Source organism: Micromonospora sp. PRAS1 (genome assembly GCF_059553435.1).
Map to the genome: position 1 here is coordinate 57,255 of NZ_JCANNB010000025.1, position 43,220 is coordinate 100,474.

General features: G+C 70.4%; 37 protein-coding genes and 2 pseudogenes. 22 read left to right on the forward strand and 17 right to left on the reverse strand.

Going from position 1 to position 43,220, the window contains the following annotated elements; all coding sequences use genetic code 11:
• Nucleotides 1-267: 267 nt before the first annotated feature.
• Complete coding sequence (locus AC507J_RS22075; protein WP_496291073.1) at nucleotides 268-609, reverse strand: colicin immunity domain-containing protein; 342 nt, start codon at nucleotides 607-609, stop codon at nucleotides 268-270.
• A gap of 1,653 nt (nucleotides 610-2,262) precedes the next feature.
• Here AC507J_RS22075 and AC507J_RS22080 point away from each other — a divergent pair.
• The 3 genes from AC507J_RS22080 (at nucleotide 2,263) to AC507J_RS22090 (ending at nucleotide 6,036) form a co-directional block, all read left to right on the forward strand.
• Complete coding sequence (locus tag AC507J_RS22080; RefSeq protein ID WP_496291074.1) at nucleotides 2,263-3,045, forward strand: transposase family protein; 783 nt, start codon at nucleotides 2,263-2,265, stop codon at nucleotides 3,043-3,045.
• Between the two features lie 758 nt (nucleotides 3,046-3,803).
• Nucleotides 3,804-5,045, forward strand: a complete 1,242-nt coding sequence (locus AC507J_RS22085; RefSeq protein ID WP_496291075.1) for an ATP-binding protein — start codon at nucleotides 3,804-3,806, stop codon at nucleotides 5,043-5,045.
• 337 nt (nucleotides 5,046-5,382) lie between these two features.
• On the forward strand, nucleotides 5,383-6,036 hold the full coding sequence (locus AC507J_RS22090; RefSeq protein WP_496291076.1) for a C39 family peptidase: 654 nt from the start codon (nucleotides 5,383-5,385) through the stop codon (nucleotides 6,034-6,036).
• Nucleotides 6,037-6,187: 151 nt separating this feature from the next.
• Here the strand turns inward: AC507J_RS22090 and AC507J_RS22095 are convergent, their stop codons facing one another.
• Entirely contained in the window at nucleotides 6,188-6,913 is a 726-nt protein-coding gene (locus AC507J_RS22095; RefSeq protein ID WP_496291077.1) for a winged helix-turn-helix transcriptional regulator, read from the reverse strand.
• Between the two features lie 51 nt (nucleotides 6,914-6,964).
• On the opposite strand from AC507J_RS22095, the gene AC507J_RS22100 reads away from it, so the two are divergent.
• Nucleotides 6,965-7,693 (forward strand): DUF899 family protein, encoded by a 729-nt coding sequence (locus tag AC507J_RS22100; RefSeq protein ID WP_496291078.1) that lies wholly within the window; start codon nucleotides 6,965-6,967, stop codon nucleotides 7,691-7,693.
• A 103-nt stretch (nucleotides 7,694-7,796) separates the two neighbouring features.
• On the opposite strand, the gene AC507J_RS22105 is transcribed toward AC507J_RS22100, so the two are convergent.
• Complete coding sequence (locus tag AC507J_RS22105; RefSeq protein WP_496291079.1) at nucleotides 7,797-9,425, reverse strand: TolB family protein; 1,629 nt, start codon at nucleotides 9,423-9,425, stop codon at nucleotides 7,797-7,799.
• 367 nt (nucleotides 9,426-9,792) lie between these two features.
• Here AC507J_RS22105 and AC507J_RS22110 point away from each other — a divergent pair, with 367 nt between their 5' ends.
• Nucleotides 9,793-10,449, forward strand: coding sequence for a C39 family peptidase (locus tag AC507J_RS22110; RefSeq protein WP_496291080.1), 657 nt, complete (start codon nucleotides 9,793-9,795; stop codon nucleotides 10,447-10,449).
• A gap of 97 nt (nucleotides 10,450-10,546) precedes the next feature.
• Complete coding sequence (locus AC507J_RS22115) at nucleotides 10,547-10,999, forward strand: GNAT family N-acetyltransferase (protein WP_496291081.1); 453 nt, start codon at nucleotides 10,547-10,549, stop codon at nucleotides 10,997-10,999.
• Between the two features lie 78 nt (nucleotides 11,000-11,077).
• Here the strand turns inward: AC507J_RS22115 and AC507J_RS22120 are convergent, their stop codons facing one another.
• A complete protein-coding gene (locus tag AC507J_RS22120; protein ID WP_496291082.1) occupies nucleotides 11,078-11,350 on the reverse strand; it encodes a hypothetical protein in 273 nt (90 codons plus the stop codon).
• Between the two features lie 457 nt (nucleotides 11,351-11,807).
• On the opposite strand from AC507J_RS22120, the gene AC507J_RS22125 reads away from it, so the two are divergent.
• Together AC507J_RS22125 and AC507J_RS22130 are read left to right on the forward strand one after the other, a co-directional pair.
• A complete protein-coding gene (locus tag AC507J_RS22125; RefSeq protein WP_496291083.1) occupies nucleotides 11,808-12,686 on the forward strand; it encodes a helix-turn-helix domain-containing protein in 879 nt (292 codons plus the stop codon).
• Entirely contained in the window at nucleotides 12,679-12,873 is a 195-nt protein-coding gene (locus tag AC507J_RS22130) for a DUF397 domain-containing protein (RefSeq protein ID WP_496291084.1), read from the forward strand. Before AC507J_RS22125 ends, AC507J_RS22130 begins: the two co-directional genes overlap by 8 nt.
• Before the next feature lie 88 nt (nucleotides 12,874-12,961).
• Here the strand turns inward: AC507J_RS22130 and ligD are convergent, their stop codons facing one another.
• A complete protein-coding gene (gene ligD, locus AC507J_RS22135) occupies nucleotides 12,962-13,987 on the reverse strand; it encodes a non-homologous end-joining DNA ligase (RefSeq protein ID WP_496291085.1) in 1,026 nt (341 codons plus the stop codon).
• 47 nt (nucleotides 13,988-14,034) lie between these two features.
• Between ligD and msrB the strand changes: the two genes are divergently transcribed.
• A complete protein-coding gene (gene msrB / locus AC507J_RS22140) occupies nucleotides 14,035-14,445 on the forward strand; it encodes a peptide-methionine (R)-S-oxide reductase MsrB (RefSeq protein ID WP_496291086.1) in 411 nt (136 codons plus the stop codon).
• Nucleotides 14,446-14,517: 72 nt separating this feature from the next.
• On the opposite strand, the gene AC507J_RS22145 is transcribed toward msrB, so the two are convergent.
• Together AC507J_RS22145 and AC507J_RS22150 are read right to left on the reverse strand one after the other, a co-directional pair.
• Nucleotides 14,518-15,264 carry a lytic polysaccharide monooxygenase gene (locus AC507J_RS22145; protein ID WP_496291087.1) on the reverse strand — a complete coding sequence of 249 codons (747 nt, stop codon included), beginning with the start codon at nucleotides 15,262-15,264 and terminating at the stop codon, nucleotides 14,518-14,520.
• Nucleotides 15,265-15,372: 108 nt separating this feature from the next.
• Nucleotides 15,373-15,648, reverse strand: coding sequence for an isoamylase early set domain-containing protein (locus tag AC507J_RS22150; protein WP_496291088.1), 276 nt, complete (start codon nucleotides 15,646-15,648; stop codon nucleotides 15,373-15,375).
• Nucleotides 15,649-15,872: 224 nt separating this feature from the next.
• Here AC507J_RS22150 and AC507J_RS22155 point away from each other — a divergent pair, with 224 nt between their 5' ends.
• From AC507J_RS22155 to AC507J_RS22165, 3 genes are all read left to right on the forward strand, one after another.
• Nucleotides 15,873-16,133 carry a metallothionein gene (locus AC507J_RS22155; RefSeq protein WP_111246437.1) on the forward strand — a complete coding sequence of 87 codons (261 nt, stop codon included), beginning with the start codon at nucleotides 15,873-15,875 and terminating at the stop codon, nucleotides 16,131-16,133.
• A 24-nt stretch (nucleotides 16,134-16,157) separates the two neighbouring features.
• On the forward strand, nucleotides 16,158-16,598 hold the full coding sequence (locus AC507J_RS22160) for a GNAT family N-acetyltransferase (protein ID WP_496291089.1): 441 nt from the start codon (nucleotides 16,158-16,160) through the stop codon (nucleotides 16,596-16,598).
• 211 nt (nucleotides 16,599-16,809) lie between these two features.
• Nucleotides 16,810-17,901 (forward strand): lytic polysaccharide monooxygenase, encoded by a 1,092-nt coding sequence (locus AC507J_RS22165; protein WP_496291090.1) that lies wholly within the window; start codon nucleotides 16,810-16,812, stop codon nucleotides 17,899-17,901.
• A gap of 157 nt (nucleotides 17,902-18,058) precedes the next feature.
• Here the strand turns inward: AC507J_RS22165 and hemQ are convergent, their stop codons facing one another.
• Genes hemQ through hemE form a run of 3 tightly spaced genes read right to left on the reverse strand, consistent with a single transcriptional unit; the run spans nucleotide 18,059 to nucleotide 21,257 of the window.
• A complete protein-coding gene (gene hemQ, locus AC507J_RS22170; RefSeq protein WP_496291091.1) occupies nucleotides 18,059-18,760 on the reverse strand; it encodes a hydrogen peroxide-dependent heme synthase in 702 nt (233 codons plus the stop codon).
• Entirely contained in the window at nucleotides 18,757-20,166 is a 1,410-nt protein-coding gene (hemG, locus tag AC507J_RS22175) for a protoporphyrinogen oxidase (protein ID WP_496291092.1), read from the reverse strand. The genes hemQ and hemG overlap by 4 nt, the downstream gene beginning before the upstream one ends.
• Nucleotides 20,167-20,171: 5 nt before the next feature.
• On the reverse strand, nucleotides 20,172-21,257 hold the full coding sequence (gene hemE / locus AC507J_RS22180; protein ID WP_496291093.1) for a uroporphyrinogen decarboxylase: 1,086 nt from the start codon (nucleotides 21,255-21,257) through the stop codon (nucleotides 20,172-20,174).
• A 118-nt stretch (nucleotides 21,258-21,375) separates the two neighbouring features.
• On the opposite strand from hemE, the gene AC507J_RS22185 reads away from it, so the two are divergent.
• The 4 genes from AC507J_RS22185 (at nucleotide 21,376) to AC507J_RS22200 (ending at nucleotide 26,788) form a co-directional block, all read left to right on the forward strand.
• Nucleotides 21,376-21,948 (forward strand): DUF3000 domain-containing protein, encoded by a 573-nt coding sequence (locus AC507J_RS22185; RefSeq protein WP_496291094.1) that lies wholly within the window; start codon nucleotides 21,376-21,378, stop codon nucleotides 21,946-21,948.
• A 60-nt stretch (nucleotides 21,949-22,008) separates the two neighbouring features.
• On the forward strand, nucleotides 22,009-23,343 hold the full coding sequence (locus AC507J_RS22190) for a ribonuclease D (RefSeq protein WP_496291095.1): 1,335 nt from the start codon (nucleotides 22,009-22,011) through the stop codon (nucleotides 23,341-23,343).
• A 185-nt stretch (nucleotides 23,344-23,528) separates the two neighbouring features.
• Nucleotides 23,529-24,725, forward strand: coding sequence for a thiolase family protein (locus AC507J_RS22195; protein WP_496291096.1), 1,197 nt, complete (start codon nucleotides 23,529-23,531; stop codon nucleotides 24,723-24,725).
• Nucleotides 24,722-26,788 (forward strand): 3-hydroxyacyl-CoA dehydrogenase NAD-binding domain-containing protein, encoded by a 2,067-nt coding sequence (locus AC507J_RS22200; protein WP_496291097.1) that lies wholly within the window; start codon nucleotides 24,722-24,724, stop codon nucleotides 26,786-26,788. The genes AC507J_RS22195 and AC507J_RS22200 overlap by 4 nt, the downstream gene beginning before the upstream one ends.
• Nucleotides 26,789-26,858: 70 nt before the next feature.
• Here AC507J_RS22200 and AC507J_RS22205 read toward each other — a convergent pair whose 3' ends face one another.
• Entirely contained in the window at nucleotides 26,859-27,245 is a 387-nt protein-coding gene (locus AC507J_RS22205; protein ID WP_496291098.1) for a VOC family protein, read from the reverse strand.
• 279 nt (nucleotides 27,246-27,524) lie between these two features.
• Here AC507J_RS22205 and AC507J_RS22210 point away from each other — a divergent pair, with 279 nt between their 5' ends.
• Nucleotides 27,525-28,382, forward strand: a complete 858-nt coding sequence (locus tag AC507J_RS22210) for a hypothetical protein (protein ID WP_496291099.1) — start codon at nucleotides 27,525-27,527, stop codon at nucleotides 28,380-28,382.
• Nucleotides 28,383-28,721: 339 nt separating this feature from the next.
• Nucleotides 28,722-31,385 (forward strand): PQQ-dependent sugar dehydrogenase, encoded by a 2,664-nt coding sequence (locus AC507J_RS22215; protein WP_496291100.1) that lies wholly within the window; start codon nucleotides 28,722-28,724, stop codon nucleotides 31,383-31,385.
• Between the two features lie 103 nt (nucleotides 31,386-31,488).
• Here AC507J_RS22215 and AC507J_RS22220 read toward each other — a convergent pair whose 3' ends face one another.
• The 5 genes from AC507J_RS22220 to AC507J_RS22240 form a co-directional block, all read right to left on the reverse strand.
• A complete protein-coding gene (locus tag AC507J_RS22220; protein ID WP_496291101.1) occupies nucleotides 31,489-32,283 on the reverse strand; it encodes an endonuclease/exonuclease/phosphatase family protein in 795 nt (264 codons plus the stop codon).
• Between the two features lie 47 nt (nucleotides 32,284-32,330).
• Nucleotides 32,331-33,533 (reverse strand): sensor histidine kinase, encoded by a 1,203-nt coding sequence (locus AC507J_RS22225; RefSeq protein WP_496291110.1) that lies wholly within the window; start codon nucleotides 33,531-33,533, stop codon nucleotides 32,331-32,333.
• A 47-nt stretch (nucleotides 33,534-33,580) separates the two neighbouring features.
• A complete protein-coding gene (locus AC507J_RS22230) occupies nucleotides 33,581-34,249 on the reverse strand; it encodes a response regulator transcription factor (protein ID WP_496291102.1) in 669 nt (222 codons plus the stop codon).
• An 80-nt stretch (nucleotides 34,250-34,329) separates the two neighbouring features.
• Nucleotides 34,330-35,619 carry an outer membrane protein assembly factor BamB family protein gene (locus tag AC507J_RS22235; protein WP_496291103.1) on the reverse strand — a complete coding sequence of 430 codons (1,290 nt, stop codon included), beginning with the start codon at nucleotides 35,617-35,619 and terminating at the stop codon, nucleotides 34,330-34,332.
• 85 nt (nucleotides 35,620-35,704) lie between these two features.
• Entirely contained in the window at nucleotides 35,705-37,015 is a 1,311-nt protein-coding gene (locus AC507J_RS22240; protein ID WP_496291104.1) for a PQQ-binding-like beta-propeller repeat protein, read from the reverse strand.
• A 48-nt stretch (nucleotides 37,016-37,063) separates the two neighbouring features.
• On the opposite strand from AC507J_RS22240, the pseudogene AC507J_RS22245 reads away from it, so the two are divergent.
• From AC507J_RS22245 to AC507J_RS22255, 3 genes and pseudogenes are all read left to right on the forward strand, one after another.
• Nucleotides 37,064-38,393: pseudogene (locus AC507J_RS22245) on the forward strand (hypothetical protein); the annotation flags it as partial.
• Between the two features lie 164 nt (nucleotides 38,394-38,557).
• Nucleotides 38,558-39,082, forward strand: a pseudogene (locus tag AC507J_RS22250) (hypothetical protein); the annotation flags it as partial.
• Nucleotides 39,083-39,160: 78 nt separating this feature from the next.
• On the forward strand, nucleotides 39,161-39,766 hold the full coding sequence (locus tag AC507J_RS22255; RefSeq protein WP_496291105.1) for a hypothetical protein: 606 nt from the start codon (nucleotides 39,161-39,163) through the stop codon (nucleotides 39,764-39,766).
• Nucleotides 39,767-39,796: 30 nt separating this feature from the next.
• On the opposite strand, the gene AC507J_RS22260 is transcribed toward AC507J_RS22255, so the two are convergent.
• Complete coding sequence (locus tag AC507J_RS22260) at nucleotides 39,797-41,557, reverse strand: DUF6311 domain-containing protein (protein ID WP_496291111.1); 1,761 nt, start codon at nucleotides 41,555-41,557, stop codon at nucleotides 39,797-39,799.
• 493 nt (nucleotides 41,558-42,050) lie between these two features.
• On the opposite strand from AC507J_RS22260, the gene AC507J_RS22265 reads away from it, so the two are divergent.
• The coding region (locus tag AC507J_RS22265) for a hypothetical protein (protein WP_496291106.1) at nucleotides 42,051-43,220 on the forward strand (1,170 nt) is incomplete at its 3' end.

Sequence of the window (43,220 nt, forward strand, 5' to 3'; positions counted from 1 at the left end):
AGTCAAGGCGCGAGGTGCTTCCGGGGATCGGCGCCACGACGCTGCGCGCCGTGCCATCGGACACTCAGCAGCCGTCGCGGGCGGACAGCTCGCATCCATGAATCCACATACGTAGCAAGTCCGTGACAGCAACCAGAGCGAACAACCACGACCACCAGCGCACAACGGAGTTGCATCAATGCGCACGGTAGTTGCGACACTCTGTTATCGAACACCCGCCACCATCTGCGAACGACCAGGCATCTAAGGCAGGCGTCAATCATGCGACTATGTGCGTTCCAACCCCCTCAGCCGTTCGAGAGAGTCGCGCACTCGGTCGACCAATTGCTCATCTGTGATGTCACCAGGGCCGCGAAGCGCGGGGTCAATAACATAATCGTCCAGCAGGTAGAAAACGTCGTAGAGGATGCGTTCGAAGTTCTCCCGAACTCGCTCGTTACCGTCCAACACCCGGCGCCGGGCAGACAGCCACGCTCTCGCAAACTCTGGGCCTGACATCTGCCCGTTGGCCAGATCGTTCATGAGTCGAAGCTGCCACGCCACACCCGTGCCCGGCGTCACCTCGGACGGAGCTGACCAAGCACGATCCTGTGGCTTCTGCATGTTCATCAATGCCTCCCGGCTACCAGAGGTAGCCCTTGTTGACAATGCCAGAGAACTGGTTGTCACCAAGTCTATATGCGGTCCAGAACTTTCCGGTTCCTGCATTCAACATGACCATGTTGTTGGTTGAAGGATCAATAACTCGCGAAGTAGGTCTGGTCCAAAACTGCTTCACTCAATCAAGAACGCGGCCCGGCTGACGCCGGGCCGCGCGCACGCGCTAAGATCTACGGCCCCGCGCGCACGCCCGCAGAACCGAGCCGCCGATCGAGGGCAACGGTGGCGGCGAACCGGTGCCCACGATGAGAGCGCATGGGGCGGAACGCGCGGAACCGTCTCCGAACCACTCGCCTGCAACTCCCGACAGCAACAATCTATCGATGCACGTTGATGCAACGTCTACCCTGACGGCAACCGTGACGGCAACGCAGGCCGACGACCGCGCATCTCAGCACTCATAGAAGTCAACTCACTACAGGGCGCCACCCAGCCGCCGTCAATCAACGATCATTCTTCGAAAGCCGCAGATTACCGCAATCAGTTAACCGAGTCGTCGAGCGGACGCGATTCGCCGCCACTCCGAGAAAGGTCTCAAGGTAGGCCCCTCGACAGACTCCGCGCCACAAACATAAGCCAGCCAGCGGAGCTCTTCACACGGGAATACCGGCTCCCCAGATGAGTCGACCCAGAGCAGCACCGATTCATCGGAGAGCCGTGTCAGGTCCCACCACGCCCAACCCCTCAGCCGAGGATCGAAACAGAAGAGCCAGTCTTGGAGTTCCCAAGGTTCTTCGCCCTCACGAGAGGCATATTGGCGGGCTCCCCGAGATGCCGGGTCATCGCGGCCGACCGAGACGGAGCCGCGTGTGACTTCGGCGAACCAATTCGGGATATGGCCTTCTGGCAACAATTCCGACCCGGTAGATATCTCGTTCGCCGAAAGAACGGCCGCAGACAGGATCGCACGAATTCTACTGGCGTAGTCATCTGGAACTAGGCTGGTAGCGACAAGGAAGGTGGCCAGCGCCTGGGGACCTTCGACATCCCATGGAGGAGAGGCGACGATTCGCTCTGTCTCACCTACAAACCTTCGGACGCTCATCCAACGACCCGTCCAGATCCTGGAACGATTGCACCCCTGAGGTCATCAAACATATTCGACGGGATTCCATAGAGTCCTGGCGATACTCTTGGGTCTGCAATTTCCGGTCGCATGCTGCGAAGCTGGTTCTATTCTCGTCTACTCCCTGCGAATCCGCGCGGCATTCTCTGCGGAAGAGCCGACGCGCGCACTTGGTCTACGAACGCGCTGTCAACATCAAATCCTACAACTTGACCGTCGGCGCCACGGAACTGCAGTGAATGCGAGGCGTCGCCGCTCATGTTCAAGTACAAGCGACCCTCGCCACTAAGCGACACACTACCATCCGCGCCGATCGCTATCCGCTGGCTATCAGGATGGGAAGTCTGTGTCCGATAGACGGGGCAGTTGGTGTTGTGGACGAGGACCGGGGTGTTGCCGGCGAGCACATAGTGAGCCTTTTCCAAGCTGATCTTGCAGCTCATGGCGGGTGTGGCGGGCCTGGTGATCGATGGGTGCGAGGCTCCAGGTAGGACAGCTGTCGACCAAGACTCGAAGCCCCGACCGGGAGCCTCGCCATGCTGTCCTACCCCGCCACGATTCCGTTGTCCAGCCGGACCTTGAACCACCTCGCCGAACGCATTCGCTGCCACCGTAAACAGCGCCGGTCCCGGTGGCGGCGCCTCGACCCAGGTCGGCAGGCGCTGCTGACTCTGGCCCATCTGCGTAACGGCGATACCTACACCCGACTCGCGGCCGGCTTCGAGATCGGCGTCGCCACCGCTTGGCGCTACGTACAGGAAGCGATAGCCCTGCTCAGCATGGCAGCCGACGACCTGGCCACCGCCATGGAACGGATCCGCCGGCTGGCGTACGCGATCCTGGACGGCACGCTGATCCCGATCGACCGGGTCGCCGACCAGAAGCCCTACTACAGCGGCAAGCACAAACGCCACGGCGTGAACGTGCAGGTCATCGCGGACGCCGCCGGCCAGCTCGTGTGGGCATCACCGGCACTGCCCGGTTCGGCACACGATCTGACCACCGCCCGCCATCACGGCATCATCGATGCCCTGACCAGCGCGGATGTGATGACCTTCGCCGATAAGGGCTACCAGGGCGCCCACGGCAGCGTACGCACGCCGTTCAAGCGACGCCGTTTCCGGCCGAAGCTGTCATCCAGGCAGAAAGCCGTGAACCGGACCCACGCGAAGATCCGGGCCCGCGGAGAACGAGCCATCGCCACCCTCATGACCTGGAAAATCCTGGCCAAGCTGCGCTGCTGCCCACAACGAGCGACCCCGATCGTGCAGGCCATCCTCGTTCTGCACCACGTCGAAACCAACCGCTACGCAGGATGAAAAGGGCTCACTCGGGTAGGTGATCGTGTCACCGGCGATCACACCCACCGGCAGCATGCTCGGCCAGCCGAGCGAGAAGGTGGCACCAGAGCCGGTCATGGTGGCGAAGGCACCGGCCCCACCCGGTGAGAACACCACGTCCGCCGTTGACGCGACTGGCCGGACAAGCCCATCGGCTCCCACTATGAGCGTCGTATCGATCTCGCGCCATGAGCCATCGCGCTCGGTCCACCTCGGCTCGGCCCACGACTCCAAGGTGAAATCACCCGACGGCTGAGCGAATGCCTTCGTCGTCTCCGACGCCGCCGCCAACACCTCGACGTCGATGTCACAGGCCACCGCCAGCGCCTGGGCCGCACGCTCCGACTCTGCGGCCGGTTCCACAGTCCCGGCGGCACAGGCATTCGCGGGTTGCGCGGCGGCACTATCCGACGGCCAGACCATCTGAACCGAAGCGGCGAGCACAACACCGACCACAGTGGACTGTAGCCAGACAGACCGGACCCACGACAAAGCCGCACCCCCGCAAAGCAGCGTGATCAACAAGTGCAGCACAGCGTATAGATAGACCGTCCGTAACACCAGAGAGAGAGAGAAGAAAACTACTCTCTGTCAAAGCCGCTTGCTGCAGCCTTGGCTAAGCATTCATGTGCAGGTCGACCGCCCATAGTCGCGCTCTCGGCAGATAGAAAGCGATGGCTTCGGCAGATTGAAAGCCGACCGCACGGCAGAACGAAAACCGGGTGTAGGATCAGGCCGTGCGTAGAGCTGGCGAGTACCTGCCTCGACGAGCGGCTGAACTGGTCCTGGAGGCTCTTACCGACACTCGGGTGGTGGTAGTCAACGGCGCCCGTCAGGTTGGCAAGAGCACGCTCGCCGAGGTCGTGTTGCGCCGCCACACCGACGGCGTCGCGCGCTTTCTCGATGATCCACACACCCGCGCCGCCGCAGCAGCGGACCCGGTCAGCTTTGTGCGTCACGACGGGCTCATGTTGATCGACGAGGTGCAGCGGGTTCCCGACCTCTGGCTGGCGATCAAGAATCTGGTCGATCGTGATCCCCGACCCGGCCGGTTCCTGCTCACTGGCTCGGCTCGCCTGCTGGGGCTGCGGAGCCTGCCGGATGCGCTTCCCGGCCGTTCCGAGACGATCGAGTTGTGGCCGTTGTCGCAAGGCGAGATCGGCCGTACGACGGACAACTTCGTGGATGCCGCCTTCACTCTGGGCGCGGATCTGCGCGCACCGCTGACAGACCTCCGACGTCGTGACTATCTGGCCCGAGCCGCACGAGGCGGCTATCCGGAGGCGGTCCGGCGGGAAGCGCCCCGACGCCGGGAGCGCTTCTTCGAGGGCTACCTCGCCGATCTGATCGCTCGCGATGTCAAGCAGGTGGCGGAAATTGTACGCACCGGCGACATGCGCCGCCTGCTGTCTTTGCTCGCCGCCCAGACGGCTGGTCTACTCAACGTGAACCGACTCGCCAGCGAGCTGAGCATCACCGCGCCGACGGTTCGCAGCTATCTTCGCATTCTGGAGACCATCTACCTCATCCGGTTGATCCCGGCCTGGTCGGCGAATTCGACGACCCGCGCGACGGCCACACCCAAGGTCATCTTCGTCGACTCCGGGGTGGCGGCCTATCTCACCGCTGGAGCGGTCTCGGCTGCACCACTCGGTGGCCTCGTAGAGAACTTCGTTCTCGGCGAACTGGCCCGGCAACTGACCTGGGCCCGGCACTCCCTCCGGCTCTACCACTACCGGGACCGTGACCAGTACGAGGTCGACGCGGTCTTGGAGGACAATGCCGGCAACGTGGTCGGGATCGAGGTAAAGGCATCCGAGACTGTCCGCGCCGAGGACTTTCGAGGTATACGCCTCCTCCAACGTCGGCTCGGCGACCGGTTCCGAGCCGGCTTTGTTCTGCACTGCGGGACCGACTCGCTTAGCTTTGGCGCAAATTTGACCGCACTGCCCATTTCCGCTCTCTGGACCACCGACTGACACCGAATTCGCCTGGCGGCGGCGTCCAGGGCCGGATGCCCGATTCGGTGGTGCCTGTCGGGTGGGCCGGGTCACCTCGGCGGCGGAATCATGCCCCGGCCCGGGGCGTTGAACATGGCATACCGCGAGGGCTCCCCCGGCCCCGCCGCGCCACCCCCCGGGAACCCGCTGGAATGCGGGACCCCCCGGGATCGTTACATCCCCCTGGACGCCCGAGCACCCCCCGCCAGGCGTACCCCAGTTCTTCCCCCGTCTCGCAGCAGCGCAGATCCCCATCCCCTCCGGGACGGGTCGATCACCTGCCGCGACATCCCCCGAACGGAAGGTGTGACCCACCATGCGTACCACCATCCTGCACAAGACCGCCCTGACCATCGCCGCTGCCGCCGCCACCACCGCAGGCATCGCCGCACCCGCCATCGCCGCCCAGACCACCCCCGCAGCCACCGCGTCCGTGCAGACCGACCGCAAGCCCGGCGGCGAACGCCAACTCGACGTGCGCTACCAGGCCCAGGACACCTTCTACTACTGCGGCCCCGCCGCCGCCCGCAACGCCCTCAGCGTCCAGGGCAAGAACATCGACCAGCACGACATGGCCAAGCGCATGGGCACCACCGAAGCCGGCACCAACTCCATCAACGACATCACCCCCATCCTGAACAAGGAAACCGGCAAGAACGTTTACACGTCGGTGGAGATCCGCAACACCAAGGCCGACGACAAGCAGACCGACAAGCTGCGCCAGGACATCGTCCGCACCATCGACGACGGCCGCGCCGTGGTCGCCAACATCGCCGGCACCACCACCGACACCCACGGCACCACCCACAGCTTCGAAGGCGGCCACTACATCAGCGTCACCGGCTACCGCGACGGCGGCGACCAGGTCAAGATCGCCGACTCCGCCGACCCCAACCAGGCCGAATACTGGATCACCACCGACAACCTCGCCGACTGGATCGCCACCCGCGGCTACTCCGCCACCAGCTGACGACCCAACCACCCACCCACCCGAAGGGCCGACCCCCCACCCCGGGGGCCGGCCCTTCCCCCACCCCACCCCACCCCCCCACCCCACCCCACCCCGTTGATCATGAGGTTGGCGGCAGTAGTTGATCTTCAAACTGCCGCCAACCTCATGATCAACGGGGGTTTTGGTTGGGGGGTGGGGGTGGGGGTGGGGTGTCGCGGTAGAGGGGGACGAGGCGGTCGACGGGCTCTCGGTCGCCGTGGATGAGTACGGTTCCGTCGCGTTCGGCGTCTTGCAGGGGCAGGCCGCCGAAGAGCACCTCGCTCCAGGCGGTCGACTCGGCCTCTACGGTCACCGCCGGGTCGGCACCCGGTCGGGCGGTCAGGGTCCCCGGTCGGGCGGTCAGGATTCCGTTGACGACGAACAGGTGATAGTTCCGCACCGGCGGGTCGGGCTGACGGGCGTCGTACAGGCGGAGGGCGACCGACGGCAGATCGTCGGGCGCGGGCGGCGCCATCGCCCGCATGGCGAGGACCACCGCGTCCGGGGTCATCCGACCCTGGGTCCGGGGATCGGGACCGGTCGAGTACCACCGCCCCAGGGACGCGAGGACCGACTCCAGCCCACGTCCCCACTCGGTGAGGACGTACGCGCGGGTGCGCGCGAGGTCAGCCAGGGTCACCTGCTCGACGATGCCGACTTCGCGGAGCGACCTGAGGCGGTCGCTGAGCACTGCCGGGGTGATGCCCCGCACGGCCTCCATCAGGTCGGCGAAGCGTTTGGGCCCGAGGATCAGCTCCCGTACGACGATCAGGGTCCACCGGTCACCCACCAGGTCGAGGGCGTACGCCGCTCGGCAGGCGTCGCCATGATCAGCGTAGGTCCGTTTGATAGGCAACCCGCTACTCACTTCCACCAAAAAAGCGCCAGCTATGTTTAAGATACCAAGATGCAGAACACGAACCCTCGTCCGACGCCTCCCACTGTCGATCGCGACACCTGGCTTCGGGAACGAAACGCCCTGCTCGCCCGCGAGAAGGCCCACACGCGAGAGGGTGACGCGACCGCCGCCGCCCGTCGTCGCCTGCCGATGACCGAGATCGCACCCGTCAAGCTCATCGGCGAGCACGGCCCGACCGCGCTGCCCGACATCTTCCAGGGCCGCGACCAACTGGTCGTCTACAAGCACATGTGGCATCTTGGCAAGCCGTTCGAGGAGCAGTGCGAAGGCTGCACCCTCAGCATCTGGAACTTCCACAACGCGATCTACCTTGAGGCGCGCGGCATCACGTTCGCGGTCTTCGGCGAGGGTCCGTACGAGGAACTGGCACCGTTCCGCGAGTTCATGGGCTACACCCATCCGTGGTACTCGACGTACGGCGTCGAGGAGCCCGCCTTCGCCGAAAGCGGCGCCATCGCCTGTTACCTCCGCTGGGGAGACCGCGTCTTCCTGACCTACGAGACGACCGGCCGGGGCGTCGAGGCGATCATGGGCTCGCTCAAGCTGCTCGACATGACGGTCTACGGCCGGCAGGAGGCCTGGGAAGACTCTCCCGACGGCTGGCCCCAGGATCCGCCGACCTACAGCTGGTGGCGCAGGGACGGGCGCCCGGTCGCACAGTGGTCCCGTCCGAATGTCACGCCGGTCCAGGCCGCGGAGCAGTCCCACTGTCACTAGTCCGACCTTCCGAAACCGAAGGCACGTCCCCACGAACCCGAAGGCAGGCACGTCGGCACGTCCCCGCGAACCCGAAGGTACGTCCCCGGATGTCGACAGCAGGTCAGCTGTTGCTGGCGGGAACGATGCCGAGGCTGGTCAGCACGGCCCCTTGGTAGACCACGACGGGTTCGCCGGTGCCGTCCCGGCGGGCGACCACCACGACGTCGAGTTCCCCTGGCTGTGGCCGGGCCCTGGTCGGACGCAGCGAGATCAGCAGGTGTTCCTGGTCCGGCGTGACGAGCACGTTGGCCACCCGCTGGTCGGGGCCGGCACCGGTGGCGACCTCGATCCGGCCGCCGGAGCTGTCGGTCACCAGCAGCCGGTCCGCCCGCTCTTCCCCGTCCGCGTCGACCAGGGTGTGCAGCACCGCACCGGGACCGAGCGCTTGCCGGGGAGTGGCTCCGGGCGGGGCGCTGGTGACCGTACCGTCCGGGCTGAGGGTGAGGGTTTCACCGCCCGGTTGGAACGACAGCGACGTCACCGCAGCCGGGCCGGCCGGCGGGGCATCCGGCTTGAGCACCCGCACCGCCGACGCCTCCGGCGTGTTCGGGTGGGCGGTCGCGGTCGCGGTGGAGAGCCGTACCGACCAGGTGCGGCTGGGGCGGGGCACCCGGTCGCCGGTGTCGGGCGCGGGATGCAGCTCGACGACCAGGGCGGTGTCGCCGGAGACCGTGGCGGTGACCGGTCCGGTCACCGGCGGCAGCTTCGCCGGCCGGGCGGGCTGCTCGCCGCCCTGGTCGGCGCCGTCGCCGACAACCGGTGTCACCGCGCCCGACTCCAGGTCGAGTACGGATATCCGGCCGGTGCCGGAGCGGGTGTCCACCACGATGGCGTACCGCCCGTCAGGGGCGAAGGCGACCGCGCCGACCGGGGAGAGCAGGGTACGTACGCCGTCCGGGGTGGCCAGGCTGATCGTCCGGGCGGTGCCGACCCGGTGCAGCACGACGAACCCGCCGCTGGTGAAGACCCCGGGGACGTCCGTCCCGCTGACCGTCACGCTTGGCCGCGACTGGCCGGTCCGGGTGTCCGCGATGACGAGTTGCGGAGGCCGCTGGTGGGTGAGCGCGGCGAGGTAGCGGCCGTCGGGTGTGGCGGCGATCGGGTACGACGGCAGCGCGATGGCCGGGCTCGGCGTCCCGGACGCCAGGTCGATCCCGCCGTACCGGCCGCCCTGCCGGTCCTGCCAGACCACCCCGCCCCGCTCGACGATCTCGCAGGAGGCCTCGACCGCCGGTTGCGCGATCGTGCCGTCGCTGGTCACGGTGAGGCATCGGGATGCCGTGATCGACAGCGTGGCGTCGACGCCCAGGGCCCGCCGGGCGTACCCGCCATCGGGCAGCGTGACGTCGCGCAGGCGACCATTGACGAGTACGGCGTCCCGGCGGTCCTCAGCCAGCCCTCTGGCGACGGTCGGGAAACGGGGATCGCCGAAGGCAACCTCGGCGTGCCGCCGGGTGGGTGTCAGGCCAGCGAGGTCGTCGCCGAACCGTTCCACGGCGAGCAGCCCGGTCAGGTCGCTGCGGCGATCGTCCGCCACCGGAACCGCCAGCACCGCCGGACCGAGCCCCCGCACCTCGGCCGGCAGCTGCGCCGCCCGGGCGGGCAACTCGGCCGGCCCCGCTTCGGTGCAGCTCGTGGCCATAATCAGAACCAGCACCGCAATCGGCGCAGTCCGGCGCATACCCGTCATGCGGACATTGTGATCACCTTCGGCAAGCCGCCGGTCATAGGGCGTCGAGCCCTCCGGGGATCTCATGCCCCCACCAACCAGATGTCCGCTATGCGACCGTTTGGGAAGCGGCCGATCGGCCGACGGCGGAATGATGCCCGGCCCCGGGTCGTTGAACATGGCATACCGCGAGGGCTTCCCCGCCCCGCCACGCGATCTCCCGGAGCCCTGGAATGTGCGGCCGCCCGGGATCGTTACATCCCCCGGACACCCGAGCACCCCCGCCGGGCGTTCCTCTTTCCCCGTTTCTCTTTCCCCCGCAGCATCGCGAGCCCCGAACCGGGTCGATTCCTGCTGCGCACCCCCGAACGGAAGGTGTGACTCAATTATGCGTACCACCATCCTGCGCAAGACCGCTCTGACCATCGCCGCTGCCGCCGCCACCGCCGGGGGCATCGCCGCACCCGCCATCGCCGCCCAGGCCACCCCCGGCGTCACCGCCGCCCAGGTGCAGGCCGACCGCAAGCCCGGCGGCGAACGCCAACTCGACGTGCGCTACGAGGCCCAGCCCAACTTCTACTTCTGCGGCCCCGCCGCCGCCCGCAACGCCCTCAGCGTCCAGGGCAAGAACATCGACGTGTACGACATGGCCAAGCGCATGGGCACCACCGAAGCCGGCACCAACTCCATCAACGACATCACCCCCGTCCTGAACAAGGAAACCGGTAAGGACGTCTACAAGTCCGTCGAGATCCGCGACGCCAAGGCCACCAAGAAGCAGATCGACAAGCTACGCGAGGACATCGTCCGCACCGTCGACGACGGCCGCGCCGTGGTCGCCAACATCGCCGGCACCGCCACCGACACCGACGGCACCACCCACAGCTTCGAAGGCGGGCACTACATCAGCGTCACCGGCTACGACGACGAGGGTAAGACCGTGACCATCGCCGACTCCGCCGACCCGACCCAGGCCTCGTACCAGCTGGACATCGACACGCTCGCCAACTGGATCGCCAGCCGTGGCTACTCCGCGACCTCCTGACGATCCGACAACCGAACACCCGAAGGGCCGGCCCCACCAGGGGTCGGCCCTTCGGCCTGCCGCAAATCGGCCGCCACGGGTATGCGATTCTCGCGGGATGAGCGACGTGATCTTCCGTGCGGCGGTCCGGGCCGACCTGCCCGCCGTGCTCGACCTGCTCGCCGACGACATGCTCGGGCGTACCCGGGACGTCGGCGAGGTCGACGCCACCTACGAGAAGGCGTTCGCGGACATCGCCGCCGACCCGCGCAACCAGATCGTCGTCGCCGAAGCCGACGGCGAGGTGGTCGGCTGTATGCAGCTCACCTACATCCCCGGGCTCGGCCGGCACGGTGCCGAACGGCTACTGATCGAGGCGGTACGGATCCGCTCGGACCGGCGCGGTGCGGGCCTCGGCCGACTGATGATGACCTGGGCGGTCGATCAGGCACGGCAGCGCGGCTGCGGGCTGGTGCAGCTCACCACCGACAAGAGCCGGCACGACGCCCACCGCTTCTATCTCGGCCTAGGCTTCGTCGCCAGCCACGAGGGCATGAAGCTCAGTCTCTGACTCCAGCTATCGTCGCAGCGCCGCCCCGTCGCGCCGCACGCTCGGACCACACCGTTGCAGCACCTCACCGTGGGCACCTCATGGTCGTGGGACTTCGGCCAGCCGAGGTCGCCCCACCTCGCAGCCCAGGATGCCGGCCCAGAAGCTGGTCAGCACCGAGAGACTCGACCCGTGAGTCACCGCCCCCGGCGCATTGCGGATCAACCAGAAGTGCCCGTCGGGGAGCACCACCGCCCACCCGATCGGCCCGTCGTCCTCCGTCACCAGCACCAACAGTTCCGGCCGCCGGTCGACCTCGATCTCAGGCAGCTCCGTCACGTCGGCGGGCCACGATTCCGCCGCCCCGCTCACCGGTAGCTCCCCCGGTTGCCGGGCCGCCCCGCACACCCGAAGCGTCGCCCCGCCCTGCTCCTCAGCAACCGCTGCTGATGAGGGTCCGCAGCCGCGCCCCCGCTCGGCAAATCGAGCCGGTCCGCCCCGGCCCCCTCAGCGCCGCTCAACTCGGCGCCGCTCAACTCCGCGCCCGCCTGCTCGGTGCCAGCCAGCTCAGCGCCGACCCGATCGTCACCGGCCGACCGCTTCACCACGTCGATCGGAGCGTTGCTCCGCTGAAACCACTTCCACCCAGCCATCCGAGACCTCCGATGATCAGCAGCAGATAAGCCGTCACCAGCACGATCGGTCAGCGGACCCAGAAGATGCAATGTCTCAAAGAAAAAACCCCGGCAAGGCAATTGCAACGAATCATCGTCCACGCCATGATGTTCCAGTTGAGACACATCGCCGCATCGAATTGAGAAGGGCCGAGATGAGCGAAGTTGGATCATCAGTCCCCCGTCGCCAATTGGGCAGGCTGCTGCGTCAGGCCAGGGAGGAAGCAGGGATCAACCTCGAGGCGGCAGCCGCAGCGCTCGAATGGTCCCGTGCCAAGATGTACCGCTTGGAGAGTGGGCAGACTTCACTTCGCACCCATGACGTCACGCTAATGTGCCAGCACTACGGCACGTCTGTCGAATTGACTGAGGTCATGGTCAGCCTGGCCAGAGAGAGCAAGAGCCGAGGCTGGTGGCACGCATACGGCGAGGCCATCCCGGCATGGTTCGAGCTGTACGTCGGGTTGGAGGCGGCTGCCCGACACATCCGCCAATTCGAGCCTTCGCTGATCCCCGGGTTGCTGCAAACCGCTGACTACGCCTCGGCCATCTTCAGCGCGAAGGCCGGTCGCAGCCCAGACGAGGTGGCCCAGAAGGTCGCGCTGCGTTTGGAGCGCCAGAAGCTACTCACCCGCCGCAGCCCAAAGGCCCCCACTTTCGAGGCCATCGTCGACGAGGCGGTGATCCGCCGCCCTCTCCCCGACCTGGACGCCTGGCGTAGCCAACTCGCCCACCTGGTGAACGCCGCGCAGCGACCCAACGTCTCGGTCCGGGTGCTGCCGCTGAGCATCGGGCCGCGACTGGCATCCGTTGCCGGCTCGTTCATCATGCTGGACTTTCCAGCGGTGGGCACCCGGCCGGCAGAGCCTTCGACCGTCTACAGCGAGTCATTGACCGGGAGCCTCTACCTGGACAGGCCATCAGAAGTGCAGGCCTACGCGGACGCCTGGACCACCCTTCTGGACCTTTCGCTCGGCGTACGCGAGTCTGAAGACCTGATTGGGACGATTATCAAGGAGAGCTTCGATGAATGACCTGACCAACGCCCGGTGGCGCAAGAGCAGCCGAAGCGCGGAGGGCGAGTGTGTCGAGGTGGCGGACAATCTCGGGGCGATCGTGGGGGTTCGGGACAGCAAGGACGTTGACGGGCCGGCGTTGCTGTTCGACGTCTCCCAGTGGCGATCCTTTGTGAGCAGCGTGAAGGGTGGCGCCCCGAGCTAACTCCCAACGGCGGGAGTTCCCTTGCCGCCGCAGAGCGGCCTGCTTCGATCACCGGGCGCGTCGCCCGGCGGAGCGGGGGGTGCGCGGGTCAGCGGGGGCGGTCGCGGTCCTTGGAGGGTTGGACCCGCTTCGGTTCGCCGGGCATCTTCGGGTGGTCCGGCGGGTAGGGCAGGTCGCCCTCGCCGGCGGCGGCGTCCCGCTCCGCCCACTCCAGCAGTGGGGTGATGTCCCACCCGGCGTCGTCGATGCCGGCGTGCGGGTCGCCCCGCTCGCTCAACCGTTGCGGCACGCTGCGCAGGTCGAAGTCGTCCGGGTCGACCTCGGCCAGCTCGTCCCAGCTGACCGGGGTGGAGACGGTGGCCCGCGCGTTCGCCCGCAGCGAGTATGCGCAGGCGATCGTGCGGTCCCGGGCCATCTGGTTGTAGTCCACGAAGACCCGCTCGCCGCGTTCCTCCTTCCACCAGGCGGTGGTGACCAGGTCGGGGCGGCGGCGGCCCAACTCCCGGGCCAGTGCGATGGTGGCCCGACGCACCTCGACGAACGTCCAGCGCGGCTGGATGCGCAGGTAGACGTGCACGCCCCGGCCACCGGAGGTCTTCGGCCAGCCAGTCACCCCCAGCTCGTCGAGGATCGCGCGCAGCTCGGCGGCGGCGGTGGCCGCGTGGGCGAAGTCGGTGCCGGGTTGCGGGTCGAGGTCGACCCGCAACTCGTCCGGCTGGTCGACCTCGGCGGCGCGTACCGGCCAGGGATGGAACACGACGGTGCCCATCTGCGCCGCCCAGGCCACATGGGCCAGGTCCGCCGGGCAGAGCTCGGCGGCCTTGCGCCCGCTGGGGAAGCTGATCTCGGCGGTACGCACCCAGGGCGGCACGCCGCGCGTCGGCACCCGCTTCTGGAAGAACATCTCCCCCTCGATGCCGTCGGGGAAGCGTTGCAGGGTCGTCGGCCGGTCGCGCAGGGCGCGCATGATGCCGTCGCCCACGGCCAGGTAGTAGTGGAAGACGTCGGCCTTGGTGAAGCCGCGTTGCGGGAAGATCACCCGGTCCGGGCTGGACAACCGTACGGTCTGCCCGGCGACCTCGATCTCCTCGGCCGGAGCCTTCGTGCCTGCCATTTCGCGACCATATGCGATAGGTCCGACGTTCGACGTACCGTTGGCACGTGAGTCTTCCCGACAGTGAACTGCCCCGCACCGAGGACGAGTGGCGGGTCCGGCTCAGCCCCGACGAGTTCCGGGTGCTGCGTGAGCACGGCACCGAGCCGGCCTGGACCGGCGAGTACGTCGACACCAAGACCCCCGGCATGTACCGGTGCCGGGCCTGCGGTGCCCAGCTCTACCCGAGCGACACCAAGTTCGACTCGCACTGCGGCTGGCCGAGCTTTGACGACGCCATCCCCGGCGCGATCAAGGAGATCGAGGACAACAGCCTCGGCATGCGCCGCACCGAGATCCGCTGCGCCCGCTGCGACAGCCACCTCGGGCACGTCTTCCGGGGCGAGGGCTTCACCCCGAAGAACACCCGGCACTGCGTGAACTCACTCTCCATCCGCCTGGACCCCAGCACCAGCTGACCGCCACGCCGACAGCTCAAGTGTCTGCTGGGAGGTGCGGCGTGGGCCGGGGCCGGCCGCACCTCCCGCTGGTCAGATCAGACTCCACAGCGCTGGCACGTGCGGCGGCTCCCAGCCGGCGATGGCGGTGTGCGCCTGCCGGCAGCGGTACGTCCGCCCGCCGTAGCTGACCTGGTCACCGACGGCGTACGCGCGACCCGCCGTCCAGGTGCCACCGGCCGGCGGGTTGCTGGTCGGGGCGGCCGTCGGGGTGGGCGCGGGTGCCGGCGGGTTGGTCGGGCTCGGGCTGGGCGGCGGATTGCCGCTTCCGCCGCCGACCTGGAGGTCGACGCAGGAGTAGAAGGCGTTGGCGGTGTCGGCGATGTTCCAGACGGCAAGCAGCTTCTGCCGCCCGGAGTAGCCGGAGAGGTTGACGGTGTGCGAGACGGTGGGGCCGGGCTGTCGTCCGCCGCCGGAGAAGACCGCGACCCGGTTGTTGCCGATGAAGTACTCCCAGTCGCGGGTGGCGTGCTGGGCGGTGTTGATCCAGGTGAACGTGACCGTGCTGCCGACCGAGGTGGCGGGCCAGCCACGGTTGTCGTCGTTGAGGACGGCGAAGTGCGCGATGTTGGCGTGGCAGTTGCGCAGCCCCTTGGGGCCTTCGACGCTCTGCGGCTCCCATCTGATCTGCCCGCAGTCGGGGACCCGGTTCTGGGCGCAGAGCGCCTGACGGCTGGGTGGCGACGAGACGTAGCCGTGGGCCTGGGCCGGGGTGGCGACGGCCAGGGTGGCGACCATGGTGCCCGTCGCGACCAACGGAAGGGTGATTCTTCGGCGCATGACGGCAGCTCCTTAGCGGCGTGTTGCCTGGTGAGGTGCCATCAACATAATTTAAACCTTGTTAACAGTAAAGACCATTGTCGATAAAAGAGACGGTGTCCGGGAGCGTCAGAGCACCAGCAGGCCGCCCTGGTCGTCCACCTGGTCGGCGGATTCGTCGTCGAACCACAGCCCGCCCGTGGCCAGGTAGCGGAAGCGGTGCCGCCCGGGACCGAGGCGTACGGTCACCGTCCGGGTGCCGTCCCGGCGGGCCACCAGCACGTGCTCGCCGGGTTGCCAACCGTTGAAGGAGCCGACCACGCTCACCGTGCCGGGTGGAGTGTCCCGGGGAAGACAGAAGGTGACCCGGGTCTGGCTGCCGAAGAGCCGGTTTCGCTTGATCATTGTCGTCCTCCCGGTTCGCGATCTCGACGGACCGGCGGCCGGGCCGCCGCCATCTCGACGGACCGGCGGCCGGGCCGCCGCCATCGGCCAGGTCATCCGGTACAACGCCCGACACACCGACGCGACACGCCGCCCGCCCGGGTGACCCGGGCGGTTTCCAGCCGGCCCCGATGCCTGCGGGTCGCACGCTTGGCGGAACACCGACTTGGCGAAGGGATGGCGTCGTGGCGACGTGCGAGGTCTGCGGAAACGACTACTGGATGGCGTTCGAGGTACGCACGGTCAGCGGCGACGTGCACACCTTCGACTGCTTCGAGTGCGCGGTACACAAGCTGGCGCCGATCTGCGAGCACTGCCAGATCAGGATCGTCGGGCACGGCGTGGAGGTGTCCGGCCGCTTCTTCTGTTGCGGGCACTGCGCCCGAGCGGTGGAGTCCGAGCAGGGTGCCGAGATCCGCGACGCGGTCGGCGCCCGCCCGGCCTAGACCGCCAGTCGCTAACCTGGCGGGATGCCGAGCCCGGAACTGCGGGTCGCCGCCTTCGCCGACCTGGACGCCCGCACCCTCTACGACCTGCTGAGACTGCGCGTCGACGTGTTCGTGGTCGAGCAGGAGTGCGCGTACCCGGAACTCGACGGGCGCGACGTCGAGCCCGGCACCCGGCACGTCTGGCTGGCACTCGACGGCGCTCCCCTGGCGTACCTGCGGATCCTGGCCGACCCCGGCGGCGTGGCCAGGATCGGGCGGGTGGTGGTGGCGCCGGCCGCCCGCGGTGCCGGGCACGCCGGGCAGTTGATGGCCGCGGCGCTGGCCGAGATCGGCGATCGGCCCTGCGTGCTGGAGGCCCAGTCGCACCTGGTCGACCTCTACGCCCGGCACGGCTTCACGGTGAGCGGCCCGGCGTACGTCGAGGACGGCATCCCGCACACTCCGATGCGCCGCCACCGCTGACCGGCCAGTCAGCGAACCCCGCCACCTCGACCTCGGTAACGGTCGGCGCGACGTGCTGGAAAACGTTTTCCCAATTGACCGATGACGATGGCTTGTGCCATTCTTTTGATTGGAGCCAGTACAAACGACGGGGCCACCCGTAGCCGGCCCGGGAGGGGCAACTCCCGCGTGTCTGGGCGATGTCGATCCGACGACTCCCCCTGGGGGCTCCATGTCCAACGTACTCAAATCATCGCGCGCGGTATGGCTACTGGCCGTCGCGGCCGTCGCCACGCTGCTCGCCACCACCGCGCTTGCCGTACCCGCGTCGGCGCACGGCTCGGTGGCCAACCCCGTCTCCCGCAACTACGGCTGCTGGCAGCGCTGGGGTGGTGACTTCCAGAACCCGCGGATGGCCACCGAGGACCCGATGTGCTGGCAGGCGTGGCAGACCGACACGAACGCCATGTGGAACTGGAACGGCCTGTACCGCGACGGCGTGGGCGGCAACCACCAGGCCGCCGTCCCGAACGGTCAGCTCTGCTCCGGCGGACGCACCGAGAACGGACGCTACCGGGCGATGGACGTGCCCGGCGCCTGGCGCACCACCTCGGTCGCCAACAACTTCCGGCTCAAGTTCTACGACCAGGCCAGTCACGGCGCCGACTACATCCGGGTGTACGCCACCCGGCAGGGCTACGACGCGCTGACCACGCCGCTGGCCTGGTCACACCTGGAACTGGTCGGTCAGATCGGCAACACGCCGGCCTCCCAGTGGCGGCCGGAGACCGGCGGAGTCTCCATCGAGGTCCCGGTGAACGCGCCGGGGCGTACCGGCCGGCACGTCATCTTCACCATCTGGCAGGCCAGCCACTCCGACCAGTCGTACTACATCTGTAGCGACGTGCAGTTCGGTGGCGGCAGCACCCCGCCGACCACCACGCCACCGACCACCACCCCGCCGACCACCACCCCGCCCACGTCCAGTCCGCCGACCACCCCGCCGACGACCGGCGTGCCGGTGTCCGGCACGTGCGCGGCGACGTACCGGGTGACCTCGACCTGGTCCGGCGGATTCCAGGGTGAGGTGCAGGTGACCGCGGGCAACACGGCAATCCGCGGCTGGCGGGTCAACTGGACGTACGCCAACGGCCAGCAGATCAGTCAGTTCTGGAGCGCCAACATCAGTTCCAGCGGCTCGACGGTGACCGCCACCAACGTCGGCTACAACGGCAACCTCGGCGCCGGCGGCAGTGCCACCTTCGGCTTCCTGGGCTCGGGCAGCAGCAACGTGCCCACGCTCACCTGCACGGTGATGGCCTGACCCCGGTTGGGGCCACGCCGCACTCCCTCCGGAGCGGCCCCAAGCGGTCGAACCCGGTCCGCACCGGCCGTGGTGATCACCGCGGCCGGGTGCGGACCGGTTGTTGTGTTAAAAGGGGGCCCTTGCTATGCACGAGGCGTTAAAAGGGGGCCCTTCCTTACACCAGGTTCGCGATGATGTCGGCGATCGGGCGGCGGCGGCCGGTGTAGAAGGGGACCTCCTCGCGCACGTGCAACCGGGCCCGGGAGCCACGCAGGTCGCGCATCAGGTCCACGATGCGGTGCAGCTCGTCGGCCTCGAAGGCGAGCATCCACTCGTAGTCGCCGAGCGCGAACGAGGCCACCGTGTTGGCCCGGACGTCCGGGTAGCCCCGGGCCATCTTGCCGTGCTCGGCGAGCAGTTCCCGCCGCTCGGCGTCGGGCAGCAGGTACCAGTCGTACGAGCGGACGAACGGGTAGACGCAGAGGTAGGCGCGGGCCTCCTCACCGGCCAGGAACGCCGGGATGTGGCTCTTGTTGAACTCGGCCGGCCGGTGCAGCGCCATCTGCGACCAGACCGGGGTCATCGCCCGACCCAGAATGGTCCGCCGGAACCGCAGGTACGCATCCTGGAGTGCGTCGCTGGACGAGGAGTGCCACCAGATCATCAGGTCGGCGTCGGCGCGCAGGCCGGAGACGTCGTACGTGCCCCGGACCACGACGTCCTTGCCGGCCAACTCCTCGATCAGCGACTCGGCCTCACCTGTCACGTTCTCCCGCAGCGACGGCAACGGCGCGCTGGACCGGAAGACCGACCACATGGTGTAGCGGATGGTGTCGTTCAGCTCCCGCAGCCGGGCCGCGTTGCTCTGCTCCGTCAACTTCCCGATCCTTCCAGTGCTGTGATGATCTCGTCGGCCGCCGTCTCGCCGGAGCGGACGCAGACCGGGATGCCCACGCCGTCGTAGCCGGCGCCGGCCAGCCGCAGCGTCGGGTGGGCCACCCGCAGCGCGGAGCGTGCGGCGGCCACCCGGTCCAGGTGCCCGGGGGTGTACTGCGGCAGCGCGCCGCCCCAGCGTTGCACGTGCCCGTCGACCGGGGCGGGCAGCGGCACGTCGAGCACCGCCGACAGCTCCCGGTGCACGGTGGCGGCCAGGTCCTCGTCGGGGCGCTGGAGCTGGGCCTCCTCCCCGTACCGGCCGACCGAGGCGCGGACCAGCGCCACCCCGTCCGGCCGGCGCAGGTGCCCCCACTTGGTGGTGAAGAACGTCGACGCCTTGGTCAGCAGCCCCTCGGTGCCGGGCACCAGGAAGCCGGAGAGCTGCGGCAGCGCCGGCTCCGGCAGGGCCAGCGTGACAAGCGCGACGCTTGCGTAGTCCAGCCCACCGATCCGCTCCGCCGCCTCGGCGGCGACGTCGGCGAGCAGCCGGGCCGCCGGGCGGGCCGGCACCGCCAGCACCACCGCGTCGACCTCGACGTGCTCGGGATCGCGGGTCGGCCCGACGGTGAGCCGCCAGCCGGCGCCGGCCGGGGAGAGTTCGCGGACCGCCGCGTTGCGGCGGATGGTCGCCCCGCTGGCCGTGGCGGCGGCGTCGACCAGGGTGCCGAGCCCGCCGTCGAGGGTGCCGAAGACCGGTTCGCCGGGGGCGCGCGGGGCGGCGGCCTGCGCCGCGCGTACCGCGCCGAGCAGCGTGTGCTCCGTGCGGGCCGCCCGGGCCAGGGCCGGCATCGTGGTGGCCAGGGAGAGACCGTCGGCGCGGCCGGCGTAGACCCCGCCGAGCATCGGGTCGACCAACCGGTCCACCACCTCGTCGCCGAACCGGGAGCGGACCAGCGCGCCGACGGAGACGTCCTGCTCCGGCGCGAGCAGCGGCCGGCCCTCGTCGCGGTCGGCGTCCGGAGTCGGCCGGGCCACCGTCGCCACCTGCTCCAGATCACCCGGTACGCCGACAAGCGTGCCGCCCGGGATCGGGCGCAGCCCACCGTCGACGGCGAGTGCCGCCTGCCCGACGGTCGGGTGCACGATCCGCCCGGTCAGCCCGAGCCGGCGGACCAGGGCCACCGCGGCGGAGGGGCCACCGGCCGGGTCGCGCATCAGGAACGACTCCGCGCCGAACTCCACCGGGCCGCCGGCCAACTCGCCGGTGCGCAGCTTGCCACCGAGCGCGCCGGACTGCTCGTACACGGTGATCTCGGTGCCGGCGGGGGCGCGGTCCCGCAACCGGACCGCAGCGGTCAGGCCGGCGACTCCGCCACCGACCACCGCCACCCGCCAGCGCGTCGCCACGGCGGTCAGCCCTCGGCGGAGAGTTCGTGCACCAGGGCAACCACCCGGGTCAACACCTCCGGATCGGTCTCCGGCAGCACGCCGTGACCGAGGTTGAACACGTGTCCCGGCGTGGCCCGGCCCTCGTCGAGGATCCGGCGTACCTCGGTCTCCACCACCGGCCACGGGGCCAGCAGTACGCACGGGTCGAGGTTGCCCTGCACGGCCCGCTCCGGGCCGATCCGGCGGGTCGCGACGTCCAACGGCGTACGCCAGTCGACGCCGACCACGTCGGCCCCGGCCTCGGCCATCGCGCCGAGCAACTCGGCGGTGCCCACCCCGAAGTGGATCCGGGGTACCCCCGCCTCGGCGAGCCCGGCGAGCACGGCGGTCGAGTGGGGCAGCACGAACCGGCGGTAGTCGGCCTCGGAAAGCGCGCCGGCCCAGGAGTCGAAGAGCTGCACCGCGCTGACCCCGGCCTCGATCTGCACCCGCAGGAACGCCAGGGTCACCTCGGCCAGCCGGCCAGCCAGGGCGTGCCACAGCTCGGGCTCGCCGTACATCAGCGCCTTGGTCTTCGCGTGGGTCCGCGACGGCCCGCCCTCGACCAGGTAGCTGGCCAGGGTGAAGGGTGCCCCGGCGAAGCCGATCAGCGGGGTGTCGCCCAGCTCCTTGACCAGCATCCGGACCGCCTCGTCCACGTACGGGACATCGTCGCGACCGATCGGCCGGATCCGCTCCACGTCGGCGGCGGTACGCACCGGCTCGGCCACCACCGGTCCGGTCCCCGGCACGATGTCCAGGTCGACCCCGGCAGCGGCGACCGGCACCACGATGTCGCTGAACAGGATCGCGGCGTCCACCCCGTGCCGGCGTACCGGCTGGAGCGTGATTTCGGTGACCAGGTCCGGTCGACGGCAGGACTCCAGCATCGCCACGTTCGCCCGGATCTCGCGGTACTCCGGCAGCGACCGGCCGGCCTGCCGCATGAACCAGACCGGGGTGTGCGGGACGGAGCGGCGGCGACACGCCCGCACGAAGGGCGAGTCCGCAGGCCCGCCGGGGCGGGATTCGTCGTCTCGGGCGGCGGTGCCCGTACTCTCGGTGGTCATCGTCGCCATCGTGCCACGTCCCGCCCCGCGCGGGCGCCGTGGGTACGACGATCATCGGCGAGTGGATCGTCGGCGCGCCGTCCCGGCCGGGCAGCGGCCGGCGGCATAGGCTGCGGGCATGGCCGCCCCGATCGCGCTTCCGGACACCTTCGCCCGCGCGGTCGCCGGGCTCCGGTCGGCGACGCCCCGGCCGGAGATCCTCCTGGAGGAGCTGGCCGCGCCGCAACGCCTGGCGCCGTACGCCTTCGCGCTCGCCGCGACGGTGCTGCGCGACGGCGACGAGGTGGCCACCGGCCGGCTGATCCTGCTGCACGACCCGGCGGGACACGAAGCCTGGCAGGGCACCCTGCGGCTGGTCACCTACGTGACCGCCGAGCTGGAGGTCGATCTCGCCGCCGATCCGCTGCTGCCCGGGGTGGGCTGGACCTGGCTCACCGACGCCCTCGACGCCCAGGCGGCGGGGCACCGGGCCATCGGCGGGACGATCACGCAGACGATGTCGACCCGGTTCGGAGAACTGGCGGGACCGCCCACGGCGAGTGACATCGAGATCCGCGCCTCGTGGACCCCGACCGGCCTTGACCTGGCCCCGCACCTGTACGCCTGGTGCACCCTGCTCGCCTCCACGGCCGGCCTGCCCCCACCCGGCGTCACCGCCCTGCCGGAGCGCCGTACCGCTGCCGCCGGCTGAGCGACACGCGACGGGGGCGGGTGCGCGCCGCACGATCCGCTCGCGCACTAGGGTTGTCAGGTGACCGACGAACCACCCCTGCGCCGTCGGGCCGCCGCAAGCCGTACGGGAAACGACACGCATCACCCGCCGTCGGCACGGCCGGAGCCGTCGGACGCGGGGACCGAGCCCACCGGCAGCGAGTCCGTGCCGCTGACCGCGCCCCGTGAGGGCACCCCCGAACCGATCGCCCAGTCCGAGCAACTAGCCGAGGTGGTGGCCCGTTTCGCGGCCGGTGCCGGGCCGGTGGCTCTGGACGCCGAGCGGGCCTCCGGGTACCGCTACAGCCAGCGGGCGTACCTCGTGCAACTGCGCCGCGGCGGCGCCGGCACCGCGTTGATCGACCCGCTGCCACTACCCGACCTGAGCGCCCTGGACGCCGCGATCGCCGAGGCGGAATGGGTGCTGCACGCGGCGAACCAGGACCTGCCCTGCCTCGCCGAGCTGGGGCTGCGTCCGCGCCGACTGTTCGACACCGAGCTGGCCGCCCGGCTCGCCGGGTTCGAACGGGTGGGCCTGGCCGCGCTCACCGAGCAGCTGCTCGGGTTCAGCCTGGAGAAACACCACTCCGCAGCGGACTGGTCCAGCCGGCCGCTGCCGCAGTCCTGGCTGACCTATGCGGCGCTGGACGTGGAACTGCTTGTCGATCTACGCGACGCGCTCGACGCGGAGCTGGCCCGACAGGGCAAGTCCGAGTGGGCGGCGGAGGAGTTCGCCGCGCTGGTGCGTACCGGGGCCAAACCACCCCGGGTACGGGCCGAGCCGTGGCGGCGTACCTCCGGCATCCACCGGGTCCGTGGGGCGCGGGCGCAGGCTCGGGTCCGTTCGCTCTGGTACGCCCGCGACCAGATCGCCGCTCGCCGCGACTCGGCACCGGGCCGGGTGCTGCCCGACTCGGCCATCGTCGCGGCGGCCGAGCTGGACCCGAGGGACGAGAAGGCCCTGCTCACCCTGCCCGGCTTCGGTGGTCGGTCGGTACGCCGGCTGGCCCGCACCTGGTTGGCCGCGCTGGACGACGCCCGACAGTTGCCCGACGACGCGCTGCCGGTGACGCCGACGGTGGAGGGCCCGCCCCCACCACACCGGTGGGCCGAGCGGGACCCGGCGGCCGCCGCACGCCTGGCGCGCTGCCGCGAGGTGGTGTTGCGGCTGGCCGGCGAGCATCGGTTGCCACCGGAGAACCTGATCACCCCGGACACGGTCCGCCGCATCGCCTGGCAGCCGCCCGAGGAGATCACCGAATCCACCGTCGCCGAGCTGCTCCGCGGCTACCACGCCCGCGAATGGCAGATCGCCCTCCTCCTCCCCGCCTTCGCCGAAGCCCTCCTCCTCCCACGCCCCACCACCCCCACCTGATCGGCGTTGATCAAGAGGTTTGTGTCGGCCGCGCGGCGGGTCGCCGACGCAAACCTCTTGATCAACGGAGAGATCGGGAGCGGTTCGGGGGTGGTGTGGGCTGGGCCACAGGGGGAGGCGCGGGCGCGGATTGTTACTGACGGGTAGCATCCGGAGAAACGCCAGTGCCGGCTAGGAGGCTCACAGTGCCCCGTGAAGTACGGGATGTCGTCTTCGTCGACGGCGTCCGCACCCCGTTCGGCAAGGCGGGTGGCATGTACGCCAACACCCGCGCGGACGACCTGGTGATCCGCTGCATCCGCGAGCTGCTGCGACGCAACCCGCAGCTGCCGCCGGAGCGGGTCGAGGAGGTCGCCATCGCCGCCACCACCCAGATCGGTGACCAGGGCCTGACCATCGGCCGCACCGCCGCCCTGCTGGCGGGCCTGCCCAAGACCGTGCCCGGCTTCGCCATCGACCGGATGTGCGCCGGGGCGATGACCGCGGTGACCACCGTCGCCAGCGGCATCGCCATGGGCGCGTACGACGTCGCGATCGCCGGCGGCGTGGAGCACATGGGCCGCCACCCGATGGGCGAGGGCGTCGACCCGAACCCGCGCATCGTCGCCGAGAAGCTGGTCGACCCGTCCGCCCTGGTGATGGGCGCCACCGCGGAGAACCTGCACGACCGGGTGCCGCACATCACCAAGGAGCGCACGGACGCCTTCGCGCTCGCCTCACAGCAGAAGACCGCCAAGGCGTACGCCAACGGCAAGCTCCAGGACGACCTGGTGCCGGTGGCGATCCGCGACCCGGAGACCGGCTGGGGCCTGGCCACAGTGGACGAGGCACCCCGGGACACCTCGCTTGAGAAGCTCGCCACCCTCAAGACCCCGTTCCGCCCGCACGGCAAGGTCACCGCGGGCAACGCCGCCGGCCTGAACGACGGCGCCACCGCCAGCCTGCTGGTGGCCGAGGAGGTGGCCCGTGAGCTGGGCCTGCCGATCGCCATGCGCCTGGTGTCGTACGGCTTCGTCGGTGTCGAGCCCGAGGTGATGGGCGTCGGCCCGATCCCGTCGACCGAGAAGGCGCTGCGCATCGCCGGCCTGAGCATCGACGACATCGGCCTGTTCGAGCTGAACGAGGCGTTCGCCGTGCAGGTGCTCGCCTTCCTCGACCACTTCGGCATCGCCGACGACGACCCGCGGGTCAACCAGTGGGGCGGCGCGATCGCCATCGGGCACCCGCTCGCCTCCTCGGGCGTACGGCTGATGACCCAGCTCGCCCGGCAGTTCGCCGAGCACCCCGAGGTCCGCTACGGGCTCACCGCCATGTGCATCGGCATCGGCATGGGCGGCACGGTCATCTGGGAGAACCCGCACTGGGAAGGTAGCGACAAATGAGCCTCGCCGCACCGAACGAGGTGGTTACCCGGGCGCTGCTGCGCCAGGTGAACGTGCCCGGGCTGGACCGCCCGGCCGCCCTGATCACCCTCGACAACGGATTCGACCACACCAAGCCGAACACCTTCGGCCCGGCCGGCCTGACCAGCCTGGACGAGGCGATCACCGCCGCCCTGGCGGCGAACCCGGCGTTCATCGCGGTCACCGGCAAGCCGTACATCTTCTGCGTCGGCGCGGACATCACAAGCCTGCCGCTGTTGGCCGACCGCGAGCAGGCGCTGGAGATCGGCCGGCTCGGTCACCGGGTCTTCGCCCGGCTCAAGGAGAGCCAGATCCCGACCTTCGCCTTCGTCAACGGCGCGGCGATGGGCGGCGGCCTGGAGCTGGCCCTGCACTGCCACTACCGGACGCTGTCGGCCGGTGCGGCGGCCCTCGCCCTGCCGGAGGTGTCCCTCGGCCTGATCCCCGGCTGGGGCGGCACCCAGCTGCTGCCGAATCTGATCGGCATCCCGGCGGCGACCCAGGTGATCATCCAGAACCCGCTCATGCAGAACAAGATGCTCAAGCCGAAGCAGGCCGCCGAGCTGGGCATCGCGGACGTACTCCTGGAACCGGCCGACTTCCTGGAGCGGTCCCTCGAATGGGCCGCCGGAGTGGTTCGTGGCGAGGTCACCGTGACCCGGCCCGAGGTCGACAAGGACATGTGGGCGGGCGTGCTCTACTTCGCCCGGCAGACCCTGGACCAGCGGCTGCACGGCGCGGTTCCGTCCGCGTACAAGGCGCTGGACCTGCTGGAGACGGCGAAGGACGCCGACTTCGCCACCGGCGCCGCCGCCGAGGACGAGGCCCTGGCCGACCTGATCTTCTCCGAGGAGCTGCGCAGCGGCCTGTACGCCTTCGACCTGGTGCAGCGGCGGGCCAAGCGGCCGGCCGGCGCGCCGGACAAGGAGTTGGCCCGCCCGGTGACCAAGGTGGGCATCGTCGGCGCCGGCCTGATGGCCAGCCAGCTCGCGCTGCTCTTCGCCCGTCGCCTCCAGGTGCCGGTGGTGCTCACCGACCTGGACCAGGCCCGGGTGGACAAGGGTGTGGGCTACGTGCACACCCAGATCGAGAAGCAGGTCAGCAAGGGCCGGATGGACAAGGGCACGGCCGCCAAGCTGTACGGCCTGGTGAGCGGTTCGGTCGACAAGTCCGCCTTTGCCGATGCCGACTTCGTCATCGAGGCGGTCTTCGAGGACCTGAACGTCAAGAAGCAGGTCTGGGCCGAGCTGGAGAAGATCGTCAAGCCGGAGGCGGTGCTGGCCACCAACACCTCCTCGCTCTCGGTCACTGCGATGGCCGAGGAGCTGGCGCACCCGGAACGGGTGGTCGGCTTCCACTTCTTCAACCCGGTCGCGGTGTTGCCGCTGCTGGAGATCGTCCGGGGCGAACGCACCGACGACGCCACCCTGGCCACCGCGTTCGCGGTCGGCAAGCAGCTGAAGAAGTCGAGCGTGCTGGTCTCCGACGCGCCGGCGTTCGTGGTGAACCGGTTGCTGACCCGGTTCCTCGGCACGGTCTTCGCCGCCGTGGACGCCGGTACCCCGCTGGAGGTGGCCGACCGGGCGCTGGACCCGCTGGGCCTGCCGATGCGCCCGCTCGCCCTGCTCCAGCTGGTCGGCCCGGCCGTGGCGTACCACGTGGGCGGCACCCTGCACGCCGCCTTCCCGGAGCGGTTCGGGGTGAGCGAGAACCTCAAGCGGATCGCCGACTCCGGCCAGCCGATCGTGGTCGACGACGAGATCAACGCCGAGGTGGCCAAGCTGCTTGTCGTCGGCGACCAGCCGCTCACCGAGGAGCAGGTCCGGCGCAACGCCCTGGACGGCCTGGCGCAGGAGATCCGGCTGATGCTCGACGAGGGCGTGGTGGCCGAGCCGCAGGACATCGACCTGTGCATGATCCTCGGCGCCGGCTGGCCGTTCCACCTGGGCGGCGTCACGCCGTACCTGGACCGGACCGGCACCAGCGAGCGGGTCACCGGCCAGCGCTTCCTGCCCCCGGGAGTGGCCAGCCTCGCCGGCTGAGCCAGGCACAGATGCTCCGTGGGTCCGGGGGGCCCAGTCGCAGCTGCGGCTGGGCCCCCGCACCGTCACGTCACCCGGCCGCCGCCGCCTTCTCGGCGGCGCTGCGCAGTACGCAGAACTCGTTGCCCTCGGGGTCGGCAAGCACCACCCAACCGGCGCCGTCCGGCCCGATGTGGTCGGCGACGTGCCGGGCGCCGAGGCCGAGCAGCCGCTCGACCTCCTCGGCCCGGGTCCGGTCGGTGGGTTCCAGGTCCAGGTGCAGGCGGTTCTTCACCGTCTTGCCCTCCGGCACGGCCAGGAAGAGAACCTCCGGCCCACCCGGGGGCAGCAGCATGGCCTCCGGGTCACCGGGGAAGTCGTCCGGCTGGCGGGGGCACTCGAACACCTGGGCCCAGAAACCGGCCAGGGCGTACGTGTCGTGACAGTCGATACCGATGTTGTGGATCCGTGCGCTCATTGTCGTCCCTCTTGACAGTCAGAACTGACGTGCTGGGTCCGCTGATCTACGGGACGGTTCTCCCGTTGGAAAGTGCCCCGCGAAGGTGAGCGGTCAGCCGGCGAGGCGGGGTGCGGACAGCATCACAGTGAACATCGACGCACCCCCCTCCTGGATCGGGCTGACCCCGCGATCTTCGCACTCCCCCGGCCCTGCCGGCAACCGCGTTGCGCACCGGACAGCGCGACGGGCTCTGCCTGGTTAGGATCACCGCTTCCGTCGACAGCAGGAGCTGACCCCATGTCCCAACCCCCGGACGAGCACCAGAACCCGCCGAACGCCGGGCCGTACCCGCCAGGGGCCGGCTACCCGCCGCCGGGCGACACTCCCGCCGCGCCCGGACCGTACCCGCCGCAGTCGCCGGGCGAGCCCGCCGCGCAGCCGCCGGGCGCCGTACCCGCAGGCTTCCCGCCGCCGCCCGGCGCCGTGCCGCCCGGAGGTGGGTATCCGCCGCCAGGTGGCGCGTTCCCGCCCGGTGCCGTGCCGCCCGAGGGCGCCTTCCCGCCGCCACCGAAGAAGAAGTCAAACGTCGGGAAGATCGTGTTGATCGTCCTCGCGGTGCTGCTGGTGCTCTGCGTCGGTGGTGCCACGGCCATCTGGTTCCTGGTCAGGGACACGGTCAACGAGACGATCGACGCCACCCGCACCACGGTGGTCGCGCCGGACACCCTGGCCGGCCGGCCGAAGGTGACCGATCCGCAGTTCCAGACCGCCTCCGACCAGATGGTCCAGGGCCTCACCTCCAGTGTGGAGAACGAGACCGGCGCGGTAGGCGCCTTCTACGGCGACCCCACCGCGCAGGATCTCGTCATGATCGTGGCGGTCTCCGGGGTGATGGTCGACCCGAAGAAGGAGCTTGACGACGCGATCCAGGGCCTCTCCGGCGAACTGGGGGTCACCAACATGGCCGCGGTGGACGCGGGTCCGCTCGGCGGCGACGCCAGTTGCGGTGACGGCCAGGCAGAGGGCGTACCGATGGGCATCTGCGCCTGGGCGGACCGCGGCAGCGTCGGCCTGGTGGTGATGTACTTCACGTCCCGCACCGAGGCCGAGGCCCAGTTCGTCACCATCCGTGGCCAGATCGAGCAGCGCGACTGAGTGGACGACCCACGACCGGGCCCGGCATCGACGCGGCCAGCCCGTCACCGGACATGTGGTGGCGTGCCGGCCGGGGGCGGGCCCGGTCGTCGTGGTGCTGACCCTCCATCAACTGCTCGGCGACCGGTGGATACCGCGTCCCGACGCGTGCCGATGAATTGTTTCCGGCTTGCCCGTTCACGGCAGGTACGACACGTTCATTGATCATTCGAGGCGTGCGTCGGATTAGCCGCTCGATGCAGGCAGCCGCATTAACGTCTAAAGACATTCATCATTCTGTGTTGTTCTTCTCCCGCCACGAACCTCTGGGGGAGGATGCCTGTGTTCGGTAAGCGTGTCATGTCCGCGTTCCTTGTCAGCGCGCTCGTCGCCGCGCTACTGGTGGTCATCGGAATACCGGCACCAGCATCGGCCGCCGTGCTGCCCACCGGATTCCGGGAACAAACCGTCCTGACTGGCCTCAACCAACCGATGAACATCGAATTCGCACCGGACGGGCGCATCTTCGTCGCCGAAAAAGCCGGCCGGATCAAGGTATTCGACTCGATCGCCGACACCACGGCGACCATCTTCGCCGACCTTTCGGTAAACGTACACAATCAGAACGACCGCGGCCTGCTCGGCCTCGCGCTGCATCCCGACTTCCCGACCCAGCCGTACGTCTACGTGCTCTACACCTACGACGCTCCGCCGGGCCGGACCGCGCCGGTGTGGAACGACAACTGCAACGCGGTCGGCGGGGCCAACGGTGGGCAGTGCATCGTCACCGGCCGGCTGTCCCGGCTGGAGGCCGCCGGTGACGTGATGACCGGCACCGAACAGGTGCTGCTGCACGACTGGTGCCAGCAGTTCCCCTCGCACTCGATCGGTGACCTGCACTTCGGCGCCGACGGCATGCTCTACCTCAGCTCGGGTGACGGCGCCAGCTACAACGTCGTCGACTACGGCCAGCTCGGCAACCCGATCAACCCGTGCGCCGACCCGCCGGGCGGCAGCATGGCCCCACCGACCGCCGAGGGCGGCGCGCTGCGCTCCCAGGACGTCCGTACGGCGGCGGACCCGACCGGTCTGGACGGCACGATCCTGCGCCTCGACCCGCTCACCGGTGCCGCCGCGCCGGACAACCCGGCGATCGGCGCCACCGACCCGAACACCCAGCGGATCGTCGGCTACGGCTTCCGCAACCCGTACCGGTTCGCGGTCCGGCCCGGCACCGACGAACTCTGGATCGGTGACGTCGGCTGGAACACCTGGGAGGAGGTCAACCGGCTCACCGACCCGACCGGCCAGGTGGCCAACTTCGGCTGGCCCTGTTACGAGGGGCCGAACCGGCAGGGCGGCTACGACGGCGCCAACCTCGACCTCTGCGAGAGCCTCTACACCGCCGGTACGCAGACCGCGCCGTACTACGGGTACCAGCACTCGGGGCGGGTGGTGGCCGGGGAAAGCTGCCCGACCGGCGGATCGAGCGTGTCGGGCATGGCGTTCTACCCGACCTCCGGCGGCGATTACCCGGCCGCGTACCGGGGTGCGCTCTTCTTCTCCGACTACACCCGCGACTGCATCTGGGCGATGCTGCCCGCTACCCCGGGCGGTGCACCCGACGCGGCGAACCGGCTCACCTTCGTCGCCCAGGCGGCGAACCCGGTCGACCTGGCGATCGGCCCCGGCGGCGACCTGTACTACGCCGACGCGGCCGGCACCGTCCGCCGGGTCCGCCACTTCGCCGGCAACCAGCCGCCGGTCGCCGTGCTCCAGGCCTCGCCGACCACCGGCAACGCGCCGCTGACCGTGTCGTTCGACGCGACCACCTCCAGCGACCCCGACCCGGCCGACGAGGGCCTGCTGCGCTACGAGTGGGACTTCACCGATGACGGCACGGTCGACGCGCGTACCCCGACCGCGACCTTCACCTACCCGGCCGGCGGCCCGTACACCGCCCGGCTGCGCGTGATCGACACACTCGACGTGGCGGACACCCGTACCGTCACCATCCAGTCCGGCAACAGCGGCCCGACCGCCATCATCGACAGCCCGGCGGCGGGCAGCACCTTCGTCGTCGGGCAGAACATCACAGTCGCCGGCCGGGCCACCGACCCGGAACAGGGCGACCTGCCCGCGTCGGCGCTGCGCTGGCTGCTGCTGCAACACCACTGCTACACCCCGGGCAACTGCCACATCCACACCGTCCAGGAGTGGACCGGTGTGGCCGGGGCGACGTTCCCGGCACCCGACCACGAATACCCGTCGTACCTGGAACTCGTGCTCACCGCCACCGACGCCGGTGGGCTGTCGGCGACCACCAGCCGGCGGCTCGACCCACGCACCGTCGACCTGACCTTCACCAGCAACCCGCCGGGGATGCAGGTCGCGGTCGGCAGCACGAGCGAGACCACGCCGTTCACCCGGACCGTCATCCAGGGTTCGGAGAACACCGTAAGCGCAGTGACGCCGCAGACCGTCGGCGGCGTCCGGTACGTCTTCGGCGCCTGGTCCGACGGCGGCGCGCAGACGCACATCATCACCGCACCCACCACGGCCCGGACCTACACCGCGACCTTCGTCCGGGAGCGCCTGCCCCAGTCGCAGCTGAGAGTGCGTTCGGTGAACAGTCAGGAGACGGCCGGCGAGAACGGCCGCGGGACGAACGTGCTCGACGGCAACCCGGCCACCATCTGGCACACCCAGTGGCAGGCCGCCAGCCCGTCGCATCCGCACGAGATCCAACTGGACCTCGGCGGCAGCTACGCCGTGACCGGCCTGTACTACCTGCCCCGGCAGAACATGACGAACGGCCGCATCGCCCGCTACGAGATCCACGTCTCCGCCAACGGCACCACCTGGGGCAGCCCGGTCGCCACCGGGACCTGGCCCAACACCACAGCCGAACAGTCCGCCACCTTCGCCGCAAAGACCGGCCGATACGTACGACTGCGGGCGCTCGGCGAGGTGAACGGGCAACCCTGGACGTCGGTGGCCGAGCTGAACGTGGCGGCCCGGTAGGCGGGGGCTGCGGGCGACGGCCCGGTAGCTCAGCTGAGCGGGACCGGCAGCCTGGCGTTCCGCGCGGTGGTCAGCGCACCACCGCGCGGAACGCCGGTCCCGCTCAGATGTCGAGGATCAGGGCCCGGTGGTCGGAAACCTCCGGTTCGGTCATGATCTCGAAATGCTCGACGGCGGCGACGTCCGAGACGAGCAGGTAGCTCGCGTGACGTACCGGCTTGGCGTAGCGGGACGTCCGGGTGTCGGCCGTACGGACCAGGTCGGTCAGCCCGGCCTCGGCCAGCACGTCGAACGTCTCGCTTTCGGGCAGCAGGTTGAAGTCGCCGCAGACCACCACCAGGTCGCGGGGACCGCGGATCCGGCGGACGAGTTGCGCGAGTCGCTCGGCCTGGCCGCGCCGGGCCGGGGTGTCGGCCTTACCGGCCGGGTCGCGCAACCCGTGCATCTGCACCACCCACACCGAGCGGCCGGCGACCCGGTCGACGGTACGCACGGCGAGGGCGACCCGGGGCCGGATCGGGACCCGCCACTCGTCGTGGTCGACGAACTCCCCGTGCACAAAGGCGGAGTCGACCCCGACGACAGGCAGTTCCTCGGCCACGAAGGTCGCCAGGCCGAAGTCCTGCCGATGGCGGGCACCCGTGTCGTCGTACACCGGGCCGGAGTCGCTGGCGAGGAAGATCCCCTGATGCCGGGGCAGCGTGGCGCGGACGTCGTCGAACAGGTCCGCACGCTGTGGCAGCTTGCGTTCACCGTCCTCGAAGCGGGTCCAGCCGGCCAGGCCGGCGGTCCGGGTCACCTCCTGGAGGCAGAGCACGTGCGCACCGTTGCCGGGCAGCCACTCGACGAGTTCGTCGAAGAGCATGCCGCCCCAGGCGTTCACACTCGTGATTCGCATCAGCAAAACCTGTCATCTCGCTGGGCACCGTGATCGACCACCCGACCTCAACGGGCAAGGTCGAGCGCGGGGGCGGCATCCGCCACCGGCAGGGTCACCGTCACCTCCAGGCCGCCGCCGGGCTGCGCCACCGCGGTCACCGTACCGCCGTGCGCGTCACACACCGCCCGCACGATGGAGAGGCCGAGCCCCGAACCGCGCGCCCCGGTCCGTTCCCGACCACCCCGCCGGAACGGTTCGAAGAGGCCCGGCACGTCGGCCGGATCCACCTCGAAGCCGGTGTTGCCCACCACCAGCCAGGAGCGCTGCCCGTCCGAACCGGTCCGTATCCAGAGCCGACCGTGCAGGTGGTTGTAGCGGACCGCGTTCTCGATCAGGTTGCCGGCCAACCGGTCCAGCAGACCGGGATCGCCGACCACCGGCGCCGGCTCCAGCGAGGTCCGCACCTCCAGCTTGATCCGCTCCACCTCCCGGCGGACCGCCGACAACGCGTTCGCGGTGCCGGCCGCCAGATCACATTCGGTACGCCGGCCGAGCCGGCTGCCCTTCTGCGCCTCGCTGCGCGCCAGCACCAGCAGGGCGTCCACCAGCCCGTTGGCCCGCTCGGAGGCGTCCCGGACCACGGTGGCCATCCGGCGGTACTCGGCCGCATCCGCCTCGTCGTCGCTGAGCGTCACGTCGATCTCGGTACGCATCACCGCCAACGGCGTACGCAGCTCGTGGGAGGCGTTGGCGACGAACCGTTTCTGCGCCTCGAACGCGGCGGCGATCCGGTCCAGCATCGCGTCGAAGGTGTCCGCCAGCTCGGCCACCTCGTCGTCCGCCCCGGTGTAGCAGATGCGCTGATCCAGCGTGGTCTCGCCGAGCCGGCGCGCGGTCGCGGTGACCTGGTGCAGGGGCCGCAACGCCCGGCCGGCGACCGCGTACGCGCCGACCGCGCCGACCGCACCGATCGCCAGCAGCACGGCCAGCCCCTTGGCCAGCAGTTCCCCGGAAGCCGAGTCGACCATCCGCTGCTGCCAGGTGGCCGCGTCCATCGACGTTCCGTCGGCCAGCAGCACCGTGGTCCCCGGCAGCAGTTCGTCGGTGGGCCGCAGCGCATCGCGGACCAGCAGCCAGGCCAGCAGCACCAGGACCGCGCCCGCGCCGACCAGCAGCACGCCGTTGAGCAGGGTCAGCCGCAGCCGCAGCGTGGGCCGCAGCCGCAGGCCGGGCCGCCAGGTGGGCCGGCGACGCAGCGCGCGGGTCACACCGGCACCAGGGCCGTCCGACGACAGCCGGCGCCGCAGCAGGGGCGTCACGCCGGTACCTCGGCGGTCCGGTAGCCGGCGCCCACCACGGTCTCGATCAGCGGAGGGTCGCCCAGCTTACGGCGCAGGGTCATCACGGTGACCCGGACGATTGTGGTGAACGGATCGGTGTTGGCGTCCCAGACCCGCTCCAGCAGTTCCTCGCTGGACACCACGGCACCGCGCGCCTTGAGCAGCTCACAGAGCACGCCGAACTCCTTGTTGGTCAGCTCCACCGACGCGCCGCCCCGGGTGGCGGTCCGGCGGGCCGGGTCCACGACCAGGTCGGCCAGTTCCAGCACGGGCGGTGCGGCCGGGGTGGCCCGGCGGCCCAGCGCCTGCACCCGGGCGACCAACTCGTCGAAGGCAAACGGCTTGGGCAGGTAGTCGTCGGCACCGAGCTGCAATCCCTCGACCCGGTCGGCGACCGTGCCGCTGGCGGTGAGCATCAGCACCCGGGTCAACGCGCCGGAGGCGGCCAGCTCGGCGCAGATCTGGTCGCCGTGCATCCCGGGCAGGTCGCGGTCGAGCACCACCACGTCGTAGCGGGTGACGAAGGCCATCTCGTGACCGCTGTCGCCGTCGTAGGCGATGTCCACCGCCATCCCCCGCTTGCGCAGGCCACGCGCGATCGCGTCGGCCAGGTTGCGCTCGTCCTCGACCACCAGTACCCGCATGTCCCGCCCCTTCCGCCCACGACCACCGACAACCTAGCGCCGGTCGCCAAGTCGCCGGCCCGCCACGGCCGGCGTCGCCGTCAGTCGCGTAACTGCCACAGCCCGAAGTCGCCGTCCTGGCGGCGGCAGGCGATCAGATCGGCCCGGTGCTGGCAGGCGCCGACGGCACCGGGCAGCACGTCGATCCGTCGCGGTCGCGGCTGCGCCGGGTCGAGCCGGGCCAGCACCAGACCTCCGCCGGGAGCCGGCCGCACCCCGAGCAGGTACGGGCCGAGATCGTACCCGGTCACCCGCGCCCAGCCGCCGTAGTCCGGCACGGTTCGACCGGTCATCGCGTCGATGACCGTCACCTGTGGAGTCGACGGCCGGAAATCGATCGCCAGGGCACCCCGCTCGTCGGCGATCTCGATGTACAGGTTGTCCTCGGCGCCCCTCCAGCGGACGGCCCCGGTCGCCGGGTCGAGCAGTTGCGTCTCGCCACCGCGGGTACGCGCACAGAGCAGGGCGCCGCACCCGGTGACGTAGTTGGTCGGCGCGACCGTTGCCTGCCAGCGCGGCACCAGCCCGTCGAGGTCGTACGCGACGATGGTCCTGGCGTCGCGGAGCACCACCACCAGGTCGCCGGCGACCGTCGCGTGCACCCGACCGTGCGCTCCGTCGACGTCGGACAGCCGGACGCGCACCGCCCCGGTCGTCGGATCGAGCAGCTCGAGGTCGCCGGCCACCGTGAACGCCACGACGTGCGCGTACCGCTCGTGGTGGCTCGCCGAGGCCACCGGTGCCGACCAGAGTTCGCGGCCGCTGGCCACCTCGACCGCGGTCACCCTGCCCGGCCCCGGTGCGGCATTCGTCTGGAGCAGCAGGCGACCCGACGGGTCGAGAGTCGCGGCACCGGGTTTGCGCCAGCGTTCCTGCCCGGTGCGACCGTCAAGCAGCCGGGTCTCGGCATGGTCGTGTGCGGCCTGATTGGTCGACGCGAGGGTGAGCAGCACCGCGTCGGCCACCGACTCCACCAACTGGACCCGCTGGAAGGACCCGATCGGCATCCGCCAGAGCGGGGTGAACGGCTGCGGTGAGCCGACGGTTGGCGCCGGCCGGCGGTGGGCGAGCAACTCCTGGCTGCCGTCGGTCACCCCGCTCCTGGCGACGACTGTGAAGACGTGCTCGGTGCTGAGAAACACGCCCAGCGCGGACGGCAGGATCGCCCGCACCCGCGGGGTCGACGGCGCGGCGCCGGCCAGCACCAGCAGGGTGGCCGATGCCAGCAGCGCGAGCGACATCCGCGGGCTGCCGCGGCGGCGCCGACGGGTCCGCAGTGGCGCTGCCGGCTCCGTCGGCTCGGTCAGCTCACCGAGGTCGATGAAGGTCACGGCCCTCCTCTCCACCATGCTCCGCCTCGACCTGGTCGCGGTGTCCGGCCCGCCTCGACCTGGTCGCGGTGTCCGGCCCGCCAGGTCAGTCGGGCAGCCGCCACACCCCGATGTCACCGTCCTGGCGCCGGCAGGCGATCAGCCCGTACCGGTGCTGGCAGTGACCGGCGGCCCCGATCAGCACGTCTACGACCCGGGGTTGCGCCTCGGCCGGATCGAGCCGGGCCACCACCAGGCCGACGTCGGGCCGCTGCCGCACCCCGAGCAGGTGCTGCTCGGACTCGTAGCTGGCGACACTGTCCCAGGTGCCGTAGCCGGTCGACGGCTGGCCGGTCGCCTTGTCGATGGCGACGATAGCCGTGGCGTCCCGACCGGTGGCGTCGAGCGCCAGGACGCGGGTCTCCCCGGCCAGCATGACGTTTACGTCCTCGGGGCTGCTCCACCGCACCGCGCCGGTCTCCGGATCGAGGAGCTGCCCGCTGCCCCGGTTGACCCGGGCACAGAGCAGGTTGCCGCACCGGCTGACGTAGTCGGCCAGCGGCACGACGGACTGCCAACGCTGGGTGAGCCCATCCAGGTCGTACGCGGTGACGGTGCGCGAGTTGCGGACCGTCACCAGCAGATCGTCGATCACCGAGGTCTGCTGGTAGCCGGCCAGATCGTCGTCGAGAGCGGACAGCCGGTGCCGGACCTGGCCGCTCGCCGGGTCCAGGATCTCGACGCCACCCGAGGACGTGGAGACCACCACGGCGTCGATCAGGCCGTCGCGCACGTGGTAGTCCACCCAGGTCGCCGACATCGTCCTCGACCACTCTTCCCGACCGCTGGTCAGCTCGACCGCCCGCAGCACGAGCGGCTCATCCACCGGCCAGGTGCGCAGCAACGCGCGTCCCGAGGCGTCGAGCGTCGCGATCCCGGGTGCCCGCCACCGTTCCTGCCCGGTACGGGTGTCGAGCAGCACGGTCTCGGTCGAAGCCGCACCGGTCGTGGCGCGCCGCCGGAGCACGGAGACCAGCACCGTCTCGTCGGCGACCTGCGCCACCTGGACGACCTGGCCGCCGGTCGGCACCGGCAGCCGCCACTGCGCGGTGAGCCGCTGCGGCCGGACGCTCACCTGCTCCGGCCGACGGTAGGCGGTGAGTTCCTGGCTGCCGTCCGTCACGCCCGGCAACGGCGTGACGGTGAAGATCTCGTCCGCCGCGAGGAACACGTCGGAGCCCAGACCGGCTGGCACCGTCGCGTGCACCCGGGCTGGCGGCGGCGCGGCACCGGCCAGGGTCAACAGCGTGGCCAGCGCCACCAGCCCGGTCGGCAGCCACCGGTTGCCGGACCGGCGTCGGCGGCGCGGCGGTGTATCGGTCGGCTCGGTCAGCTCGCCGAGGTCGATCAACGTCACGCTCGTCCTCTCCACCGCGCATCCGACGCGCGGTCCTGACAGCGTCGGATGCCCCGGCAGCCGCCTGTACGATGGCCCGTCGTGGCTGTGCCGGTGGTAGATACCTCGCTGAACCCCGTCCCCGAGACCGTGGAGGCGGAAGCGCCGACACGTCGCCCGCGACGCCGGCCGGCCCGCGCCGACCTGCTGGCCATCGGAGCCTACGTGCTGCTCGGTGTCCTCGTCTGCCTCAACTACTGGGCGGACGTGAACAACCGCGTGTCGTCGCATCTGCCCACCGACCACAGTTGGTTCGAGTGGTTGTTCTCGCACGGTGCGTACTCGCTGCTGCACCTGGAGAACCCGCTCTTCACCACCCGGCAGAACGCCCCCGACGGGGTGAACATGATGGCCAACACCTCGTTGCTCGGGGTGACCCTGCCGCTCGCCCCGCTCACCTGGCTGCTCGGCCCCCAGGTGGTCTACGCCCTCTACCTGGGCGGCGCGCTGGCGGCCACCGCCGCCACCTCGTACTGGATGCTCTCCCGGCACCTGGTGCGCTCCCGTGCCGCCGCCTTCGTCGGTGGCGCCTTCCTCGGCTTCGCCCCCGGCATCGTGCACCACGCCAACGGCCAGCCCAACTTCGTCTCCAACTTCCTGCTCCCGCTGATCGTGGTGCGGGTGTTCCGGCTGGCCGAGCCGGGGCGGTGGCGGCGCAACGGGGTGGTACTGGGCCTGCTGGTGGCGTACCAGATCTTCATCAACGAGGAGATGCTGCTGCTCACGGCGCTGGCCTGCCTGGTCATCGTGATCGCGTACGCGATCATGCGACCGCGCGTGGCGTGGCAGCGCGCCGGTACGTTCGGTGCCGGGCTCGGCGTCGGTGGCGGGCTGGCCCTGCTGCTCACCGCCTACCCGATCTGGTTCCAGTTCAACGGCCCGCAGTCCTACCGGGGATTGCAGGGCGGGGTGTTCCACAGCTGGGGCGAGGACGTCGTCGCCTTCGTCACCTTCCCCCGCGACACCATCGCCGGCACCGAGGCGGTGGAGGCCACCATCGGGATGACCGAGCAGAACACCTGGTTCGGCTGGCCACTGGTGCTGGTCTCCGTGCTGGCCCTGGCGCTGCTGGTGCGCCGCTCACTGGTCGCCCGGATCCTGGCCGTGCTGGTGGTGCTCTTCTCGGTCGCCTCGCTCGGTCCGGAGATCCGGTTCAACGGTGAGCTGACCGGCATCGCCGGCCCGTGGTCGTACATTCCGGCGGATCTGCCGCTGGTCGAGATGATGATGCCGACCCGGCTGGCCCTGGTGACCACCGCCGCGCTCGGCATCCTGCTCGCGCTGGCCTGGGACGCGGTAGCCGGCAACCGCCGCGCGTCGGTGCCGGCCCCGCGCGCCGGGGAACCGCAGGTCGCGGCCTCCGCCGTCGGGGAACCGCAGGTCGCGGCCTCCGCCGTCGGGGAACCGCAGGTCGCGGCCTCCGCCGTCGGGGAACCGCAGGTCGCGGCCTCCGCCGCCGGGGAACCAGCCACCTCCGACGGGGAGGCCACCGCCGGGCAGCGACCGCGCTGGCAGCGCGGGATCGGGTACGCCGCGATCTCGCTCGCCGTGCTGCCGCTCCTCCCGACCCCGCTGCCGGCCGAGCCGGTCGACCCGCCACCGGCCTTCATCACCTCCGGCACCTGGCAGTCGTACGTGCCGGACGGCCGCACGCTGGTTCCGGTGCCCATCCCCAGCAACGTGCACGGGCTCTCCACGCTGCGCTGGAGCGCGCTCACCCAGCACGAGTTCCCGATCCCGGCCGGCTACTTCATCGGCCCGAACCTGGACGAGGAAGGCGTCTTCGGCGCACCGAACCGGCCCACCAGCACCCTCATCTACCGCACCATGGACGCCGGTGAGCTGCCCGAGCTGACCGAGGAGAACCGCCGGCAGGCGGTCGAGGACCTGGCCTTCTGGCGCGCCTCGGTGGTGGTGCTCGGCGCCCATCCCAAGGAAGCCGTGCTGCGCGACCTGATGACCGCGCTGCTCGGCGACCCGCAGCGGGTGGAGGACGTCTGGCTCTGGGACGTACGCGACCGGGTCTAGCGCCGGGCCGCACCGACCCGTCGTTTCCCTCACCGCCCGCCCGGGTATCGACCCTCCTGAGTGGACGGGGGCGAATGGATGACGGATACGACGGGTACGGAGCACGGCGGGACCCGGGCTACCCAGCGACGCCGCCGATTCCTGCTGCTGGTCGCGGTGCTGGGTGCCGGGGCGGTCGTCGCCGCGCTGCTGGGTGCCGCGATTCCCGCCTCCGGCATCCTCGCCGAGGACTCCCGATTCTGGAACGGGGACGCACCGGGTTGGGCGAGCATCGTCGGCGTCACGCTCTGCGTCGTAGGGGTGGTAATCGTCGCAGCCGGCTTCTGGTGGCTGGCGCGCAACGGCTACTACCGGCGCAACGAACGCTCCCGGCTGTGGGCGGAGAGCTGGTCCCGCCGCCGGCAACTGGTCCGGCAGGTACGCGGCAGGGTGGCACCCCGGGACGAGGACCGGCCGCTACTGCCCAGGGTCGCGGCGCATCTGGTCGACCAGCCGAAATTCCTGGCGCCCCTCTGCGGCCTGGCACTGTTGCAGATCGGGCAGGCGTTCCTCCAGTGGGCGCCGGCCTTCCTCCTGCTCGCCGTGATCTTCGTCGGCGCGCTCACCGTCGCGGCCGTCTCGTCCTTGCGGGCCGCGCACCAGGCAAAGGCGTTTCTGGCCGGAGACGCCGACGCGGTTGGCTGACCGCGTCGGACTGCTCCTGGGTTGGCTCGCTCAGCTCCTCGGGTCGGTGAGTGAGCGGACGTCCCACACCCACACGTCCAGTTCCAGGCGGGCCGGGCCGACCAGTTGCTCGACGGTCTGCCGCAGCGGCTCGGAGTGCTGCTGGCGGACCGGCAGCACCAGGACAGCCGCCCGCCAGTGCCGCAGTTCGTCCAGGCAGCGACGCCGCTGGCGGTCGTCCAGCTCCGGCGTGCGGCCGGTCGACGCGACCTCCTCCAGCAGCTTGCCCATCCCGCTCGGCCGGCCCCCGAACCGGCCCGGGTCACCGGTGGTGGCGTTGCGCGGGGCGAGGAAGTAGCCGCCAGGGATCTTGAAGTCGAGGTTGGTCGAGGCCGCCCAGCGCATGCCGTTTGTGTTGCCCATGCTCGGCACCGGGATCGGCACCAACGTCTGCTCCGGCCCGACGTAGGCGCGCCAGCGGTCGGAGGTGATGAACTCGGGCACCGGCGGCCGGGAGGTCATCGGCAGCGGCATCGGCGCGATCGGCAGCAGGGCGAGCACCAGCCCGGCGGCGGTCAGCGTACGCACGGTGCGCCGGTCCAGCTCCAGGGTGCGGCTGCGCTCGATCGCCAGGGCCAGCAGGACCGCCACCACCACACTGGTGATCATGCCGAACCGGGTCGGCACCACCGCGTCGAGCAGCGGCAGGCGAACCAGCCACTCCCACGGGCCGACGATCAGCTCGCGGTCCCACCAGGTGATGCGCTCGCCGAGGGAGAGGATGGTGTAGAAGGCGGCGGTCGCGGCGAGCGCCCGCACCAGCACCTCCCGCCGGAGCCAGAGCACGATCCCGACCGCGATCAACGCCAGGCTCCAGCCGAAGAAGGCGTTCTCCTCGGAGTAGTTCGGGGCGAGGTTCACGTTCGCCCGCTGGTTCCCGCCGATGGTGGGCGAACCCGGGGCGAAGTAGGCGGCGATGTCGTTGCCGTAGTCCCGCACGGCGTCGCTGAGCCCGTGGTACGCCATCGGCCCGGCGAACTGGATGTAGAGCGGGTACGCCAGCAGGCCGCCGGCGATCACCGTGCAGGTGGCCAACGCCTTGCCCAACGGGCGCCAGGCCGTCGACCACAGTTCGGGGCGCTGCACGACCACCGCGATCAGGAAGATCCCCAGGCCCATCGCGGTGAAGAGCAGGATCTCCTCGTTGATGAACGCCTGCGCGGTGACCAGCAGCGCCAACAGCGCGCCGTCCCGGTACGGCCGGGTCGACCGGGTGATCACCATCACCCGCCAGACGATGAACGGCAGCAGGAACTGGCTGATGATGTTCGGATGCCAGCTGGCGTGCGACAGCATCGCCGGCGAGAACCCGCAGAGCCAGCCACCCACCACGGCCGCCAGTCGGTTGCTCACCACGTGCCGGGAGAGCACGTAGTACCAGGCCGAGGCGGTGCCGGCGAGGCCGAGCGTCACCAGCACCACGAAGGTGACGGCGGGTCCGAACAGCAGGGTCACCGGCACCATCGGGATGCCAAGCGCCAGGATGGCCGTGTTGGCCATCAGGTTGACCCCGTCCGGGTAGTTGAACTGCTCGGTGAAGAACGGGAACTCGCCGTGCAGCACCACCCGGACCGAGTGGGCGAGGAAGAACTGCACCTGCGCCGGGTCGCTGCTGTAGAGGGCGGCGACCCGACCGGCCGGATCGACCCAGATCTGGCTGGTCACCCAGACCGCGACGAGCAGGAATCCACCGAAGACCGCCAGGTCCAGCCGGCGGCGCGTCCACCGGAAGCGGCGCCAGCGCGCGGCCAGCCTGCTCGCCGCGCCGACCGCGCCGACCGCCGTACGCGGGCCGGGTTCGTCGGCCGGGCCGCCCGCCACGACGGTCCCGGGTGCCGGCGTGGCCTCTTCGGTCACCGGAGCGTCCACAGCGGGGGCGTCGATGGTGGGGGCGTCCACAGCGGGTGCGCCGACGGTGGGGGCGTCGGTGAGGGCAGCGCTCTGCTGCGTACGCTCGGCATGCTGTGCGCTCTCACTGACGGTGACGGGTGCGGACGGTGAGCCCACGATGGCGTCGGATTCCGGCGGCGCTCCAGCGCGGGTCTCAGCAGGCGTCACAGTCGGCGGAGTCTACCCGAGTAGGGAGATTGCTCCCAAGTCACGCGGCGTCCCCTGTGGCCGGTGTAGGGCCGACGCCACGCAGCGTGAGGCGGATCCCCAGCGTGAGGCGGCGCGAAACACCGGCGCTTCGTCTCGTACTATTGCCCTCCGTACACGACGACCGATGCGATCGGGGGCGTAACAGGTGGCTTCAGTCCGCTGGCGGGGCGTGACGGCCACCAGCCTGACGGTCCTGCTGGCCACCCTCACCGCGTGCGGGCCCGTCGCCGAACGCCAGCCGCAGGACCTGCGGGTCGGGTACGACAGCGTGGACGGTTCATTGACCGTCTGGCCCCCGCGCGGCTCGCTGATCGAGGACGCCACGGCGACGGCCGCGGTGACCGAGGCGGTACGCGACTGGCGCTCGCCTGTGGACGACCGGGTCCACGTTCCCTCATCCGGCATCCTCTTCTCCGGCGAGGTCGACGGCACCCCGCTCGCGCTGGTCGCGGCCTCGGTGCCCGGTCAGGCCGCCTCCTGGCTGCTCCAACTGGCCGCCGACGGGGACCGGTACACGGTCAGCCACGCCACCGAGTACACCGACCCGGGCTACCTCGTCTACTCCGACGTGCTGCCGGTGCAGCTCGCCGACGGGCGGCGCTACCTAATCTCGGAACGGGTCCGGCGGCTGCTCGGTCCGGACGGTCGCACGCTCTCCAACACCGACGGGCTCACCGATCCGGTCGACGTGCCGCAGTGCCGGGCGGTGACGGTGACGGCCGCGCTGCGGACCACCGAGTCGTTGCCCCGGGGCCGGGCCGCCGACCGGCTGCTCGATCTCGGCACCGGCACCGCGAACCCCCGATACCCGCTGGTCCGGGACGAGAGCGGCTCCGGCAAGCGGGCCCTCACCGGTCTGGACACCTGCCAGCTGGCCGACGAGGAGGGTCCGTTCGGCAGCATCTCGCGACGGGTGGCGGAGCGGGACTCCCCGGAGTCGGTGCCGACGTCCTGGCCCAAGGCGAAACTGGCCGTGCGTACGCTCGGCGAGGTGGCGCTCGACGGTGGCGAGCCGGCCGAGTTGGAGCAGCTGACCTGGGAGACCGCCGACGGCATGATGAGCGCCGTCGTCTACCGGCCGGCCGGCGACGACCCGGTGGTGTTCTCCCCCGCCGACCGGACCAACGCGTTGCAGGTCTACGAGCTTCCGGTGCCGGGTCAGCCGCTGGTGGTGCTGAGCTGGCGAGCCACCAAGGACACCACGCTGTCGGTGCCGCCGAACACGACCCGCCTGGTCGACCGCCCCGGCCTGGTGGTGGTCCCGCTTCCCGACCGCAGCGAGACCTTCAGCCTCGCCGCCGAGGACAAGACCCAC

Bases quoted from the DNA above. Each gene is read 5' to 3' on its own strand.
- AC507J_RS22200 (WP_496291097.1), top strand. From the start codon at position 24,722: ATGAGCCTCGCCGCACCGAACGAGGTGGTTACCCGGGCGCTGCTGCGC.
- AC507J_RS22125 (WP_496291083.1), top strand. From the start codon at position 11,808: ATGAGCGAAGTTGGATCATCAGTCCCCCGTCGCCAATTGGGCAGGCTG.
- ligD (WP_496291085.1), bottom strand. From the start codon at position 13,987: ATGGCAGGCACGAAGGCTCCGGCCGAGGAGATCGAGGTCGCCGGGCAG.
- AC507J_RS22145 (WP_496291087.1), bottom strand. From the start codon at position 15,264: ATGCGCCGAAGAATCACCCTTCCGTTGGTCGCGACGGGCACCATGGTC.
- AC507J_RS22130 (WP_496291084.1), top strand. From the start codon at position 12,679: ATGAATGACCTGACCAACGCCCGGTGGCGCAAGAGCAGCCGAAGCGCG.
- AC507J_RS22115 (WP_496291081.1), top strand. From the start codon at position 10,547: ATGAGCGACGTGATCTTCCGTGCGGCGGTCCGGGCCGACCTGCCCGCC.
- AC507J_RS22220 (WP_496291101.1), bottom strand. From the start codon at position 32,283: ATGCGAATCACGAGTGTGAACGCCTGGGGCGGCATGCTCTTCGACGAA.
- AC507J_RS22075 (WP_496291073.1), bottom strand. From the start codon at position 609: ATGAACATGCAGAAGCCACAGGATCGTGCTTGGTCAGCTCCGTCCGAG.
- AC507J_RS22215 (WP_496291100.1), top strand. From the start codon at position 28,722: ATGTCCGCGTTCCTTGTCAGCGCGCTCGTCGCCGCGCTACTGGTGGTC.
- AC507J_RS22255 (WP_496291105.1), top strand. From the start codon at position 39,161: ATGACGGATACGACGGGTACGGAGCACGGCGGGACCCGGGCTACCCAG.
- AC507J_RS22150 (WP_496291088.1), bottom strand. From the start codon at position 15,648: ATGATCAAGCGAAACCGGCTCTTCGGCAGCCAGACCCGGGTCACCTTC.
- AC507J_RS22160 (WP_496291089.1), top strand. From the start codon at position 16,158: ATGCCGAGCCCGGAACTGCGGGTCGCCGCCTTCGCCGACCTGGACGCC.
- AC507J_RS22185 (WP_496291094.1), top strand. From the start codon at position 21,376: ATGGCCGCCCCGATCGCGCTTCCGGACACCTTCGCCCGCGCGGTCGCC.
- hemE (WP_496291093.1), bottom strand. From the start codon at position 21,257: ATGACCACCGAGAGTACGGGCACCGCCGCCCGAGACGACGAATCCCGC.
- AC507J_RS22080 (WP_496291074.1), top strand. From the start codon at position 2,263: ATGCTGTCCTACCCCGCCACGATTCCGTTGTCCAGCCGGACCTTGAAC.
- AC507J_RS22205 (WP_496291098.1), bottom strand. From the start codon at position 27,245: ATGAGCGCACGGATCCACAACATCGGTATCGACTGTCACGACACGTAC.
- AC507J_RS22105 (WP_496291079.1), bottom strand. From the start codon at position 9,425: ATGACGGGTATGCGCCGGACTGCGCCGATTGCGGTGCTGGTTCTGATT.
- AC507J_RS22165 (WP_496291090.1), top strand. From the start codon at position 16,810: ATGTCCAACGTACTCAAATCATCGCGCGCGGTATGGCTACTGGCCGTC.
- AC507J_RS22210 (WP_496291099.1), top strand. From the start codon at position 27,525: ATGTCCCAACCCCCGGACGAGCACCAGAACCCGCCGAACGCCGGGCCG.
- AC507J_RS22090 (WP_496291076.1), top strand. From the start codon at position 5,383: ATGCGTACCACCATCCTGCACAAGACCGCCCTGACCATCGCCGCTGCC.
- AC507J_RS22100 (WP_496291078.1), top strand. From the start codon at position 6,965: ATGCAGAACACGAACCCTCGTCCGACGCCTCCCACTGTCGATCGCGAC.
- AC507J_RS22230 (WP_496291102.1), bottom strand. From the start codon at position 34,249: ATGCGGGTACTGGTGGTCGAGGACGAGCGCAACCTGGCCGACGCGATC.
- AC507J_RS22110 (WP_496291080.1), top strand. From the start codon at position 9,793: ATGCGTACCACCATCCTGCGCAAGACCGCTCTGACCATCGCCGCTGCC.